Origin of the sequence: Novosphingobium sp. KN65.2, from assembly GCF_001368935.1 — a bacterium.
GTDB classification, from domain to species: domain Bacteria; phylum Pseudomonadota; class Alphaproteobacteria; order Sphingomonadales; family Sphingomonadaceae; genus Novosphingobium; species Novosphingobium mathurense.
Genome location: NZ_CCBH010000202.1, coordinates 1 through 55,387 on the forward strand (window position 1 = coordinate 1; position 55,387 = coordinate 55,387).

The window sequence follows — 55,387 nt, forward strand, 5'->3', positions numbered from 1 at the left end:
AAAAAAAAAGGGGGCCCCGCCGTGTTCCGGCGACGCCCCTTTTCGGCGTTTCTGGCTGTCGAAATCAGCCTTCGACGTGTTCGGCGAGAACCGTCAGGCCGGTATCGCCGACTTCAGCGAAGCCACCGGTGATGATGATCTCTTCCGGAGCGCCGTTCTCGGTCCGGTAGACCTTGAGGGCGCCGTCGGCGACCGTCGACATGAAGGGCGCATGGCCCTGGAGCACGCCGAACTCGCCTTCCGTGCCGGGGACGACCACCATGTGGACGTCCTCCGAGCGGACGAGCTTCGCCGGCGTAACGAGTTCGAAGTGCAGTGCCATGAGACTTACGCGTCCTCAGCCAGCTTCTTGGCCTTGGCAATGGCCTCTTCGATGCCGCCGACCATGTAGAAGGCCGCTTCCGGCAGGTGGTCGTACTCACCGTCGACAACGGCCTTGAACGACTTGATGGTGTCTTCGAGCTGGACGAACTTGCCCGGAATGCCGGTGAAGACTTCGGCCACGTGGAACGGCTGCGAGAGGAAGCGCTGGATCTTGCGCGCGCGGGCGACGGTCAGCTTGTCCTCTTCCGAGAGCTCGTCCATGCCGAGAATGGCGATGATGTCCTGGAGCGACTTGTACTTCTGCAGGGTCTCCTGGACCTTGCGAGCGGTTTCGTAGTGCTCCTGGCCGACAACGCGGGGCTCAAGCACGCGCGAGGTCGAGTCGAGCGGGTCGACGGCCGGATAGATGCCGAGCTCGGAGATGGCGCGGTTCAGCGTGGTCGTTGCGTCAAGGTGCGCGAACGAGGTCGCCGGCGCCGGGTCGGTAAGGTCGTCCGCGGGAACGTAGATGGCCTGGACCGAGGTGATCGAGCCCTTGGTGGTCGAAGTAATGCGTTCCTGCAGGGCGCCCATGTCGGTCGCCAGGGTCGGCTGATAGCCCACGGCCGAAGGAATACGGCCGAGCAGTGCCGACACTTCCGAACCCGCCTGGGTGAAGCGGAAGATGTTGTCGACGAAGAACAGAACGTCCTGGCCTTCCTGGTCGCGGAAGTACTCGGCCATGGTCAGGCCCGAGAGAGCGACGCGAGCGCGGGCGCCCGGGGGCTCGTTCATCTGACCGAAAACGAGGGCGACCTTCGAACCTTCCGAAGTGGCGTTGCCTTCGGCGTCCTTGGCGATAACGCCGGCGTCGAGGAACTCGTGGTAGAGGTCGTTACCTTCACGGGTACGTTCACCGACGCCCGCGAAGACCGACACGCCGCCGTGGCCCTTGGCGATGTTGTTGATCAGTTCCTGGATGAGAACCGTCTTGCCCACGCCGGCGCCGCCGAACAGGCCGATCTTGCCGCCCTTGGCGTAAGGCGCGAGAAGGTCGATGACCTTGATGCCGGTGACGAGGATCGCGGCTTCGGTCGACTGGTCGACGAATTCCGGAGCCTTGGCGTGGATCGGGGCCGACTGCTCGGCACCGATCGGGCCGCGCTCGTCGATCGGCTCACCGACGACGTTCATGATGCGGCCGAGGGTCTTGGGACCGACAGGGACCGAGATCTGGGCGCCGGTGCTGACGACGTCCTGGCCGCGGGTGAGGCCGTCGGTGCCGTCCATGGCGATGGTGCGGACAGTGTTCTCGCCGAGGTGCTGGGCAACTTCGAGCACGAGCTTGCGACCGTTGTTGTCGGTCTCGAGCGCGGAGAGAATTGCGGGCAGCTCGCCTTCGAAGGTCACGTCGACGACGGCGCCGATGACCTGGCTGATCTTGCCGGTAGTGGTCTGGTTGAGCACGGGTGCGGTGGCCATTTTGGTTTCCTTGCCTGCGATGTCTTAGAGCGCTTCCGCGCCCGCGATGATTTCGACGAGTTCGGTGGTAATCGCGGCCTGGCGGCTGCGGTTGTACTGGATGGTAAGCTTGTTGATCAAATCGCCAGCGTTGCGGGTCGCGTTGTCCATGGCGGTCATGGACGCGCCCTGCTCGGAAGCGGCGTTTTCAAGCAGTGCGCCGAAGATCTGCGTGCGCAGGTAGCGCGGCAGCAGGGCAGCGAGGATGTCTTCCTCGTCCGGTTCGTACTCGACCACGGCGTCGCTTTCGGCAACGGCGGCCTTGGGCGCGGGGACCGGAATGATCTGCTGGCTGGTCGGCTCCTGGACGAGCGCCGAGCGGAACTTCGAGTAGAACAGGTGCGCGATGTCGAACTGACCGTCCTCGTACATGGCGACGAGTTCGTTCGCGACCTTCTCGGCCTCGTTGAAGCCCGGATCACGCACGTCGGTGGTGTCGAACATCTTGGCGATCTGCTTGGGGTACTCGCGCTTGATTACCGCGCGGCCCTTGCGGCCGATGAGGTAGAAGAGCACGGTCTTGCCCTGTGCTTCCAGTTCCTTCGCCTTGACGCGGGCGGCCTTGACGATGTTCGCGTTGAACGCGCCGCACAGGCCCTTGTCCGAGTTCGCGACGACGAGCAGGTGGATCTGGTCGCTGCCGGTGCCGGCGAGCAGCTTGGGGCTGTTGTCGCTGACCGTGATCTTGCTGGCGAGCGAGCCCATCACCTCGGCGAGGCGCGAAGCATAGGGACGCGCGGACTCGGCCGCCGCCTGCGCCTTGCGCAGCTTGGCCGCGGCGACCATCTGCTTGGCCTTGGTGATCTTCTGGGTCGATTTGACCGAGTTGATGCGGCCTTTGAGTTCCTTGAGCGAAGCCACTCGTTTCTCTCCTTGTTCCGCTCCGGCTGCCTCGCGGGCAGACCGGAACGGAAGATCAGGTCAATCTCAGGCGAACTGCTTGGCGAACGCGTCGAGCGCTGCCTTGGTCTTCGCCTTGGCTTCGTCGCCGAAGTCCTTGGTCGTGCGGATCAGTTCGAGCACGTCGGCGTGCTTTTCGTGCATGAAGCTGAGCATTTCAGCTTCGTACTCGGTGACCTTGGAGACCGCGATGCCGTCGAGGTAGCCGTTGGTGCCGGCGAAGATCGACACGGTCTGCTCTTCGAAGGCCAGCGGCGAGAACTGCTTCTGCTTGAGCAGCTCGGTCAGGCGAGCGCCGCGGTTGAGCAGCTTCTGGGTCGAAGCGTCGAGGTCCGAACCGAACTGCGCGAAGGCAGCCATTTCGCGGTACTGGGCGAGCTCGAGCTTGATCGAGCCGGCGACCTTCTTCATCGCCTTGGTCTGGGCCGAACCGCCGACGCGCGACACCGACAGACCCACGTTGATGGCCGGACGGATGCCCTGGTAGAACAGGCCGGTTTCAAGGAAGATCTGGCCGTCGGTGATCGAAATCACGTTGGTCGGAATGTAGGCCGAGACGTCGCCTGCCTGGGTTTCGATGATCGGCAGGGCGGTCAGCGAGCCGGCGCCGTTGTCGTCGTTCATCTTGGCCGCGCGCTCGAGGAGGCGGCTGTGCAGGTAGAAAACGTCGCCCGGGTAAGCTTCGCGGCCCGGCGGACGGCGGAGCAGCAGCGACATCTGACGGTAGGCGACGGCCTGCTTGGAAAGGTCGTCGTACACGATGACGGCGTGCATGCCGTTGTCGCGGAAGAATTCGCCCATCGCGGCCCCGGTGTAGGGCGCGAGGTACTGCAGCGGAGCGGGTTCCGAAGCGGTTGCGGCGATGACGATGGAGTATTCCATCGCGCCGTTTTCTTCGAGCTGACGCACGATCTGCGCGACGGTCGAGCGCTTCTGGCCAACGGCGACGTAGATGCAGTAGAGCTTCTTGCTCTCGTCGTTGCCCTTGTTCGCATCCTTCTGGTTGATGAAGGTGTCGATGGCAACGGCGGTCTTGCCGGTCTGACGGTCACCGATGATCAGCTCGCGCTGGCCACGGCCGACGGGAACGAGGGCGTCGATGGCCTTGAGGCCGGTCTGCACGGGCTCGTGAACCGACTTGCGCGGAATGATGCCCGGAGCCTTGGTTTCGACGAGGCGACGCTCGGTGGCTTCGATCGGGCCCTTGCCGTCGATCGGGTTGCCGAGGGCGTCGACCACGCGGCCGAGCAGGCCCTTGCCGACGGGAACGTCGACGATGGTGTTCGTGCGCTTGACGGTGTCGCCTTCCTTGATCTCGGCGTCCGAGCCGAAGATCACGACGCCGACGTTATCGGCTTCGAGGTTGAGCGCCATGCCCTGCACGCCGTTGGCGAACTCGACCATTTCGCCGGCCTGCACCTTGTCGAGGCCGTGAATGCGGGCAATGCCGTCACCGACCGACAGAACCGAGCCGACTTCGGAAACCTGGGCTTCGGTGCCGAAGCTGGCGATCTGGTCCTTGATGACCTTCGAGATTTCTGCTGCGCGGATATCCATTGTTCTGCCTTTCTTAGCCCTTCATGGCCTGGGCGAGCGAATTGAGACGGGTGCGGATCGAGCTGTCGATGCGCTTGGAACCGATAGTGACGACAAGGCCGCCGAGCAGGTCGGGATCGACGCTCGTCTTGACCTTGACCTTGCGGCCTTCGCGAACTTCCAGCTTCTGGCGCAGCTGTTCGACCTGTTCGTCGGTCAGCGCATGAGCGGAAGTGATGTCGGCGGTCGCTTCGCCGCGCTGGGCGGCTGCGATCGCGGCGAAGGCGCGAATGATCTCGGGCAGGGCGGAGAGGCGGCGGTTGGCCGCAAGCACGCCCAGGAAATTCTTGGTGAGGTCCGAAAGGCCCAGAACGCCGCTGACGGCATCGACAACCTTTCCGGCGGCCTCGCGGCTCACCTGCGGGTTGCGAATCAGTGCTGCGAAGTCAGCGCTCTCGCCGATCGCCTGACCGACTTTCTCAAGGTCGGACTCAACCGCCGAAACGGTGCCGTTCTCGCTGGCAAGATCAAATAGCGCCGAAGCGTAGCGCCCTTGCAAGCTGGCTTTTATGCCGCCGGAATTCTCCACGCGTGTTCTTTCCTTACATCGGGTGGGCTGGGGCACTGTTACGGACGTGCGCAAGTAACGCACCCCCCGGCCCGCAGACGGGGCGCGCATAGCGACGATATTGTCATGATGCAAGGCACCCGAAGGTGCTTGGAGACAATGCTGCGAAAAGCGGTTTAAAAGCAAGGCGCGGGAAGCGGTGGTTCTGCAGGGGTGCAACTATGGCGGAAACAGCCGTGGAGTTGCCTGCGATGACGTACCGAATCATGGGTCTGCCGAGATCTTCGTTCGCTCCCTATTTTTCGATGGATGGACAGGAACTGGCGCGAATAGGGGCGCTGCGGCTAGTCGCTGACGCGGATCGGGGGTTTCCGTGCCGGATTAGCCTGCGCGATGCCGACAGGGGCGAGAGCGTGCTCCTGCTCAATTTTGTCAGCCATCCGGTGGATAATCCCTATCGCACCACCCATGCGATATTCGTTCGTGAGCTTGCCGAAGAGTGCGAACCTTATGTCGATTGCCTGCCTCCCGTATTCGATGGGCGGCATCTGTCGCTGAGGGGATTCGCGCAGGGCGGCATGATGGTCGATGCCCTGCTTGTTGGCCCTGGGAAGGTGGAAGACGGCATCGACCGGCTCTTCGCCAATCGTGACGTGGCTTGCATCCATGTGCACAATGCCGCCTATGGATGTTTCGCAGCGCGCATAGAGCGCCATGGAGCGGATCAGTGAGCCTTGCAGAAGCCGGATTGAACGAGGAGCGCGCCTGGCAGGCGGTGCTCGAGCGCGACCGGAAGTTCGACGGTCGGTTCGTGACCGGGGTACTGTCGACCGGCATCTATTGCCGCCCGTCCTGCTCGGCGCGCCATCCCCGGCGCGAGAACGTGCGCTTCTTCGAGGAGGCTCGCGCAGCCGAGGCAGCGGGGCTTCGTCCGTGCCTGCGCTGTCGACCCGGTGACGTCTCGCGCGATGAAGAGGCTCTCCGGGTGGCCATCGGCCGGATCAAGGAGGCAGAGCAGGCACCTTCGCTAGAGGAGCTTGCCGAACTGACAGGATATAGCCCGACCCATTTTCAGCGCCTGTTCAAGCGTGCGGTCGGGTTGTCGCCGGCAGTCTATGCGCGCGCACTGAAGCTGCGCCGGGCAGGCGATGCGATGAGCGGGGGAGCGAACGTGACAGAGGCCATCTACGACGCGGGTTTCGGTGCTTCTTCTCGATTCTACGAAGCCAGCGAGGGAAAGCTGGGCATGAGCCCTTCGGCGTGGCGTGACGGGGGCAAGGGCGTGACGATCCACTGGGCGGTGGTCCCGACCAGCCTTGGCGAGATGCTCGTGGCCGCCACGGGCAAGGGCGTGTGCAGACTGTCCTTCGCGGAAGCACTTGAGGACCTGGTCGCCCGCTTCCCCAAGGCCACGCTGGTGGAAGGCGGCGAGGAATTCGCAGGCCTTCTGCGCCGGGTCGTTGCCGCGGTCGAGCAGCCGGGCGATTCCCGCAGCATTCCTCTCGACGTTCAGGGTACCGCCTTCCAGGAGGCGGTCTGGCAGGAACTGCAGCGGATACCTGCGGGCGAGACGCGCACATATGCGCAGATCGCAGCGGCCATCGGCAAGCCCGCGGCGGTACGTGCGGCGGGCTCGGCCAATGGCGCGAACAATGTCGCCGTCCTCATCCCCTGCCACCGAGTGATCCGGTCAGACGGTTCGCTTGGCGGTTATGCCTATGGCGAAGCGATCAAGCGCGAACTGCTCAAACGCGAGCGGGAAGCGCCGGACCGGGGCTAGGTCACACGAAGCTGTAGGGATCGATGTCGATATGGACGCGCACGCCGCGCGGGAATTCCAGCGGGTCGAGCCATTCGCGCAAGTAGCGCTGCAGTTCCGCCGAGCGCCGCGCGTTGATCAGGAGGCGGAAGCGGTGGCGTCCGCGCAGCAGTGACAGCGGGGCAGGCGCGGGGCCGAGGACGAGCATGTCGGGATGGTCGGGCGCGGTGCCGCCGATGGCGCGGGCGGCGGACTGGGCTTCGGACAGGTCTTCCGATGAGACGATAATCGCGGCCCAGCGCCCGAACGGCGGCGCGCCTGCATCGCGGCGGGCCTCGGTCTCGGCCGCGTAGAACGCATCGCGGTCTCCCGCGGCCAGCGCCGCGATCACGGAGGCTTCCGGATGGCGGGTCTGGATCAGCACTTCGCCCGGCTTCTCGCCACGCCCGGCGCGCCCGGCGACCTGTGCGACCTGCTGGTAGGTGCGCTCTGCCGCGCGCAAGTCTCCGCCTTCCAGACCGAGGTCGGCATCGACGACGCCGACCAGTGTCAGCTCGGGGAAGTGATAGCCCTTGGTAACGAGCTGGGTCCCAATGATCACGTCGATCGCGCGGCCCTCGGCCATTGCCACGAATTCGGCGATCGCCTCGGGATTGTTCATGGTGTCCGAAGTGACCAGCGCCGTGCGGGCCTCGGGCAGGATCTCGGCGACTTCGTCGGCAATACGCTCGACGCCCGGTCCGCAGGCAACGAGGCAGTCGGCAGTCCCGCAATCGGGGCAGGCCTCGGGGACCGGCGTTTCGTGGCCGCAGTGATGGCAGGCGAGGCGCTGCGAGAAACGATGTTCGACCAGCCAGGCGGTGCAGTTGGGGCACTGGAAGCGGTAGCCGCAATTGCGGCATAGGGTGAGCGGGGCATAGCCGCGCCGATTGAGGAACAGCAGCGACTGCTCGCCGCGCGCCAGTCGTTCCTTCATTTCATCGACGAGGCGCGGGGCGAGCCAGCGTCCGCGCTCGGGCGGCTCCTGGCGCAAGTCGAGAATGTTGATCTGCGGCAGCGTCGCGCCGCCGAAGCGGTCCGGCAGATCGATCTTGCGATAGACCCCGGCTTCGGCAAGCTGCATCGATTCGAGCGCGGGCGTCGCGCTGGCGAGGATGACCGGGATCTGCTCGAACTTGGCGCGAATCACGGCCACGTCGCGGGCATTGTAGCGTACGCCGTCGTCCTGCTTGAACGAGACCTCGTGGGCTTCGTCGACGACGATCAGCCCCAGCTTGGGATAAGGCAGGAACAGGGCCGAGCGCGCGCCGACGACGACTTGCGCTTCTCCGAAGGCGATCGCGCGCCAGGCGCGGCGGCGTTCGCTGGCCTTGAGCGAAGAGTGCCACTGCACCGGCGAGACTCCGAAGCGCTGCTCGAAACGGCGCAGAAAGTTCTCGGTCAGGGCGATCTCGGGCAAGAGTACAAGGATCTGCCGGCCTTCGCGGATCGCCTCTGCCACGGCTTCGAAATAGGTTTCGGTCTTGCCCGAGCCGGTCACGCCGTCGAGCAGGAAAGGAGCGAACTTGCGGGCCTTCACTGCTTCAACGAAGGTGTCGGCGGCCTTGCGTTGGCCTTCGCTGAGTTCGGGCTGGTCGAAGTCGGGCAGGGCCGGGGGATAGGGGCGGTCGAGGTCGACCGTCACCGGCTCCAGCAGCCCGGCGCCCACCATGCCACGCAGGACGCCCTCGGAGACGCTGGCCAGTTCGGCCAGCTCGCGGATCGATGCCTGCTCGCCCTGCAGTGCATCGAGCGCCACTGCACGCTGGGGCGTAAGGCGCTTGGGTTCCTCGCCGGAAAGGCGATACTCGGTCGTCGTGCCGCCGCCCCGCAGTGCTGCGCTGCTGCCCAGTGCCATACGGGCAACGGAGGATAGCTGCGCGCAATAGTAGTCGGCCGTCCATTCGATCAGGCGGCGCAGCCGGGCGGGCAGGGGCGGTACCGGCAGCACTTCCAGAAGCGGGCGCAACTTCGCGTCGGGCACTTCCTGCGCGCTCAGACGTTCCGGTTCCCAGACAATGCCGAGTACCTGCCGCGGACCGAGCGGACCTACGACCACGGAGCCGGGCTCCACGGTCATCCCTTCGGGAACGCGATAGTCGAGGACGCCCAGCGCGGCGTTGAAGACAAGGAGTCGGACACGGTTCATCTGCCGGGGCATATAGGCATCCGGTCCCGTGAAGGTGAAGGAGCATGCGATTGTGAATTGGGGATCGAATGAAATCGGGGGTGAACTGCAGGCGATCGTGACCGGGCGGCGCGCGGTGCTGGGTGGTATCCTGGCAGGCGCTGCGCTGACCTTGCCGGGCTGTGCCTCGCTCGGCCCGCCCAGCTATGTCGAAGTGGTGCGCCGGTTGCTCGAGGCTTCGACCCGGCAGGCATTCGCCCGGCTGACCCAGCCGGACGGCTTCTGGGACAGCGCCGTGGCGCGAATCGACATGCCGGTGCTGTTCGGCAAGACCGGGACGCTGCTCTCGGGGATCCTGCGCAGCAACCTGTTCCGCGAAAAGCTGCAGCACCAGCTCAACAACCTGGCAGAGGACGGTGCCCGCATGGCAGCGCCCGTGGTCGCCGATGCCGTGCGCCGCATCTCGATTTCCGATGCCATTGCCCTGCTGCGCGCGGGCCATTCCGGCGCGACGACATATCTGCGCGACCAGATGGGGCCGGCCCTTGTTAACGCGATGATCCCGGAGCTCGACCGCGCGATGCGGATAGCCGACGATCCGTTCCTCAGTGAGGCGATATCCTCTCTGACCGGGGTGAACATCGCCGACGCCGCCCATGCCCTTGCGCTCGAGGCGGACAATGCGATCTGGTACGAGATCGGGGCCGCCGAATCGGAAATTCGCGAAAATCCGGAGGCGACGCACGATCCGGTGCTGATTGCCGGGCTCAAGCTCCTGTAGGCCTAGCCGCAGGAGGCGTGCTTCCCTATAGCGGCGCCAGAATCGCCGTATCGGGCCAGAATCGCCCGTGCGGCTCCCTGCCTTGCCGATAGGAACACGCCATGAAGTTTTTCGTCGACACCGCCGACACTGCCGATATCGCCGAGCTTGCCGAAACCGGCCTGCTGGACGGCGTCACCACCAACCCATCGCTGATTGCCAAGTCCGGCCGTGACTTCATGGAAGTCACCAAGGAAATCTGCGGTCTCGTCGATGGTCCGGTTTCGGCCGAAGTCGTCGCTCTCGACCATGAAGGGATGATGCGCGAGGCCGAAATCCTGCGCAAGATCGCCGACAACGTTTGCGTCAAGGTGCCGCTGACGATCGACGGCCTGAAGACCTGCAAGAAGCTGACCTCGGACGGCACCATGGTCAACGTGACCCTGTGCTTCTCGGCCAACCAGGCGCTGCTGGCCGCCAAGGCAGGTGCGAGCTTCATCTCGCCCTTCATCGGTCGCCACGACGACAACGGTCTCGACGGCATCTCGCTGATCGAGGACATCCGCCTGATCTACGACAACTACGCATTCGAGACCGAGATCCTCGCGGCCTCGATCCGTCACCCGATCCACCTGCTGCAGTGCGCGAAGATCGGTGCCGACGTCGCCACGATGCCGCCCGCCGTCATCAAGGGCCTGTTCAAGCACGTCCTGACCGACAAGGGCATCGAAGGCTTCCTTGCCGACTGGGCCAAGACCGGCCAGACTATCTGAGTATCCACCCTGTTTCCTAAGGTTCCTTCCCGTTGAGTGACGAGACCCCAGCCGACCGCTTCAAATCCGTTCTGGCAGGCGCATCGCGCGCCATCGCCCATGAAAAGGAGATCGAGGTCAACTGGACGGCCGATGCGCCAAGCTCGACGGGGGGAACCTTCAGGGTACCGATGCCCGGACGCAACCTGCCGCGCGGAGCGGCGATGCAGGCCCGCGGCTATGCCGACAGCTTCGCGCTGAAGGTGCGCCACCACGACGACAGGTTGCACCAGCGTCATGCTCCCGCCGAACCCTCGGCACGGGCATGTTACGACGCGGTCGAGATGGTGCGCTACGAGGCGCTTGGCTCGAACCGCTATTCCGGGATGCGCGAGAATCTCGATGCATCGCTGGAGGCGCGCATCGCCTCCGATCCCATTTCCCGCGCCGAATCGCGTGACCAGGTGCCGCTGCAGTCGGCGCTGGCGCTGATGCTGCGCGAAAAGCTCACCGGACAGCCGATCCCCGAGATTGCGCGCCCGGGCGTCGACATGATCCGCGACTGGATCGAGGAGAAGGCCGGCGGCGATATCGAGGCGCTGGCCGATTCGATCGGCGATCAGCAGGCTTTCCAGAACCTCTCGCTCGACATGCTCCAGCACCTCGAGCTGACCCGCGCCGAGGAAATCGAGCAGCCGCCCGAGGACTCCGACGATCTCGACGGCGACGAGGAAACCGAACAGGAAGAAGACGGCGCCGACGCGGGCGAGGAGCAGCAGCCGGCGGAAATGGCTGCCGAACCCAGCCAGGGAGAAGACGAGGGCGAAAGCGAATCCGATGGCGAGGCCTCGGACGACATGCAGGAGGCCGAGGAAGGCCAGGACGGCGAGGAGGGCATGCTTCCCGTCCGTCCCAACCGGCCCTGGACCGACATTCCCGACAGCTTCGACTACAAGGTCTTCACCGAGGCCTTCGACGAGGTGGTCGGCGCTTCGGAACTGTGCGACGAGGAAGAACTGACGCGCCTGCGCGCCTATCTCGATGCGCAGCTCAAGGGGCTGCAGGGCGTGGTCACGCGCCTTGCCAATCGCCTCCAGCGTCGCCTCATGGCCCAGCAGAACCGCTCCTGGGACTTCGACCAGGAAGAGGGGCTGCTCGACGCCGCGCGGCTCGCCCGCGTGGTTGTATCGCCCGGACAGTCGCTGTCCTACAAGGTGGAGCGCGACGTCGAGTTCAAGGATACCGTCGTGACCCTGTTGCTCGACAACTCGGGTTCGATGCGCGGACGGCCGATCTCGATTGCCGCGATCAGCGCCGACGTGCTCGCACGTACGCTGGAGCGCTGCGGCGTGAAGGTGGAGATTCTCGGCTTTACGACACGGGCCTGGAAGGGCGGGCAGAGCCGCGAGGCATGGCTGGCGAACGGCAAGCCTGCCAGCCCGGGCCGCCTCAACGACCTGCGGCACATCATCTACAAGAAGGCCGATGAGCCCTGGCGCCGTGCGCGCAAGAACCTCGGCCTGATGATGCGCGAGGGGCTGCTCAAGGAGAACATCGACGGCGAGGCGCTGCTCTGGGCGCACAACCGCATGCTCGCCCGGCCCGAGGATCGCCGCATCCTCATGGTCATTTCAGACGGTGCGCCGGTCGACGATTCCACGCTGTCGGTAAACAGCGCAGGGTATCTCGAGGCGCACTTGCGCAAGGTGATCGAGTGGATCGAGGCGAAATCGCCGGTCCAACTCGTCGCCATCGGCATCGGGCACGACGTGACCCGTTACTATCGCCGCGCGGTGACGATCATGGACGCCGAGCAACTCGGCGGCACGATGATCGAACAGCTCGCCGGCCTGTTCGAGGAAGAATGATGAAAGTATCCGAGGCTGTCGCCAGCCGCCGCTCGATCCGCGCGTTCCGCGATGAAGCGGTCGGGCTCGATGTGATCCGCCGCGTATTGGACCGGGCGCGCATGACGCCGTCGGGCTGCAATTTCCAGCCCTGGCAGGCCACCGTACTGGCCGGCGAACCGCTCAAGGCCCTGCAGGAAAAGATGCTGGCGTCCGCGCCGCAGGACCCGATCGAGTACAGCTTTTCCGAACCAAACCAGTCGCCCCGCCACCTGGCCCGGCTGCAGCAGGTCGGTGCCAGCATGTATGGCGCGCTCGGTATCGAGCGCGAGGACGCCGAAGCCCGCGAAGCCTTCACGCGGGCGAACATCTTCTCTTTTGGCGCGCCGGCGTTGCTGGTCTGCTATTTCGAGCGCTTCATGGGGCCGCCGCAGTGGTCGGACGTGGGCATGTGGTTGCAGTCGATCATGCTGCTGCTGCGCGAGGAAGGGCTGGACAGTTGCCCGCAGGAATGGATGTCGCTCTATGCCCGTGTAATCAAGGAGCACATCGGCGTTTCCGACGAGACGCACATCCTGTTCTGCGGCCTGGCCATCGGCCACCGCGACGAGGATGCGCCTGTCAACCGGTTCGAGCGCGACCGGGTGCCACTCGACGAACAGGTAAGCTTCCTCGGCTTCTGATCGTGGTTTGATCGCTTCCGGGGGGATGATGACAGATTCAACGTTGCTGTGGGTGCCGTTCACCCTTGCCGCGGCGCTCGCCCAAGTGCTGCGCAACGCGGCGCAATCGCGGCTGGCTTCGCGGATCGGGACCGTGGGCGGAACGCAGGTGCGTTTCATCTACGGCTTGCCGCTTGCGATCCTGTTCCTGGGGATTTTCCATATCGCGACCGGGGAAGGGCTTGCAGCCGTTCCGATCGATGCGTTGGCATGGTCGGCCGTGGGTTCGGTGACCCAGATCGTGGCGACTGCGCTCATGCTGGTCGTCATGCAGAAGCGCGACTTCGGTGTCGCCTATGCCTATATCAAGACCGAACCGGTAACGGTCGCGGTCCTCGGCTTTGCCCTGATCGGTGATCGACTTCCGCTCGGCAGTTGGCTGGCGGTCCTGGTGGTGACCTTCGGCGTCGTCATGGCCTCGTTGCGGCCGGGGGACGGCGGAGCGAAGCTGTTCGAGGTGAAGCCGCTGGCAGTGGGCGTCGTCAGTGGTGCACTCTTCGGGTTGACCTCGATCTGCTTTCGGGCCTCGATCGAAGCCGTCCCGGAGGGCAGCTTCATGCTGCGCAGCCTCCTGATGCTGGTGGTTTCGCTGGGAATCCAGTCCTCCGTCCTCGTTGGCTGGTTCGTGCTGCGCGACGCTTCGGGCTTCTTCGGCTCCATTCGCGAATGGCGATTGTCGGTCACGGGCGGAGCGTTGGGTGCACTCGCCTCCGCCGGATGGTTCATCGGCTTCTCGCTGACTGCCGCCGCCAATGTGCGCACGCTGGCCCTGATCGAAATGCCCATCGTCGCCCTCGTCTCACGCAAACTTTCCGGACGCTGGCTGACGGCACGCGAATGGGCCGGGTTCGTGTTGATCACGGTGGGCGTCGCTTTGCTGATGGTATCGCACGCCTGAGCCGCCCGCGATCGCAGGCCTGTCAGTAGGCGCAGATTGTCATGTCTGCGCCTACCCAACAGGCCCCGTCTTCTCGGCTGCGTTGGGCTCCACCCCAGCGAGAAACAGTGCCCGCGCTGCTCAAGCCACTGACTCCCGCCTGGTTCGGACCGGTGACAGCAACTGTTATGAGCGATATCTCGTGTATCAGCGGCATATGGTCCGGACGCTTGATCGAGAATGTGCCGCCAGCTTGCTGCAGGAAGAGGCACGCTCCTTCGTAGTCGCCATCGTCGACAAGGACCCTCCACCGGGCATCGCGCCAGCCTACCGGCGCTTGTATCAGGGATGCCTTGGAGGAAGCAGCCGCGTCTGTGGGCTGAAGCGAAGATGCCTGCGATATCCGTTTCGAGGATGAAGGCGGACCACCAACCGGTTGGTGGCATGCGCTCAGAAGGCACAAAGCTGTGGCCATCCAACCCAGTCGATCTGTGAATGGCCGCAATCCGCTATCTGTGAATCTGAGTGACATGTGCGTGTAACGCTCCGTCAGCGTGCCTCGATCCCGCAGCGCCCCACGCATGCACCTTGACTGCCACGTATCGCCGCCTAATGCCCCTCGGCCATGACCGATGCCCATGCACTGACGCTGTTCAACAGCCTGACCCGCCAGTTGGAACCGTTCCAGCCCGTCCATGAGGGCGAGGCGCGGGTCTATTCGTGCGGGCCGACGGTCTACAACTACCCGCATATCGGCAACATGCGTGCCTATGTCTTTGCCGACATCCTCGGGCGTACGCTGAGCCACAAGGGCTACAGGCTCACCCACGTCATCAACATCACCGATGTCGGCCACCTGACCGACGATGCCGATGCCGGTGAGGACAAGATGGAGAAGATGGCAGCCGAGAAGGCGCAGTCCATCTGGGACATCGCCCGCCACTATACCGAGGCATATTGGGCCGACATCGCAGCGCTCAACATTCGTCAGCCCGCCCAGTGGTCGGTAGCGACGGAATACGTGCCGCAGATGATCGAGTTTGCGAAGCAGATCGCCGACAAGCACTGCTACGAAATCGACAGTGGCCTCTACTTCGACGTCTCTACAGTGGCTGACTACGGCCGTCTGGCCCGAGCCGTGACGGAGGAGGGCGAGGGGCGCATCGAGGCCGTCGACGGCAAACGCAATGCGGCCGACTTCGCGATCTGGCGCAAGACTCCGGCGGGCGAGAAGCGCCAGATGGAATGGGATTCGCCGTGGGGTCCGGGCGCGCCGGGCTGGCACCTGGAATGCTCGGTCATGTCGGGCAAGTTGCTGGGCTTCCCCTTCGATATCCACACCGGAGGAATCGACCACCGCGAGATCCATCACCCGAACGAGATCGCGCAGAACCAGGCTTTCTGCTGCACCAACGGGCTCGACATTCCCGCCAATTCGGGTGCGCGCGTATGGATGCACAACAACTTCCTCGTCGAGCGCTCGGGCAAGATGAGCAAGTCCTCGGGCGAGTTCCTTCGCCTGCAACTCCTGATCGACAGGGGCTATCACCCGCTCGCCTACCGCATGATGTGCCTGCAGGCGCATTACCGTTCGGAACTGGAGTTCTCGTGGGATGGCCTCGGTGCCGCCCTTACCCGCCTGAAGCGCATGATCATGGCCGCCGAACGCCTTGCCGACGTTGAAGCCGGAGCGCCTTCGCACCCCAAGCTCGCGGCGATGATCGAGACCTTCGAAAAGGCGATGTCCGAGGATCTCAACACCCCGGTCGCATTGACGGCGCTGGAAGACGTGCTCGCTGCGAAGAAGGTCGATCCCGCGGCCAAGCGCGCGGTGGTGGAGGCCATGGATGCGGTGCTCGGCCTCGGCCTCTTCGGAACGTCCCGCGCCGATCTGCGTCTGCGCCCGAAGAACGCGGTCATCTCCGAAGCGGAAATCGAGGCTGCGCTGGCGGCGCGCAAGGAAGCACGGGCCGCAAAGGACTTTGCCGCCTCCGATGCCCTGCGCGACGAACTTGCCGCGAAGGGCGTCGAGGCGATGGATGGCGATCCGCTTGGCTGGGAGTGGAAGCTGGGCTGAGCCCGGCCTTCGCCTGGCCCCCGTCGCATGGCGGCGCCGGCGGGCGGTACGCGGACTTCATGGTCCATTGACTGGTCAGCGGCGCCCGCTGCGCGTCTCGCTGTCCCGTGCGCGCAACTGATTTTGCCGCTTTAGCCCTATTTAAAGGAAGAGGTCGCTAGCCCATTCATCAGGGCGCAGGCTGCGCCGGAATGCGTATTTTGCGCATGACGCGAGACCGGATAGTCCTATACCGGCTCTGAAAAAAAACCAGGAACGGGGAAAGCGGAAATGGCAGAGGGCGACAAGCGCAAGGCTTCAGATCTTTTTATCGAGTGCCTTGAAGAGGAGGGCGTCGAGTACATTTTCGGCGTTCCCGGTGAAGAGAACCTCGATTTTCTCGACTCGCTTTCGCGATCGGAGAAGATCAAGCTCATCCTGACCCGGCATGAACAGGGTGCAGGCTTCATGGCGGCTACCTACGGACGGCATACCGGCAAGACCGGCGTGTGCCTTTCGACCCTGGGGCCGGGCGCGACCAATTTCGTGACTGCCGCGGCCTATGCGACGCTCGGCGGCATGCCGATGCTGATGATTACTGGCCAGAAGCCGATAAAGAAATCGAAGCAGGGCCGTTTCCAGATCCTCGACGTCGTGTCGATGATGGGGCCGATCACCAAGTATGCGCACCAGATGGCGTCCTCGGACAACATCCCGAGCCGTGTGCGCGAAGCCTTCAGGATCGCCGAAGAGGAAAAGCCGGGCGCGACGCACATCGAACTGCCCGAGGATATCGCCGACGAGCACACCGATTCGCGTCCCGTGCGCCGTTCGATCGTCCGCCGCCCGACGGCTGACGTGAAGTCGATCGCCCAGGCCGTCGAAGCCCTGCAGAACGCGAGAAAGCCGCTGCTGGTGATCGGTGCCGGTGCGAATCGCAAGATGACCAGCAAGATGCTGGGCGAATTCGTCGAGAAGACCGGCATTCCCTTCCTCACTACCCAGCTCGGCAAGGGCGTGATCGATGAGCGCCATCCCAAGTTCCTGGGCTGTGCGGCGCTTTCGGCCGGGGACTTCGTCCACCGCGCCATCGAGGACGCCGACTGCATCCTCAATATCGGGCACGACGTGATCGAGAAGCCGCCGTTCTTCATGCACAACGACGGCACGCGCGATGACCGCGTCGTCGTCCATATCTCGACCAAGACGGCCGAAGTGGACCCGGTCTACTTCCCGCATATCGAGGTGATCGGCGATATCGCCAATGCCATGTGGCAGATCAAGGAAGCGATCGTGCCGTCGGAGAAGTGGAATTTTGACGCCATGCTCGGCTTCCGCAAGGCCGAGGTGGAGCACACCGCGAAGCTGGCGGCCGACGAACGCTTCCCGATCTTCCCGCCGCACCTCGTGCAGCAGGTGCGCGATGCGATGCCCGACGATGCCATCATCTGCCTCGACAATGGCGTCTACAAGATCTGGTTCGCCCGCGGCTTCTGTGCCTGCAAGCCCAACACCGTCCTGCTCGACAACGCGCTGGCGACGATGGGGGCAGGGCTTCCTTCCGCGATGGCGAGCGCCATGGTCTATCCCGAGCGCAAGGTCATGGCGATCTGCGGCGACGGCGGGTTCATGATGAACAGTCAGGAGCTGGAAACCGCGGTACGCCTCGGCCTGAACCTGACCGTGCTGATCCTCAATGACAATGCCTATGGCATGATTCGCTGGAAGCAGGCGAACATGGGCTTTGCCGACTTCGGCCTGACCTACAACAACCCCGATTTCGTCAAGTATGCCGAAAGCTATGGCGCCAGGGGCTACCGGGTGGAAAGCGCGCAGCACCTCAATGAACTGCTGGCCCATTGCCGCGATACTCCCGGCGTTCACGTGATCGACTGTCCGGTCGACTACTCGGAGAACGACCGCATCCTGAACACGGAGATCAAGGATCTGTCCCGGGCGCTCTGAGCGCCCGGAGACAGGTTTTTGCCTCGATCAGCCCTCCTCTAGCAGGAGCAGTTCGGCCTCGACCGTCATGCGCGGTTCGGGGCCGTTCTCGTGATCGACGCCGGTGATCGTGGCATCGGCGACGAGGTGGCCGGGGATGGCGAACTCATGATCGGGCAGGGAAGCGATGAGCGCTTCTCCGGCGTCGACCGCGCGCTCACCGGTAAACGACAGGGCGATGCTGTGGCGGCTGCCCGAAAAGGTGGCGCTGCTCCAGGGCCGTTCCCCATGCCGCAGCAGTTCCGCTTGCGGGCCGGCGAGAGTGAGGACGTCGGACAGGAGCTTCAGCCAGGGGCCGCGCCGGGCCGATCCTGAAGCGCGGGCTCGCAGCGTGTCGAGCATCGAGCGGTCTGAAGCGGGGTCAATGCGCATGATTGGTCTCCTGGTAGTTTTGCATGAATTCCTCGACCCGTGCCGCTGTGGCGGCGCGGGGAATGCGGCCATTGCGCAAGTCGGCCACGAAGCGCGGGTCCTGTGCCGCGAGCCGCCCAAACTTGGTCCAGGGCATGTCCGTCTGGCGCAGGAAGCGTTCGATCTGACGCAAAAGCATCGATCCTGATCCTTTCCGTGTTGGATTCGTTTGCGGTGTTCATGATATGTTCCAATCGAAATCCTACTTGTCTAGGAAATTTCCTTCACCTACGGATTACAAAATGGACATGACCGATCCCCGCGGAGCGCTGCTGGAACTGGCCGAGAAACGTGGCGTCAGTCTCTCCGCCCTGTCGCGAATGCTCGGAAAAAATCCCAGTTATCTCCAGCAGTTCGTTCGCAAGGGCAGCCCGCGAAAGCTGGAGGAAGGCGATCGCGGAAAGCTCGCGCGGTTTTTCGGGGTGGACGAATCGCTCCTGGGACAGCCGAAGGAAATTTCTTCCAAGAGGCGTCAGGACTGGGTCGATGTGCCCAGACTTGCGGTCGACGCTTCGGCCGGCGGTGGTGCCTTCGCCGTTGAGGAGGAGCTGGTGGGCTCGATCCGTTTTTCCCCGCGCTGGCTGCGCGGCATGGGGCTCGATCCCGGTGCGCTGAGCGCGATTGCCGTGGCCGGCGATTCGATGGTGCCGACCTTGCAGGACGGCGACGAGATACTTGTCGACCGCACAGTGCGTGGCCTTCGCGAGGGCATTCACGTCGTACGACATGAAGGGAACCTGCTGGTCAAGCGGATCGAGCGCGGTCCGAACGGGCGCATTCGGCTCATCAGCGACAACAAGGTCTATGAGCCCATCGAATGTTCGGCGGACAGCATCGACGTGATCGGGCGTGTGGTCTGGAAGGGCGGCCGGCTTTAGCAGTGGCGCCTGATCGCCAGCGTGTTGGCTGGACGGTTGCAATCGCAGAGATTGGCCGCCATTTCCCGTCCCATGACCCAGACCGAACCGCCGATGCGCGTGGGAATCATTCCCGTCACCCCGCTCCAGCAGAACTGCACGCTATTGTGGTGTACCAAGACCATGCGCGGGGCGTTGGTCGATCCCGGCGGCGATCTCGACAAGTTGAAGGCCGCACTGGAGAAAACCGGTGTGACGCTGGAAAAGGTGCTGGTCACGCACGGGCACCTCGATCACTGCGGCATGGCAGGCGAACTCGCCAAGGAAATGGGCGTGCCGATCGAAGGGCCTCAGGAAGAGGATCGCTTCTGGATTGCCCAGCTCACTGACGACGGTCCGCGCTGGAACATGGACGCGCATACGTTCGAGCCTGACCGCTGGCTGGAGAATGGCGATCAGGTTCAGGTCGGCGAACTGACGCTCGATGTCTATCATTGTCCAGGGCACACGCCCGGACATGTCGTGTTCCATCACGCGCCCAGCAGGTTCGCCATGGTCGGCGATGTCCTGTTCCAGGGCGGCATCGGGCGCTGGGACTTTCCTCGCGGGAATTACGACGATCTGATCGAATCGATCACCACGCGTCTCTGGCCGCTGGGTGATGATGTGACTTTCGTGCCCGGCCATGGCCCCGTCAGCACCTTCGGCGACGAGCGCCGCCACAATCCCTACGTCAGCGACGCGGCGCTTTCACGCCGCGCGTCCTGACGGATCAGAGACGGCCCAGCGCGATCAGGATCGCCACCACTGAAAGGCCCAGCAGGGTTAGGACGGTCACGATGATTCCGCCCGCGCGAAGGAGATTCGCGTCCGACCTGTCCATGCCGAAGGCGTGGGCGACGCGCGCGGCCATATATATGGCGCCCACGATCGCCAGCCAGGAACCGGCCTTGCCGCTCATTTCGATCGCCGCGATCAGGATGAGGACGAAGGGCGTGTTCTCCACGAAATTGAGCTGCGCGCGCATCCGGCGCGCGATTGCTTCATTGCCGCCGTCTCCGTGCAGGACCTTGGCCGCCATGCGCAGTCTGCCGACCCGCGTGAGCAGCCAGAAATTGATGACCGCAGCAGCAGCGGCAAGGCACAGAGTCGTCTGTAGAATCATCCCGGGCATCTCCCCCAATGTGGTTTTGGCTACATGAGGGAGGTATCAACGGGTTGCAACTCGTGAGAAATCGGTTATAGGCGCGCCTTCGCAAGCCGCCGGTTCCGGGTGACGGTTCCCGGCGGCCTTTTTGACATTAACGCATTTCCAGGAACAGGTGCCAAAATGGCTGTCCCTAAGAGAAAAACGACCCCGTCCCGCCGGGGCATGCGCCGCAGCCATGATGCCCTCAAGGTTGAAGCGTTTCATGAGTGCCCGAACTGCGGCGAGCTGAAGCGTCCGCACAACCTCTGCAACGCTTGCGGCCACTACAACGGTCGCGAGATCGTCGCGGTCGAAATCTAAGACCTCAGACGAAGTTCGGAGATTGCCCATGACTCTGCCGCGTATCGCTATCGATGCGATGGGCGGCGATGAGGGCGTGCGCGTCATGATCGAGGGCGCGGCACTCGCGCGCCGTCGCCATGACCGTTTCAATTTCCTCCTCGTCGGCGACGAGACGCGGATCAAGGCCGCGCTCGAGGATCACCCGAACCTTCGCGGTGCATCGGAGATCCTGCACACCGAAGGTGTGATCAGTGGCGAGGACAAGCCGAGCCAGGCCCTGCGCCGCGCGAAGGGTACGTCCATGGGGCGTGCCATCGCTGCGGTGAAGGCCGGCGACGCGGGGGCAGCCGTCAGCTCCGGCAATACCGGCGCGCTGATGGCGATTTCCAAGCTGACCTTGCGCACGATGCCGGGCATCGATCGTCCTGCGCTTGCGGCTCTCCTGCCGACGCTGGGCGACAATGACGTGGTCATGCTCGACCTCGGTGCCAATACCGAGTGCGACAGCCGCAATCTCGTCCAGTTCGCGATCATGGGTGCTGCCTATGCCCGCGTGGCGACGGGCCGCGAACAGCCGCGCCTGCGACTGCTCAACATCGGTACAGAAGAGATCAAGGGCACGGAACTGCTGCGCGATGCAGCGGCAACGCTCAAGGCAGCGGCCGGTGACCTTTCCATGTCCTTCGACGGCTTCACCGAGGCGGACAAGGTCTGCCGCGGCGATGTAGATGTCGTCGTGACCGACGGTTTTTCGGGCAATATCGCCCTCAAGGCGGTTGAAGGGACGGCGCGATTCGTCGGCGACCTTCTGCGCCGCAGCTTCTCCAGTTCGCTGCGATCCAAGATCGGGTTCCTGATCTCGCGACCGGCGACCGAGTTGCTAAAACACCATCTCGACCCCAATAATCATAATGGCGCCGTGTTCCTTGGCCTGAACGGCATCGTCGTGAAAAGCCATGGCAGCGCGAATGCTGCGGGCGTGGCCAATGCCGTTGCGCTGACTGCGCGGCTCCTGGAGGAAAATGTGACCGAGCGGATCACTGCCGACCTAGCACGCGTAGGCGAAGCCTCGCTGCGCATGCCCCGGAACCAGGAAGAGCGGGCATGACCCGGCGCTCGGTTCTGATCGGCACCGGTTCGGCCCTGCCACGCCGCGCGGTGAGCAATGCCGAACTGGCGGCACAGGTCGACACCAGCGACGAATGGATCGTCGAGCGCACGGGCATTTCCAACCGCCATATCGCAGCGCCCGACGAAACGACTTCCAGCCTTGCCACCGATGCGGCGCGCAAGGCGATCGAAGCGGCAGGCATCGATGCGACATCGATCGACCTCATCATCCTGGCAACCGCCACGCCGGACCAGACCTTCCCGGCTTCGGCAACGATCGTTCAGAACAACCTCGGTTGCGGCGGGGGCATCGCCTTCGACGTCGCTGCAGTGTGTTCCGGCTTCCTTTATGCCGTGGGCGTAGCCGATTCGATGCTGCGTTCCGGCATGGCCAATCGTGCCCTCGTCATCGGCTCGGAAACCTTCTCGCGCATTCTCGACTGGGAAGACCGGACGACCTGCGTGCTCTTCGGTGACGGCGCCGGCGCAGCGATTTTCGAGGCGCAGGAACAGGGCGATAGCGACAAGCCCCGCGGCATTCTGGCATCGCGCCTGCATGCCGATGGTGCGCACAACGAATTGCTCTATGTCGATGGTGGTCCTTCGACTACCGGGACTGTCGGCAAGTTGCGCATGAAGGGCCGCGAAGTATTTCGCCACGCGGTTGTGAACCTGGCCCAGGTTCTCAACGAAGTGCTTGAAGACGTTGGACTTCAGTCTTCGGACATCGACTGGCTGGTGCCTCACCAGGCCAATGCCCGTATCCTTGATGCGACGGCCAAGAAGCTGGGCCTGCCGGTTGAAAAGGTCGTCATGACTGTTGGCCAGCACGCCAATACTTCGGCTGCTTCGGTGCCGCTGGCCCTCGATCAGGCCGTTCGCGATGGCCGAATCCGTGAAGGCGATCTCGTCGTCCTTGAAGCCATGGGCGGCGGGTTCACCTGGGGCGCGAGCCTGCTGCGAGTCTGAGAACCTACCCCCTAAGGTTTATCTGCGTTCATTAATTGACGTAGGATTGCCTTTTTCCCTGTTAAATCATATTATCAGCGCGGGGGTTGGCGCTCAGAGGGGAAGCGGGTTCGATGGGCTCAACGGATACATTGACGCGAGCTGAGATCGCGGAAGCGATCCACAAGAAGCTAGGTCTGTCGCGCGCGGAGTCGCTGGCGATGGTCGAGGCTATTCTTCAACACATGTCGACGGCGCTCAGTTCGGGCGAGAACGTCAAGATTTCGGGATTCGGCACATTCCTGTTACGGGACAAGGGCGAACGTATCGGCCGCAATCCCAAGACCGGGGTGGAAGTGCCGATCACGCCAAGACGGGTTATGACATTCCGGGCGAGCCAGATGCTGAAAGACAGGATCGCCGGAGACTGAAGGAACAGAGCCGATGAATACCTTTTCCGACATCCCGGTTTTCGATGACGGAAAAGATCCGGAGGCTCTGCGAACCATCGGTGAGGTCAGCAAGGCGCTGGGCATCCGTCAGCATGTCCTGCGCTACTGGGAAGAGCAGTTCCCATCGCTTCAGCCTGTGAAACGCAGCGGCGGTCGGCGGTATTATCGTCGTGAGGACGTGGCGCTTGTGGTTGAGATCAACCGTCTCGTCCACCAGGAAGGCTACACGCTACGCGGTGCACGCAAGGCGATCGAGGATCAGGATTCCCAGCCGGCGCCCACTGCGATCGTGACGCCTGACGTCAAGCCGCAGGTCCCGGACGCGGCAAGCGATGCCATCATCGGTGAGCTCAGGCAGATTCGTGCGCAACTGGCAGCAGCACTGGCGGTAGCCTGAGACGCCTTGCGTCTCTTGCCTCGCATTTACCCAGCTTTCGACAAATTCGGTCAGTCGGTGAGGCTCGGTCCCAGTTCGGGATCGAGATCCCTCGGCCGGACGAGGTGGACGATCCGGGCGCAGTTCTCGTCGATATCGTCCCAGCTCTCGATATCCAGTTCCAGCACGGCGTAGGCCGCGGTCGGGAACTTCTCCTCGACGATGTCGCGCAACGGGCTGCTGCCATCGTCGGGAACGAGATCGAAGATCAGGTCCTCAAGTCCCGGGTTGTGGCCGATCAGCATGATCGAGGCGGGATCGCCTTCCTGTTCGCGCAGGAGGTCTATCAGCGTTGCCGAGTTGGCGAGGTAGATCCGGCGATCCCACGTGACCGGCGGCGACAATCCGGCCGCTTCGGAGGCAAGTTCGATCGTCTGGGTGACGCGAACCGCAGGTGAGGCCAGCACGCGCTTCCACGTCCTGCCGTCATTGCGGATATGCTCGCCCATGACTGCTGCCCCCTTGCGGCCACGCTTGTTGAGGGGCCTGTCGAAGTCACGCAGGCGCGCATCGTTCCAGTCCGACTTTGCGTGGCGAAAAATGCCGAGGGTCTTCATCAGTCAGGCAAGCTCGTATTCAGGGCCGGGCGGCGTGATCGGGTCTATACGCTTCTTCTGAAGCATTGGCAGCGACCCGATGTAAAGCCTCCTCCAGAGAAATCCGCAGGACGGGCGTCCCTTCGGGAAAGGCGCTCAGCAGACGTGAGGGGAATGCAGCAGAAAGTACGACGAAATGGCCGTGGTCGTCGCGGCTGCGGATGAGGCGTCCAAAAGCCTGGGCCAGTCGGGCGCGGATGATGCCATCGTCATAGCTGCCACCGCCACCGGCAAGTCGCCGGGCGCGATGCAGGATGGTCGGTCGCGGCCAGGGTACCTGCTCCATCACCACCAGTCGCAACGAGTCTCCCGGTACGTCGACACCGTCGCGCAAGGCATCGGTACCCAGCAACGAGGCTGCCGGATCGTCGCGGAAGATATCGACCAGCGTGCCGGTGTCGATCGGGTCGACGTGCTGTGCGTATAGAGGCAGGCCGGTGCGGGCGAGTCGGTCGGCAATGCGGCCATGGACGGCGCGCAGGCGCCGGATCGCCGTGAAGAGGCCCAGTGCCCCGCCGTGCGAGGCCTCGATCAAACGCGCGTAGGCCGCCGCAAGGGCCGGAATGTCGCCGCGCGGGACGTCGGTGACGATCAGGACTTCGGCTTGCTTTGCATAGTCGAAGGGGCTGGCATGGGCGGAGAGGCGCGGGGTCACGCCGATGTGTTCGACGCCGGACCGGGCCACCGCCTTGCCCCAGTCGTCGCCGTCGCGCAGCGTGGCCGAGGTCATGACGACGCCGTGCGCCGGTTCGAGCACCACTTTGGCAAAGGGCTTCATCGGATCGAGCCAGTGACGGTGAATGCCGATGTCGAACTCACGCGCTTCCGAACGGTCGACTGCCAGCCAGTCGACGTATTCCGGATCGGCCGGACCGCCCAGGCGGTCGAGCAGGGCTTCCCATGCCGCAAGCAGGTCGATGCGCCAGGACAGCGAGTGGCGGGCACCCTCGATACGGGCGCGACCCTGGCCGTCCAGCCAGTCGGGCGGATCTTCCAGCAGGGCTTCCAGCCGCATGCCGAGTCGCATCAGCGGCTGGCGCAAGTCGGCAAGTGCTTCGCGCGCGGCTTGCGAGACTTCGATGAAGGTGCCGTCGAGGCCCGCAGCTTCGGTTTCCAGACCGTACCCGGCTTCCTGTCCGCCGCTCTCGTCTCGGGCATAGACGGTGGCCCGTACCGATGCGAGCAGGTCCTCGAGCGGTCCGGACGGCGCGCCTTCGTTGATCCGTTGCATCCAGCCGTCCCCGGGCAGGGCCTCTGCGGCGGCCCGTGCGGCGGCGATGGCCTTGGCGCCGGCCTCGTCGTAGCTGACGATGTCGGCAAGCCGGGCGGAGAGACCGCGCCGTCGGCCGCGCGAGGCCTTCTCAGGTCCGATCACCCAGCGGCGCAGCTCGATCGTCTCGCTGCCCGAAAGTGCCGCCGCGAACGTGGAGTCCGCGGCGTCGAAGACATGGTGACCCTCGTCGAACACGATGCGGGTGGGGCGGGCGGCGTGATCGCGACCGCGCGCGGCATTGACCATGACGAGGGCATGATTGCCTATCACGAGATCGGCCTGCGCGCTGGCCCGCGATGACCGCTCGATGAAGCATTTGCGGTAGTGCGGGCACCCGGCATAGACGCATTCGCCGCGCCGGTCGGTGAGGGCAGTGATGCCGCGCTGGCGGAACAGGGTACCGAGCCAGCCCGGCAGATCGCCGCCGATCATGTCGCCGTCGCGGGTATATGCCGCCCAGCGCGCGACGAGCTGGGCAAGGATCGCGGCGCGTCCGGCAAAGCCGCCCTGCAGTGCATCCTCGAGGTTCAGCAGGCACAGGTAGTTCTCGCGCCCCTTGCGCACGACGACGGGCTGGCTGCCGTCGGGCCGACGTTCCGGCCACGCGCGGCGGCTTTCCTGCCGCAGTTGGCGCTGCAGGGCCTTGGTATAAGTCGATACCCAGACGGTGCCGCCCGACTGGGCGCTCCACAGCGAGGCGGGGGCGAGGTAGCCCAGGGTCTTGCCGATACCGGTTCCGGCCTGAGCCAGCAGCACATTGGGCTGCCCCGATGCCTTGCGCGGCGAGAATGCGGCGGCGGACTGGGCGGCATAGGCGCGCTGTCCTTCGCGCTGCTCGGCCTTGGCGCCGGTCAGCGTCTGCAACTGTTGCAGGACATCCGTTTCGCTCAGTTCGACCTGCCGGGGCTGGGGCTGGTCAGCAGTTTCTTCCCACTCAAGCAGGCGCGTAAAGAGCCAGCGCTCGGCGCGTTGGGGTTTGGCGATGCGCGTGCCCAGCAGCGTGGCCCATGGCCAGCGCATGCGCACCAGCGATTGCAGGGCCGTCCAAGCGCCTTCGCGTTCCGGCCATTCCGTGCTCTCGCAAGTCTCTAGTAACTTGCCGGCTGCTTCCTGCAACAGGCGCGGGACATCGGGTTCGCCGTCCGGTTCGGTCAGGTTGAGGGCATGGGCCAAACCCTTGGGCGTGGGTACGACAAAGCGGGCGGGATGCACGAAAGCGAAGAGTTCGAGCAGGTCGAGCCCGGATAGGTCGGGATAGCCGAGGCGGGTTGCCAGCAGTGGGGCGTTCAGGATCAGCAGCGGCGTATCGGCCGCGGCCATCATCGCTTCGCCCTTTGAGACGGTCCGCGTCCCCGCGTTGCCGTCGCGCAGCCAACTGCCGCCGTGACTGGCGTGCAGTGCGGGTAGGGGAAGCGCGGACATGATCGGGTCTTAGGGATGACGGGCAGGATTTGGAAATGGCTCTGTACCGCTTCCCGCAGGAAATTACGTCCTGATACAAATTCGCGTCTTGCAAAAATCCTTCTAAGATATATCTTGACGCGATCATGAAGATCGATGGAAATAAGATGAGACAAATGAACGGTAACCCCAAGCGCGGCGGACGGGGTTTCGCGCGCGACGATTATGATAGGGACATCGCCCTTGTACGGCGCGCCCGCGGTATGCGTGGACGGCGGGGCGGCATGCGCGGTCCCTTCGGGCCGGGACGTGACGGATTGGACGATGAGATTTTCGAAGGCCGCGGTAGGCACGGTCGCGGCGGTGGGGCCGGCGGTCCGGGCTTCGGCGGCGGTCGCGGCATGCGCGGCGGTCGGCGCCGGCGGATTTTCGACCAGGCGGAGTTGCAGACACTGTTGCTGGCCCTGATCGCAGAAGCGCCGCGCCACGGCTACGATCTGATCCGTGAGATTGAGGCAATCTCTGGCGGCGAGTATGCGCCCAGTCCCGGCGTAGTCTATCCTGCACTCACCTACATGGAAGAGGCGGGCTGGATCGCGGTCGGCTCGGACGAAGGGGCTCGCAAGTCTTACGAAGCGACGGAAGAGGGGCGCAGACAGACCGAGGCCGATGCCGACAAGGCAAAGACCCTGCGCCAGCGTCTTGCCGCTCTGGCCGAGGCCCGCGAGAAGGTTGACCCCGCGCCGGTTCGCCGCGCCATGCAGAACCTCAAGACCGCCGTCTTCGACCGTCTTTCGGTCGAAGGTGCGGACCGTAAGTTCATCCTGCGAGTGGCGGAAGCCATCGACGAGGCTACGCGCAATATCGAAAGGATCGAAAAATGAGCACGATCGCAGCGAAAGTCGCAACGCCCAACGGCGGCAAGTACGTGCGCCAGATCTGCAAGCACTGGAGCCACAAGTTCGAGGTCGAAGTCGATGGCGATACCGGCAAGGTACATTTCCCGGCCGCGGTCACGACGATGGCCGGAGACGATCAAGGTATCGCGATTGAGATCACCGGCGAGGACAAGGCGACGCTGGAACGCCTGACCGAAGTCGTGGCGAACCACATCGACCGCTTCGCCTTTCGCGAAGGCCCGCTCCAGTACGAATGGTCCTGGCAGTAACCCGGCGCAATATGGCCGGAATCGGAAAGACCCGGCGGCAGGCCATTCGCGGCTTGCTGACGGGTCTTTCATTGTCCGGGTGCCGTATGGAATCGCGCGCGGCAGACTGGATTCGCCTCAGGCCGCGTTCTCGTTGACCGGCTCGAGGTTTTTTGCCCGTTCAAGGGGAAGCGGTTCCTTGAAGGTATTGGTGACGTAGGGGAACGGGATCTCGATGCCCGCCTCGTCGAGCGCGGTCTTCACCGCCATGACGATCTGGCTCTTGGTCAGGCGCAGGTCCTGGGCAACGGTGTCGCTCCACCACTGGACGAGGAAGTCCACCGAGCTGGAATTGAACGTCTGGGCGAAGACGACCACGCCTTTTTCCTTGTCGACTGCCTCGACACTCTCGACCGCCTTCTGGATGACGTCCTGAGCGGGCCCGAGATCGGTGTCATAGGAGACGCCGACGACGATCTCGTTGCGGCGCAGGGGCTGATCGGTGAGGATTTCGACCGGGTTCTTGAACAGCATCGAGTTGGGAACGACGGTCAGCTCGCCCGAGAACTGGCGGATGTGCGTTTCGCGCAAGGTGATCCTCTCGACCTTGCCGCTGATGCTTCCGCAGATCACCGAGTCGCCGATGTTCATCTTGTCGCGCAGCATGATCAGCACGCCGGCGAGGAAATTTTCGAAAATGTCCTGGAATGCAAAGCCGATGGCGAGAGCGCCGACACCCAGACTTGCGAAGGCGCCTGCCGGGGTGAAGCTGGGAATGGCGATGGTGAGGGCAATCAGCGATCCGATGATCCACACCAGCAATCGCACCAGGGTATCGAGCAGCTGCTTGAGATCGTTGCGGATTGCGGTTCTGCCGGTGATGCGATCGGCAATGCGCACAGCGGTGCGGGCAACGATCCATGTGACCAGCAGAACGACAAGCGCGATGACCAGAGAGGGCAGGGCCTGGACGACTCCTTTGCCCATAGCCTCCAGTTCAGTGCGCAATGTTTCGACGTAATTCACGATATCTCCGTCCCTTTCGGTCCCTTTTGAACATAACGGGCCTGTCCCGACCCGGTTCCAATGCAGCTTCGCGCTTGCGAAATGCGTGCGTTTCGAAGAAGAGCGCCTCATGACTGAGAATGCCCTGATCGAAGCCGCCCGTGTGTCCAAGGCCTGGCCCTTCCAGGAGGCCCAGAAGCTGCTCAAGCGCTACCCGGACGGCAAACCCGGCGGAGAACCCATGCTGTTCGAAACCGGCTACGGTCCCTCGGGCCTGCCGCATATCGGCACGTTCCAGGAAGTTCTGCGCACGACGCTGGTGCGTCACGCCTACGAAACCCTCACCGGTGGCGCGCCGACTCGGCTGGTCGCCTTTTCGGACGATATGGACGGGCTGCGCAAGGTCCCGGACAACATTCCCAATGCCCAGTTGCTGGCGGACAATCTCGGCAAGCCGCTGAGCCGCATCCCCGATCCGTTCGAGAAGTTCGAAAGCTTTGCGCATCACAACAACGCGATGCTGCGTGAATTTCTCGATCGTTTCGGCTTCGAGTACGAATTCGTCTCGGCCAGCGACCGTTACAATTCGGGCGCCTTCGACAAGGCCCTGTCGAACGTGCTCTCGCACTACGACGCCATCATGGGCGTCATGCTGCCCACGCTTCGCGAAGAGCGCCGCAAGACCTATTCGCCGGTCCTGCCGGTCTCGCCGACGACGGGCGTGGTGCTGCAGGTTCCGGTCGAAGTCCTCGATCCCGCCACGGGCATGATCCGCTTCACGGATGAGGACGGCACGACGGTCGAGCAGTCCGTGTTCGGCGGCCATGCCAAGCTGCAGTGGAAGGTCGACTGGGCGATGCGCTGGGTAGACCTGGGTGTCGACTACGAGATGTGCGGCAAGGACCTGACCGACTCGGTTACCCAGTCGGGCAAGATCTCGCAGATTCTCGGGCGCCGTAAGCCCGAAGGTCTGATTTACGAACTGTTCCTCGACGAGAACGGCGAGAAGATCTCCAAGTCCAAGGGCAATGGCCTGACCATCGAGCAGTGGCTGACCTACGGCACCGAGGAAAGCCTGGGCTTCTACCTGTTCCGCGAGCCCAAGAGCGCCAAGCAGCTGCACGTCGGCGTAATCCCCAAGGCGGTCGACGAGTATTGGCAGTTCCGCGGCAACCTGCCCGATCAGGCGCTGGACAAGCAGCTCGGCAATCCGGTCTGGCACCTGCTGCGCGCAACCGGCAACGGACAGGGCGCGGGCGATACCTTGCCGGTGACCTTCTCGCTGCTGCTGAACCTCGTGGGCGTCTTGGGCGCCGATGCGACGGCAGATCAGGTCTGGTCGTATCTTGGCAACTACGTCGCCGAAGCGACCCCCGAGGCGCATCCGGAACTTGGCGAACTGGTGCGGGCCGCGCTTGCCACCAACCGGGACTTCATCGCCCCGACGCTGGTACGCCGCGCTCCTGCCGCCAATGAGGCCGAAGCGCTCAAGGCGCTCGATGCCGAGCTGGCCAAGGCGGGTGCGGATACTTCGGCAGAGGAGCTGCAGAACATGGTCTATGAAATCGGCAAGGACGAGGCTTATGGCTTCGGCAACCTGCGTGACTGGTTCAAGGCGCTTTACGAAACCCTGCTCGGTTCCAGTCAGGGCCCGCGCATGGGCAGCTTCATCGCACTCTACGGCATTCCCGAGACGCGCAAGCTGATCGCAGAGGCGCTTTCCAGCCAATGATGCAACTGCCCCGGCGCACGCCTGAGCAACTGGCCGAGGAACTTCTCGGACGCAAGTTCAGCGAACTGGGGCAGGAAGAGCAGAACGTCCTTCGGCGCATCGCCGCGGGCACCCTGATCGGCCCCGATGCCGACGAGATCGCCGCGACTCATGCCAGTCGCGGCGACCGTCTCGCCGACCGGGTTGCAGCTATCGGCGGCAGTTGGGGCTTCATCATCGGCTTTGCCGTGGTGCTGCTCGGCTGGATGCTGATCAACAGCCACGTGCTGGAGGCGTTCGGGCTGCATCCCTTCGATGGCTACCCGTATATCTTCCTCAACCTGATCCTCTCGATGCTGGCGGCGATCCAGGCGCCGGTGATCATGATGAGTCAGAACCGTCAGGCGGACAAGGATCGCATCGCCGCGCGGCACGACTACGAAGTCAACTTGCGCACGCAGCTGGAGATCCTGCGACTCCACCGGCGCTTCGATCACCTCATCGAATTTCTCGAGGCGCGCCGTGCTTCGGAGGCTGGCGAGGAATACTGAATCTGCGGATTCGGCGGCGAAGGGATCGGCTTCGCGGTCCCGACCCTATCGAACCGCAAGTCGTGACCTGTCTAGTTTCCGGCGCGGTGGGGGCGGCTTGCGGCGATCCAGCCGTCGATCTTGGCTTCCAGTATGGGCAGGGGCAGGCCGCCTGACCCCAGGACTTCCTCGTGGAAGCTGCGGATGTCGAATCGCGGTCCGAGCTGTGCCTGGGCCTTGTCGCGCAGACGCTGGATGGTGAGCGCGCCGATCTTGTAGGCGAGCGCCTGTGCCGGCATCGCGATGTAGCGGTCGACTTCGGCTTCCGCGTCGCTGCGGCCCATCCCCGAATTGGCCAGCATGTAGTCGATCGCCTGCTGGCGCGACCAGCCCTTGGCGTGGATCCCGGTATCGACGACCAGTCGCATCGCGCGCAGCATTTCGTCGTCGAGCGTGCCCCAGTGCTGCAGCGGGTCCTTGTAGAAGCCCATGCCGTAGCCCAGCGTCTCTGCATAAAGGGCCCAGCCCTCGACAAAGGCGCTGTTGCCGCCGTAGCGCTGGAAGCCGGGCAGGCTCTGGTTCTCTTGCGCGAGACTGATCTGGAAGTGATGTCCGGGTACGCCCTCGTGCATGTAGAGCGTCGTCATGCCGCTGAGGAAGCGGTGCGGCAGGTCGTAGGTGTTGTAGTAGAAGACGCCGGGCTTGCCGCGGTCGGGCGCGCCTTCGGAATAGCTGCCTCCGGCTTCGAATTTCTCGCGATAGGCCGGGTATGGCTCGATCAGCATGGGCGTTTCGGGCACCCGGTCGAACCAGCGTGGCAAGGCGGCCTCGACCTGTTTGCCGATGCGCATGAAACCGTCGGTGAGCTGGCTGTCGTTGGTAGGGTGAAAGCGAGGATCGTCGCGGATCTCATCGAAGAATGCGGGGAGGGTTTCGGCAATTCCGAGCTGTTCGCGCACTCCGTCCATTTCCCGCTGTATGCGGGCGACTTCGGAGAGACCGAGTTCGTGGATCGCTTCCGGCTCGAGCGAAAGCGTCGTCTCGCGGCGGATGAGGGCGCGATAGAGCTGCGCGCCACCCTTCATGTCGCCCAGCCCGACAGAAGCGCGTGCGGTTGGAAGATAGTCGTCCTGCAGGAATTGCCGCAGGCGCCGATAGGCAGGCCAGATCGCCTCGCGTGTAGCCCCACGCAATGCCGGTTCGAGCGCCTTGCGGCTCTTGGCCGAGAGCGTCTCCGGGGCTTGCCGAAGGGGGGCGGAGAAGGGCGACTGCTCGTAGGGTTGGGCCAGCAGGGCGTCGATCTGGGCGATCATGTTAATGACCGTCAGGCGCGGTTCGACCACGCCTGAAGCCATGCCCTGTCGAAATCGGGCGATGGCATTGTCGATCACCCGGGGAAAGGCACGGTAGAGCGCAATGGCGCGCCGGTAGTCTGCCTCATCGGCATAGTCGTTTGTGCCGCCCGGTGCGATCATGGCCGGGAATTCGACATGCAGACCGCCGAAGTGGTTGAACGGGCGCACCTTGGTAAGGCGGCGCAGCTCCGGCTGAAGCCAAGCCAGTTCCTCGTCCTTGAGCGCTGCGAAGGTATCGTAGGAGAGCTGCAGATCGGGCGGCAGAGTGGCACGGTCGATCGTGTGCAGGACCTCTCGGCTGCGGCTGGCGGAGACCTGTATGTCACGGTCGAGGGCGTCGGTGTACAGGCGTTCGAACGGGGCGCCTTCCGCCGTGGTTCCGGCCCCATCTCCGCCATAGAGCGGGGTCAGGGGATCGAGGTCGTCCTCGCGTTGCGCGTCCTCGGCAAAGAGGCGAAGCAGGCGCAGCCGATTGCGCTCCGCATCCGCTGCAGACACCTGCAGAGATGTTCGTGTGGCGGCATCGGCGGTGACCGGCCCGACCGGAAGGGCAAGCGCACAGGACATGCCCAACGCCAGAAGCGAAACCGCGTTGCGAAATTTCATTGCCAGTTGCGAACCCGGAACCACTTGGTGACGACGTACTTGACGCCCCTGATGACTGGCCGGGCTGCATGCATGGTCAGCGGGTTGGGGGTCCCGTCGGGCAATGCGTTGTTCCACAGCAGGAGGCAACCGGGTTCGGGCGGGATGCTCAGGCCGATGTGGGTAAAGTCGGTCCGGCCGCCTTCCTCCACCGCGTTGAGGTAGATCATCGCAGTCCAGCTGCGCTGGCCGCCGCAGCGCCGTTCCTGCCGCCAGTAGCCGGCCTCGGTGTCGAACCAGTCGCAATGCTCGTTGAAGTACTGGCCGCGTTCATAGCGCTGGCCCTGCGCCGATTCCCCGCAGGATGGAGCGATGCCGGTGAAGTCGCTGAGGCGCAGTTCGAGATCGCGCACGATCCTGTCCTGCGTGTCGATGTCCCCCGAATAGCTGGTACGGTAATCGTCCCAGCCTTCTTCTTCCAGCAGGCGCGAAGGACAGGCGCAAGTGTCGATGAGCGCCATAATGTGGGCGCAATCGGACGCGCTGAGAAAACTGTTCGAGGTGTAGATTTCGACTGCTTCAATGGGCAGTCGCCTGACCGCAGGCTGGCCGGAAAGGCGCTCCCGGACCGAAGCACCGATCCTTGCAAGCGCCCTGCAGTCCGGATGAGGCGTGGCTGGCATCTCGATCGACAGACTACCGGTAATGTTCAACAAATCAATTGCTTCGTTCCATTCGGTAAAACCCTGCCGGAATTACGCCGTTCCATTCGTTGCGGGCATGAAAAAGGCCCCCGGTGGAGGAACCGGGGGCCTTTCATTTGCCTTTTGTCTTCGGTCTACCAGAAGAAGTCGTAGATCACGTCGACCACTTCGCCGGAGTAGATGTCCACCAGCAGCACGTCGTCATAGTAGCGGACCCAGCGATAGGGGCCGTAGACCTCGGGCAGCCTGTAGTACCAGGGATCGTCGATCCAGTAGCGCGAGCTGTAAAACACCGAGCCCAGCGAGAAGCCGATACCGATGCGCCGATACGAGTAGTTGCTGTACGGCGAATAGTAGCGGCCGATCCGGTAGACTGATCGGTTGCGCGCCCGATAGTCGCGCCAGTCATAACGCTTGTCACGGCGCCAGTCGTTGCGGTTCCAGCGCCGAGCATCGCGATAGTCGCGGCGGTCGTGATCGCGCCAGCGGCTGTCGTTGTCCCGCCACCTGTCGTTATTGCGCCAACGGTTGTCGTTGTCCCGCCATCTCTCGTTTTCGCGCCAGCGACTGTCGTTGTTTCGCCAAGTGTCGTTGTCGCGGCGGCTGGAGTCGTTGCGCGATTGATCCCGCCAGTCCCGACGCGTTTCCGCGCGGCGGTCGTCACGGTCGTTGTCACGCCGATCTGCCCGCTGTTCCGAGCGGCGTTCGTAGCCGCCGTTGCGCAACTTGTCCTGCCAGGCGTTTCTGCGGTCCTCTTCGGTACGCAATTCGCGGCTGCTGTCCCGCGAGGACCGGTTTCCCGACCAACTGCGGTTCTGGGAGGGCGCCGCTTCCTGACGGACACGGTTGCCATTGCTGCGCGACCAGTCGCGGCGTGGCTGATCGTCCGGGCGAGCGCTCTGCCTTTGCGAGGTGTCCCGCCGGGGGGCGTTTGCCGAAGAACCCTGTCGCATCTGTGCACGGAACTGTTCCGCGCGGCTGTCGTTGCCGCGACTTTCGCTGCGGTTGTTATCGGGGCGCGATGCGGCTTCGGCCACGCTGGGCGCTGTGAGACCGGCAACGGCGATGGCCATTGCCCCCCAAGCTCCAGCTGAAAAAAGTGCACCCGCCTTAATGTTCATCATTCTTGCCATATCCGGTCTCCAAAACCGAACTTGCCGCACGGCGATTGCGGCTCATCCTGTATTGGTTCTAGGCCATCGGCGCTGTCCTGAACGTGAACCGGGTTGCAGCTCTTCGTTAATGTATAGCTTCTTTAAAATGAACAGGCCGCCGATCCGGTGTCCCGGAGCGACGGCCTGCATATCATGGTTGAGGCGATGTCGTCAGCGCGTCAGCTTCTTGTAGGCAAGACGCGTGGGACGGTCGGCCGCATCGCCGAGGCGGCGGCGCTTGTCCTCTTCATAAGCTTCGAAGTTACCTTCGAACCATTCGACGTGGCTGTTACCCTCGAAGGCGAGGATGTGCGTCGCGAGACGGTCGAGGAAGAAGCGGTCGTGCGAGATGACCACGGCGCAGCCGGCGAAGTTCTCGATGGCTTCTTCAAGGGCACCGAGGGTTTCGACGTCGAGGTCGTTGGTCGGTTCGTCGAGCAGGAGCACGTTGCCGCCCTGCTTGAGCATCTTGGCGAGGTGGACGCGGTTGCGTTCACCGCCCGAGAGCTTGCCGACGTTCTTCTGCTGGTCCTGGCCCTTGAAGTTGAAGGCGCCGACATAGGCGCGCGTCGACATGTCGTGGCCGTTGACCTTCATGTAGTCGAGCTTGTCGGAGATTTCCTCCCAGACGTTGTTCTTGCCGTCGAGGTGGTCGCGGTTCTGGTCGACGTAGCCGAGGTGAACCGTCTGGCCGATCTCGATGGTGCCGCTGTCGGGCTGTTCCTGGCCGGTCAGCATCTTGAACAGGGTCGACTTACCCGCACCGTTGGGGCCGATAACGCCCACGATGCCGCCCGGCGGCAGGATGAACGAGAGGTCCTCGAACAGCAGCTTGTCGCCGAACGCCTTGGAGATGCCCTTGGCTTCGATGACCTTGCCGCCAAGGCGCTCGGGCACCTGAATGACGATCTGGGCCTTGCCCGGGGTACGCTGATCCTGCGCGTTCTGCAGTTCCTCGAACTTGCGGATACGGGCCTTTGACTTGGTCTGACGACCCTTGACGCCAGCGCGGATCCACTCAAGCTCGTCCTTGAGGGCTTTCTGGCGGCCGGTCGCCTCGCGGTCTTCCTGTTCGAGGCGCTTGGCCTTCTTCTCGAGGTAGGTCGAGTAGTTGCCCTCGTAAGGGAAGTACTTTCCGCGGTCGAGTTCGAGGATCCAGCCCACCACGTTGTCGAGGAAGTAGCGGTCGTGGGTGATCATCAGCACCGCACCGGCATATTCCTTTAGATGGTTTTCCAGCCATTCGACGGATTCTGCGTCGAGGTGGTTGGTCGGTTCGTCCAGCAGCAGGATGTCGGGCTTCTGGATGAGCAGGCGGGTGAGCGCGATACGGCGCTTTTCACCACCCGAGAGGCTTTCCACCGACCAGTCGCCCGGCGGGCAGCGCAGCGCTTCCATCGCCACTTCGAGCTGGTTGTCGAGGGTCCAGCCGTCCACGGCATCGATCTGGTCCTGCAGTTCACCCATTTCGGCCATGAGCGCGTCGAAGTCGCAGTCTTCCGGCGGATCGCCCATGATCATGGAGATCTCGTTGAAGCGGTCGATCTTGTCGGCCGTTTCGCGCGCGCCGTCCTTGACGTTTTCGAGCACGGTCTTGCTCGTGTCGAGCTGCGGTTCCTGCGGCAGGTAGCCGACGGTGATGTTCTCGCCGGGCCATGCTTCGCCGGTGAAATCGGTATCGATGCCGCCCATGATCTTCATCAGGGTCGACTTACCTGCACCGTTCGGGCCGACGATGCCGATCTTGGCACCCTGGTAGAACTGCAGGTTGATATTCGAAAGCACCGGCTTCTGGGCGCCGGGGAAGGTCTTTGTCATGCTCTTCATGACGAAGGCGTATTGCGCGGCCATCGGTTTCCTCTGGGATCTGGCGTGTCGGAATTTGCGGCGTGCTCTACAGGGGCGGGCCACCAGCCGCAAGGTTGCTGGCAGGTGGACGTGTCGGTTCTTGCCGGAATGGCGCTGGGCCTGCGTCGAGAGCGTCGCAAAGTTGAGCTGCAAATGGGGATTGCTGCCGACCCCGTCAAGATTTCGCCGCTTGCCGCGCATTGGCCCGGTCAAGAATTGCGACTTGGGATTGGAAATGGCCGGGCAGGGCGTTAGGCATTGTCCATGCTACGCAAAACCTTTTGCGCTGCCCTGCTTGCAGCGACCGCATTCGCCTCCTTCAGCCCCGTTCCGGTCAGTGCCACGCCCACACAAGGCGCGGGCGTGGCGTGGGACATCGTCGAAGGTCTCACCACCGAAATCGGTCCGCGCATTGCAGGTTCGGATGGCGAAGCGCGCGCCCGTGCATGGGCTGAGGCGCGCCTCAAGGCGCTCGGCTTCAGCCATGTCTCCATCGAGGAGTTCAAGACTCTCGCCTGGCAGCGCGGTGAGGAACATGCCCGCCTGACTGCACCCTACCAGCAGCCGCTGGCGATCACCGCGCTCGGTTTCTCGGTGCCGACCCCGGTACAGGGCCTCAAGGCAGAACTGGTCTATTTCCCGACGCTGGCTGCGCTCGAGGCGGCTCCGGCAGGTTCACTGAAGGGCAAGATCGCTTTCGTCGACCACGCCATGCGCCCCACGCAGGACGGTTCGGGTTACGGGCCCTACGGCGATGTCCGTCGCAAGGGGCCCACCATCGCCTCGCAGAAGGGGGCCTCCGGCATCGTCATCCGTTCGGTCGGTACCGACAGCCACCGCAATCCGCATACCGGCGCCACCGTTTTCGCCAAGGACGTGAAGCCGATCCCGGCTGGCGCCGTTTCCAACCCCGATGCGGACCTGATTGCCCGCGTCGCTTCGCGCGGCAAACCGATGAGCATCGACCTGAAGCTGATGGGCAAACCGTTTCCCGATGCGCCTTCGGGCAATGTCGTGGCGGAACTGCCGGGGCGCGATCCGTCATTGCCCATCATCCTGCTCGCCTGCCACCTCGACTCCTGGGATCTGGGCACCGGCGCGATCGACGATGCTTCAGGCTGCGGGATCATCACCGCCGCGGCACTGGCGGCGCAGAAGGACGGCAAGACCCTGCGCACGATCCGCGTACTGTGGTCGGGCAACGAGGAAATGGGCATCTCCGGCGGTGGCGGCGATCACTACGTGAAGGTCCATGGCAGCGAGCCGCATGCCGTCGCGATGGAAAGCGACTTCGGCGCCGACAAGGTCTGGCAGCTCAAGACGACTTTTGCCGAGGGCAATGCTGCGCTGGTGGACAAGGTCAGGGCGGCGTTATGGCCGTTGGGCATCGTGCCGCATGACGGCCCAACCGAAGGCGGGGCCGATGTCGCGCCGATCATCGCACACCAGAAGCTGGCGGTGATCGATCTCGGACAGGACGGGATGCATTACTTCGACCTGCACCACACGCCCGACGACACGCTCGACAAGGTCGATCCGATAGCCCTGCAGCAGAACGTCGATGCCTGGACGGCGGTGCTCAGGGTGATCGCCAATGCGCCGGAGCAGATCGAGTCCGTTCCGGCGGCTGAAGGCGGCGAGTAAACGGCGCGCGCGTCAGGCTGCTGCAGCGATCCGCTTGGCAACGGCGACGAGCCGCTGTGCCTGTTCGAGGTGTAGCAGTTCGGTCATCTTGCCATCGACGCGGATCGCGCCCTTGCCGGCGTTTTCCGGCTGTGCGAAGGCGTCGATGACGGTCTGCGCCCAGGCCAGGTCCGCTTCGCTGGGTGAAAATACCGCGTTACACGGTTCGACTTGCGCGGGGTGGATCAGGCTCTTGCCGTCGAAGCCGAACATCAGCCCCTGACGTGTTTCGGCCTCGAATGCCTCGAGGTCGCGGAATTCATTGCACACGCCGTCGAGGATCGCGACGCCATGGGCGCGCGCGGCGGCAACCGCCATCGACAGGAACGGCAGGAACGGCGTGCGGCAGGGTGTAAGCTGCGCGCGCATTTCCTTGGCGAGATCGTTTGTCCCCATGATCCACAGCGACAGGCGCGAGCTATGCGCACACTGTGCGATGGCATCCAGATTGCCGACGCTCGCGCAGGTCTCGATCATGGCCCATAGCTGCATGTCCTTGTGCGCGTTCTTCAGGGCTTCATCGTAGCGGGCAATGTCGGTCGGCGAATTGACCTTGGGCACAAGCACCGCGTCGGCCTTGGTCGAGGCCATGGCGGCAAGGTCATCCATGCCCCATTCGCTATCGATGCCATTGGTGCGCACGACAACCTCGCGGTGACCGAAACCGCCTTCCTCCAGAGCCGCTACGGCGGCGGCGCGCGCTTCGGCTTTCAGTTCGGGGGCGACGGCATCCTCGAGGTCGAAAATAACGACGTCGCAGGGGAGGCTGCGGGCCTTGGCAATCGCCTTGGCGTTCGAGGCGGGCATGAACAGTGCGCTGCGGCGCGGGCGATCGGTCGGTGCAGTCATCGTGTCTTCCTGTGGCTTGCCCGTTTCCTTGCGGCGGAGCGGGCCGAATGGTCAAGGGCCCGGGAAGACCGAATGCGGGTTTGACAAGATCAGCAGCCGATGGTTTCGAGGATGCGTTCGCTCTCCATCCACAACCGGCTGGCCGCCAGGTCGTCCCGCGCCTGCGGTGCAGGTTCGATTTCGGCTAGGTCGTGGAAGTAGCGACCGCCCTGTTCGCCGACTTCCGGGGACGTGGCCAGCCACATGATCGTGCGGGCCGGATGTTCGGGCGGCGTGCAGGGGCTTCGGGCCATGTAGTCCTGGATCAGCTCGTCGCCGTGGCTCGCGAAGTTCGAGCCGACGCATCCCGGGTTTACCGCCTGGGCGACGATGCCCATGGGCGAAAGCCTGCGGTCCAGTTCGCGGGTGAAGAGGAGGCTCGCCAGTTTCGCCTGACTGTAGGCATCGATCGTCGCAAAATCTTCCAGCAGCATCAGGTCGTCCCAGTTCATCGCCCGGCAACTCGCATGACCGTCGGCTGCCACGGCGATGATGCGCACGGTCCCGGCAGGGGATTCCTTCGCCGCATATTCGAGCTGGGGCAGCAGTTCACGGGTGAGGAGGAAAGGGGCGAGATGGTTGGTGGCGAATGTCGCCTCGAGACCTTCCGAGGTGCGGTAGTATCCATCGCGCACGCCGCCGGCATTGTTGACGAGGACGTGGATGCGATTGGTGAGCAGTCCGATCTCCTCGGCAATGCGGCGAACGTCGGACATCTCGGTGAAGTCGCCGCGCAGGAAGTCGACGCGCGCTTCCGGCGTTGCGATGGCGCGGATTTCCTCCTCGGCCGCGTCACAGCGATCAGGTGTCCGGCCGGTGCCGATGACATGCCAGCCCATGCGGGCGAAGACTTCCGCCGTGGCCTTGCCGATGCCGGAGCTGGCTCCGGTAATGACGATCACGCGCCGATGACTGGACTGGGTCAATCTTCTCTCCCTCGGTGGCGAATGTCAGGAAACGATTGCCGGACGCGGGCGGGAGGTAGGCCAAGCGGTCCTGTCGGGCAGGGTACGCGTGACGAGTTGCCTCTCCATTCGTCCTCTCTCCATGTCGCGTCCTGTCTCAGGATCGCGGCCGTCCCATAGCCGAGTCAGGCCAGGTTCAGGAAGATGTTTACGGTGAAACGGCCTCTGTTGTCGATACTTGCCCCCCGGGTGCGTCACAATGCGTATCTTTACGGGGCAGCTTTGCGAGGGCTGGACAGGCCCCATCGCTGCGCGCAGACTGCGCGCATGAAACGCCTTCTAGCCCCCCTGATCGCCATCGGTTTCCTCGCAGCATCGTCGGTAACGCAGGCCGCCCTGCCGATGGGTGCGACCGCGCCCGAGTTCAGCACCAAGGGTGCCAAGGCCGGCAAGGAGGTCGATTTCGATCTCAAGCAAGCGCTCAAACGCGGGCCGGTCGTGCTTTACTTCTATCCAAAGGCGTTCACCCAAGGTTGCACCCTGGAAGCCCATGCCTTCGCCGAAGCGACGCCGGAGTTCGCCGAACTGGGCGCGACCGTCATCGGCATGTCGGCCGACGACCTGCCCACTCTCAAGAAGTTCTCGACCGAGGCCTGCCGTGACAAGTTCGCTGTCGCCGTCGCCACGCCGAAGATCATCAAGGAATACGATGTCGCCCTGGCGCGGGACGGCAAGCCGCAGGGTATGGCCGACCGGGTGAGCTACGTCATCGACCGGAGCGGCAAGGTCGTCTTCATCCATTCCGATCTCGACTATCGCGATCACGTGAAGATGACCCTGGCGGCCGTGAAGGTGCTGGCAAAGAAGCGCCCCTGACGCTAGCGGCCTTGCGCCCTCTTGCGGGGCCTTGAACAATCCCGATATCTGCGGGTAGTAGCGCCGGCCTGTCGCCGGCTCATCTCGGGTCGATTGCCGCGCCGCTTTACAATCGGCTGCACTTCGCTAAGCGGTGCGCCGCAGTTTCATTGGAGTTTCGTGCCATGCGTGCCGAAGGGCAGGCCCACATTGACCGTATCGAAAAGGCGCTCGCGCTTGTGCGCAAGTTCCTGGACTGGGATCGCGCGCTGCGCCGCTTCGACGAGCTGAACGCCCGCGTCGAGGATCCCACCTTGTGGGACAAGCCCAAGGAAGCCGAGGCGGTCATGAAAGAGCGTCGCCGGCTGGAAGCTTCGATCGGCACGGTTAACGAGATCAGCCGCGAGATGGCCGACGCCGTCGAGTTCATCGAGCTGGGCGAGATGGAAGGCGACGAGGACACGGTCAACGAAGGGCTGGCCACGCTCGCCCAGCTTGCCGAACGTGCCGATGCCGACAAGGTGCAGGCGCTGCTGGCCGGCGAGGCCGACGGCAACGACACCTACCTCGAAGTCCATGCCGGTGCCGGCGGTACCGAAAGCCAGGACTGGGCCGAAATGCTGCAGCGCATGTACACGCGCTGGGCCGAGCGCAAGGGCTACAAGGTCGAGCTGGTCGACTACCACGCCGGTGAAGCCGCAGGCATCAAAAGCTGCACCCTGCTGATCAAGGGCGAGAACGCCTACGGCTATGCCAAGACCGAAAGCGGCGTCCACCGTCTTGTGCGCATCAGCCCGTATGACAGCTCGGCACGCCGCCATACCAGCTTTTCGTCGGTCTGGGTCTATCCGGTGATCGATGACAGCTTCGAGGTCGAGGTGAACCCGGCCGACCTGAAGATCGACACCTATCGCGCATCGGGTGCGGGCGGTCAGCACGTCAACACCACGGACTCGGCGGTGCGCATTACCCACCAGCCGTCCGGAATCGTTGTCGCCAGCCAGATCGACCGTTCGCAGCACAAGAACCGCGAAATCGCGATGGGCATGCTCAAGGCGCGCCTGTTCGAGGAAGAAATGCGCAAGCGCGAGGAAGCAGCCAGCGCCGAGCACGCTTCGAAGAGCGATATCGGCTGGGGTCACCAGATCCGTTCCTACGTGCTGCAGCCCTACCAGCAGGTGAAGGACCTGCGCACCGGCGTCGTTTCGACTTCGCCGGGCGACGTCCTTGACGGAGAGCTCGACGCGTTCATGGCTGCCGCCCTGTCGCAGCGTGTGACGGGCGAAAAGGCCGAAGTCGAGGATATCGACTGACCCGGGCGATGGGCCACATGACAGGTTTTGCCAAGTCTTTGGCAAGTCGCTAAGGGGCGGCATGTTTTTGTCTCGCCGTCTTTCCTGCGTGGTTCTCGCGCTGGCTCTCGCTGCCTGCCAGCAGAAGCCTGCCGATGACGGCCGGCCCGAGACTTCGCGCGAGTTTCCGGTCGCCGACCGCCCGGTTTCGCGGCTCGGCGCAAACTCCGTTTCCTCGGAAGTGGAGCGCGACAGCGTCAACGAAGCGAATGTCGTGATGAACCTCGCCGACATCCGCGAGGGGATGAGCGTGGCCGATATCGGCGCGGGCGAGGGGTACTACACGGTTCGGCTCGCTCAGCGAGTCGGCAAGAAGGGGAGGGTTCTCGCCGAGGACATCGACCGCGATGCCAATGAGCAGCTGGGCCAGCGCGTATTGCGCGAGCGTCTGGAGAACGTCTCCATAGTCCTGGGGACCGAGGACGATCCGCGCCTGCCGCCTGACAGCTTCGATCGCATCATGCTCGTCCACATGTATCACGAGGTCACCGAGCCTTATGCCTTCCTGTGGCGCCTGCAGCCTGCCCTGCGCAAGGGAGGCAAGGTGATCGTGGTCGACGTCGACCGTCCGACGGACGAGCACGGAATTCCGCCGGAGTTGCTTTTCTGTGAATTCGCGTCGCTGGGCTTTCGTTTGACCGAATTTGTTCGTAAGCCGGAACTGCAGGGTTATTATGCGCAGTTCGAGGCTGGTAGTGCACGGCCTGAGCCTGCAGATATCGTACCTTGCCGATTGTCTGGCGATAAGACGGCGTCAAAGGACTGAGCGTTACGCCAGGGGGAAAGACAGAGAGTTTATGAGTTTCAAGGGTCTCAAGCCGATTGTTTATGGCGGACGTGAAGTCTGGCCGCTCATCGAGGGCGGCAAGGGCGTTTCAGCCACGAACCACACCAGCTCCGGCGCATGGGCCGCAGCTGGGGGAATCGGCACCGTCAGTGCGGTGAATGCCGATTCCTACGATGCGGAAGGCAAGATCGTTCCGCAGATCTACCATGCCCTTACGCGCAAGGAACGCCACGAAGAACTGATCCGCTACGCCATCGACGGCGCGGTTGAGCAGGTGCGGCGGGCCTATGACATCGCCAGCGGCAAGGGCGCGATCAACATCAACGTCCTGTGGGAAATGGGCGGCGCCCAGCAGGTTCTCGAAGGCGTGCTGGAAAAGACCCGCGGCATGGTTACCGGCGTGACCTGCGGCGCGGGCATGCCCTACCGCCTGTCCGAGATCGCAGCGCGTTTCAACGTCAGCTACCTGCCGATCGTCAGTTCCGCCCGCGCCTTCCGCGCGCTGTGGAAGCGTGCCTATCACAAGGTATCCGAACTGATGGCGGCGGTGGTCTATGAAGACCCCTGGCTCGCCGGCGGTCACAACGGCCTGTCGAATGCGGAAGACCCGCTCAAGCCGGAAGATCCCTATCCGCGCGTCAAGGCGCTGCGCGATACGATGCGCAAGGAAGGCATTTCCGATTCCGTTCCGATCGTGATGGCCGGCGGCGTTTGGTACTTGCGCGACTGGAATGAGTGGATCGACAATCCCGAACTCGGCACCATCGCCTTCCAGTTCGGCACCCGTCCGCTGCTCACGCATGAAAGCCCGATCCCGCAGGCATGGAAGGACGCCCTGCGCGAACTGGAACCGGGCGATGTGCTGCTCCACCGCTTCTCGCCGACGGGTTTCTATTCCTCGGCCGTCCGCAATCCTTTCCTGCGCAATCTTGAAGCGCGTTCGGAACGCCAGATTCCCTACTCCAAGGTCGAAGCCGGCGAGCATACCGTGCGCCTCGACGTCGGTGTGAAAGGCAAGAACTTCTGGGTAGCCCCCAAGGACCTGGAGCGGGCCCGTGCATGGTCGGCCCAGGGCTTCACCGATGGCCTGCGCACCCCGGACGACACGATCATCTTCGTCAATCCGCAGGAACGCGACGAGATCCGTCAGGATCAGGCGGACTGCATGGGCTGCCTGTCGCACTGCGGGTTCTCTTCGTGGAAGGACCACGACGACTACACTACCGGTCGCCTCGCGGATCCGCGCAGCTTCTGCATCCAGAAGACCTTGCAGGATATCGCCCACGGCGGCCCGGTCGAAGAGAACCTGATGTTTGCGGGCCATGCCGCCTACAAGTTCAAGCAGGATCCGTTCTACTCGAACGGATTTACGCCGACGGTCAAGCAACTGGTGGACCGGATTCTGACCGGCGACTGATCGACAAAGACACTAGCCGAATTCAGACGACCGGCTGGGAGCAATCCTCGCCGGTCGTTTTTGTTTTAGAAACGGTGGGTCTCCTGCGCTCCGTTCTGGCAGTTGGCTGAGCGGGTTCCGGGCATGAACAGGGCTGCGACGGCAACGATCAGGAAACCGGGTACGAGCACCCAGTTGATCGGGTCGGTCCAGCTCTCGATCCCGTCGCGAACATTGGGATAGCCGGCAATGCCAAGGGCTCTCAGCACGAAGGTGCGGGCCATCGCGATGAGGATGAACAGCATCCACCAGCCGCTGCGCCCGAATTCTTGCAGACGCCGGACGAGCAGGGCGAAGATCGGCAGGAACAGTAGGGTATCGAAGGCGAGGCGCGCCCAGCTTTCGGCATCGCCGTCCAGCACTATCCTTGCAGCAAGGTTGAGGGCGAGGTCGAGGCCCATCGCCCAGATCAGGAATGCCGCCAGTTCCCGGCGGGAGGAGCGGCCGGAGAAATCGAGGCTGCGTGTGCAGGCCTCCATGGCGAGGCGGCGCAAGGGCCTGTTATCTCCGGCTGCCATCCTGACCTTTCTCTGAACTCAGTCGAATTCCCAGGCCCGCTCGCCGTGGCTGGTGATGTCGAGGCCTTCGCGCTCGGCATCTTCGCTGACGCGCATCGGGAACACAACCGAAGCCATGACCGCAAGAATGACGCTGGCGATCACCGACCAGAGGATCGTCACGCCTACACCGATGAACTGCGCGAAGGTCTGGCTGGCCATGGTCATGCCTTCGGCGTAGCCGACACCGCCAAGGCTCTGCGACATGAATACGCCGAGGAGCAGCGAGCCGAGCATGCCGCCCACGCCGTGGACGGCGAAGACGTCGAGCGAGTCGTCGATGGCGAGCTTCTGCTTCACCAGTTGGATCGCGTAGTAGCAGACCACCGCACCTGCTGCGCCGAACAGGATGGCGGCGCCAGGCGAGATGAACCCTGCCGCGGGCGTCACGGTGGCGAGGCCGGCGATGGCACCGGTTGCGAAGCCGACGCTAGTTGGCTTGCCTACGGTGAAGCGCTCGACCAGCAGCCAGACGAGGGCAGCCGTCGCTGCTGCGGCATGGGTGGCGATGATCGCGGCGGCCGCGTCATCATTGGCGGCAATGGCCGAACCACCGTTGAAGCCGAACCATCCGACCCAGAGCAGCGCCGCACCGGCCATCGTCAGCGACGGGCTGTGCGGCAGCATCAGGGTGTTGGGAAAGCCGCTGCGGCGGCCCAGCATGATCGCGATTACAAGCGCCGATACGCCCGCGGTCGTGTGAATGACGATGCCACCCGCCCAGTCGAGTGTGCCAAGGCCCGTCGCGAGCCAGCCGCCGCCCCAGATCCAGTGCGCTACCGGGGCATAGACCACCAGGCTCCACAGGGCACAGAAGGCGATGACCCAGGCGAAGCGGGCACGGTCCACCCAGGCACCGGCCATGAGCGCAGGGGTGATCGCTGCAAATGTCATCTGGAACAGGGCGTAGGCGCTTTCGGGAACATCGGTTCCGGCGCGTACATTGCCCAGATTGCTGAGCATCCAGGCATTGCCGCCGCCAAGCCAGCCGTTGCTGACGTTGCCGAAGGCGAGAGTGTAGCCGACCAAGATCCACAGGACCGAGGCGATGGCGGCGATCGCACCGCACTGGACCAGCACCGACAGGAAGTTCTTGGCGCGCACGAGGCCGCCGTAGAACAGCGACAGGCCGGGTGCGGCCATCATCAGGACGAGCGCTGAGGAGACCAGCAGCCAAGCCGTGTCACCACTGTTGCTCACATCGATTCGGCCGTCTTGTGCCAGGGCAACGCCCGGCAGGACTGCGAGCATGCCGGCAAGCGGCAGCAAGCACTGCTTTTTCATTTGTGAATTCCCCTTCAGGCCACGCTTCGCGAGGTCGCTGTGCTCCTCCTGCCGCGCGCCTTAGAGCACTCATTCGTCATGAGACAAGCATTTGCAGCACGTTCTGCCATATCCATGGCATGAACGGCGCAATGATCGTGGCGGGAAAGCGCGAGTTTCAGGAAAGCTCGGGAAGCACCTGATCGGGCGGACGGTGACCGTCGACCCAGAACTGGATATTGGCGATGATCCGTTCACCGGCCGCGCCGCGTCCTTCCTCCGTCGCGCTGCCGAGGTGGGGAAGGGCCACGACGCCGGGGGCCGAGAGCAGTTGCGGATTGACGTTCGGCTCGTTGGCGAAGACGTCGAGGCCCGCTCCGCCGATGCGGCCCTCGGTCAGCGCCTCGATCAGTGCTTGCTCATCGATGATCTGGCCGCGCGCGGTGTTCACCACACAGGCGCCTGGTTTCATCAGCGACAACCGACGGCGATCCAGCAATGCCGCGGTTCCCGGCGCGGCCGGGCAGTGCAGGGTGAGAATGTCCGATTCTGCCACCAGCTTGTCGAGATCGGCTTCGTAGCGCGCCGAGAGCATGTTCTCGAGCGCGGAGGGAAGGCGATGGCGGTTGTGGTAGTAGATCTCCATGCCGAAGGCGCGGGCGCGGTGGGCGACAGCCTGGCCGATGCGGCCCATGCCAACGATGCCGAGGCGCTTTCCGCCAAGGCTGTGGCCGAGCATGGCCGAAGGTCCCCAACCTTGCCAACGGCCTTCACGCAAGACGCGGGCACCCTCACTGAACTTGCGCGAGACGAGAATGATCAGCGCAAGCGTTAGGTCGGCAGTATCGTCGGTGAAGACACCGGGGGTGTTCGTCACGATGATCTTGTTCGCGCGCGCCGCGGCAAGATCGATGTGCTCGGTTCCTGCACCGAAGTTGGCAATAAGGCCAAGGCGGTCTCCGGCCTGTTCGATGAGTTCGGCGTCGATCCTGTCGGTGACGGCCGGGACCAGGACGTCGCACTCGCGCATGGCAGAGGCCAGCTGATCGCGCGACAGCGGCGTGTCTTCGCGGTTAAGCGTCACGTCGAAGAGTTGCGCCATGCGCTCCTCGACACCGGGAAGCAGCCGCCGCGTGACAATCACGCGGGGAGGGCCGTCGAAAACGCGGGCGGAAGCGGAGTCGGTTACCAAAGTCATGTCGGTATCCAGCTATGCCTTCCACAGGGTCCGGGTCAAGAAACCTTGAAGGGAATTGTCTGGCAGGCGTAAGTAGGCGGCATGATCCGCTGGAAGTTCCTGATCCCTCTGGCTGCCCTGTGCAGCATGGCCGTGCCTGCCTATGCGGGCGATGACGACAAGGTGCCCTACTGGGCCTCCATCGATACCGACCTTGCCAACATGCGGGTAGGTCCCGGAGAATCCTACAGGATCGCGTGGGTCTACAAGCGCCCGCATTTGCCGGTAAAGATCGTGCGCCGCGAAGGGCCCTGGCGGCTGATCGAGGATCCCGATGGAGACAAGGGCTGGATGCGCGATCTGCTCCTTTCGCGACAGCGGTCCGCCATCGTGGTGGGCGAGGGCCTGATCGAGATGCATGCAGAGGGCAAGCCCGGTTCGCCGATCCTGTGGCGCGTTGAGCCGGGCGTCGTCGGCCTGCTCGGCAATTGCGAGTCGGGCTGGTGTGCTTTCGATGTCGAAGGGCACAGGGGCTTCGTGCCGGGCGAGCGTCTATGGGGAACCGGCGAGCCCTGACCGTTCAATGAAAAAGGGCCCCACCGCTACCGGCAGGGCCCTTCCTTCAAATCAAGTACCCGGCAGGCGGCGATCAGGCCAGTTCGACGGCAACCGCTGTCGCTTCGCCGCCGCCGATGCAGAGGCTGGCGACGCCGCGCTTGAGGCCCTTGTCCTTGAGCGCGTTGATCAGCGTCACGATGATGCGGGTTCCAGAGGCGCCGATCGGATGGCCGAGCGCGGTCGCCCCGCCATGAATGTTGATCTTGTCGTGCGGGATGCCGAGGTCATGCATCGCGAACATCGCGACACAGGCAAAGGCTTCGTTTACTTCGAACAGGTCGACGTCGGAAAGCTGCCAGCCCACCTTGTCGAGAAGCTTGGTGATCGCGCCGACCGGAGCGGTTGTGAACTTTGCAGGCTCCTGCGCGTGGGCGGCTACGCCAACGACGGTGGCTACCGGCTTTAGGCCCTTGGCAGCAGCGACGCTGGCGCGGCTCATGACGACGGCAGCGGCGCCATCGGAAATCGAGCTGGAGCTGGCGGCGGTGATCGTGCCGTCCTTGGCGAAGGCCGCGCGCAGGGTGCGGATCTTGTCCGGGTTGCCCTTGGGCGGCTGCTCGTCGGTGTCGACGACGACTTCGCCCTTGCGGGTCTTGACGGTGACGGGAACGACTTCGTCCTTGAACGCGCCATTGGTGATCGCTTCCTGCGCGCGGCGCAGCGACTCGATGGAGAAGTCGTCCTGGTTCTCGCGGGTCAGTTGATACTCGTCGGCGGTCACTTGCGCGAAGGAGCCCATCGATCCGCCTTCATAGGCATCCTCAAGGCCGTCGAGGAACATGTGGTCGTAGAGCGTGTCATGGCCGGCACGCGCGCCCGAGCGATGCTTCTTGGACAGGTAGGGGGCATTGGTCATCGACTCCATGCCGCCGGCAATGATCAGGTCGAGCGATCCGGAGGCAAGGGCCTCTGCGCCCATGATTACCGTCTGCATGCCCGAACCGCATACCTTGTTGACGGTCGTGGCCTCGACCGACTTGGGCAGGCCGGCCTTGAGCGCGGCCTGGCGGGCAGGGGCCTGCCCGAGCCCGGCGGGAAGGACGCAGCCCATGTAGATGCGCTCGATCTCCTCGCCGGCAACGCCCGAACGCTCCACGGCGGCCTTGACAGCGGTGGCGCCAAGATCGGTGGCCGTGACGTCAGCGAACACGCCCTGCAGGCCGCCCATGGGCGTGCGTGCATAGGAGAGGATGACGATGGGGTCGTTAGCCGAGATCTGAGCCATGGCTTTGCCTTTCTGCATGGAAGAACAGTTGACAGTGATTTAATGCTGCATTGCACCAAAAGCAATCGGACTGTCCAAAAGAACAACCGCTCGCCGCATGGGCATTGTGCCTGACGCGTATGGCGGGAAACGATGATAATCCCGTGACGGAAAATTGTCCTCGCCGGACTCCATGGAGTCGCCCCGTGCCTGGCCGAGTCGCTGGCGCTGGGGGGTGCCGCCGCGATTGCCGGGTGCCAAAGGTTCTGGCGTCCATGCTTCGTTTCCCGGTGATTTCCGGACTGTAACACATCAGGAGAGCGCGGTTCGGATGGGCCGCAGTCTGATCGGGCGCGCCAAGGGGGTCCGACAATCCCGCGCAATTCAGGGCCTTTGCCGGTGATCCGGGGGCGGATAGCGTCGTCTGTCTCTGCCTGACGGCGCGCGCGATGGGGCCATGGCGAGGCATTAAACTTGCTGCATCGCGATGAAGAAGGCCGGAATTATCGAATTGCCTCCCTTGCGATGGCCGGAGGGCTGGCCTAAGAGCGCGCGCAACGACCGGACGCCGCTCAGGCAAGCTCCGGCAGCCCTCACCGGTACGAGGCCATGACCATTGACTGATCTGTCGCAATATTTGCCGATTCTGATTTTCCTGGTGATCGCGTTGGCGCTCTCCGGGATTATCGTGTTCCTGCCCATGGCGGTTGCCCGTCTGACCGGGACGCACAATCCGAACTCGGACAAGCTCAGCGAGTATGAATGCGGTTTCCCCGCGTTCGAAGACCCGCGCAGCCAGTTCGACGTGCGCTTCTACCTGGTGGCGATTCTCTTCATCATCTTCGACCTTGAAGCAGCGTTCCTGTTTCCCTGGGCCGTGTCGCTCGACGTCACGGGCTGGGCCGGTTGGCTGACGATGATGGTGTTCCTCGGCGAACTGGCCATCGGCCTCGCCTATGCATGGAAGAAGGGAGCTCTGGACTGGGAATGAGCACTCTCGTGGACAGCACCGGACAGCCCCTCGGTCAGGGTGGCGCAGTTACGCCGCCCGACCAGGCGTTTTTCAAAGACCTCAACCAGGAAGTATCCGACAAGGGCTTCCTCGTCACCTCGACGGAAGAACTGTTCCAGTGGGCCCGTACCGGCTCGCTGTGGTGGATGACTTTCGGCCTCGCCTGCTGCGCGGTCGAGATGATCCACGTGAACATGCCCCGTTACGACATGGAGCGCTTCGGCGCCGCGCCGCGCGCTTCCCCGCGTCAGTCGGACGTGATGATCGTGGCCGGCACCCTGTGCAACAAGATGGCCCCGGCGCTGCGCAAGGTCTATGACCAGATGTCGGACCCCAAGTACGTCATCTCGATGGGCTCGTGCGCCAATGGCGGTGGCTACTACCACTACAGCTATAGCGTCGTGCGCGGCTGCGACCGCATCGTGCCCGTGGACATCTATGTCCCCGGCTGCCCGCCGACCGCAGAGGCGCTGCTGTATGGCGTCATGCAGCTGCAGCGCAAGATCCGCCGCGCCGGTACGCTCGAGAGGTAATGGCACCCATGCCCGTACTGCATTCCGCCCCCAAGTTTGCGTCCAACGAAGGCGTCATCGACGCGCTCTCGGCCGCGCTCGGATCGATGTTGGTCTCTGCCAGGGAAGAGCACGGCGAAGTCGTCCTCACCGTGGCCCGCGACCAGATCGAGAACGCGCTGCGCCTGCTGCGTGACAATCATGAGTATCAGCAGCTCATGGAAATGGCCGGCGTCGACTACCCGTCGCGCGCCGAGCGTTTCGAAGTCGTCTACATGCTGCTTTCGGTAACGAAGAACCATCGCCTGATGGTGAAGGTCAACGCCGCCGAGAACACGCCCGTTCCGACCGTGACGACGATCTGGCCCAATGCGGGCTGGCTCGAGCGCGAGGTGTTCGACATGTACGGCGTGATCTTCGCCGGCAATCCGGACCTGCGCCGCATCCTCACCGACTACGGCTTCGAGGGGCATCCGTTCCGCAAGGACTTCCCGCTTACCGGCTATCAGGAACTGCGCTACTCGGAAGAGGACAAGCGCGTTGTCTACGAACCTGTCAAGCTGGCCCAGGATTTCCGCTCGTTCGACTTCATGAGCCCCTGGGAAGGCGCGGAATACGTGCTGCCTGGCGATGAAAAGGCGGAAGGGGACAAGGCATGAGCATGCAGCTCGAGCAGTCGCCGACGACCGGCGACGAGATCATCACCAACTACACGATCAACTTCGGTCCGCAGCACCCGGCGGCCCACGGCGTTCTGCGCATGGTCATGGAGCTCGACGGCGAAGTCATCGAGCGCATTGACCCGCACGTCGGCCTGCTGCACCGCGGCACCGAGAAGCTGATCGAGAACAAGACCTACCTTCAGGCGCTGCCTTACTTCGACCGGCTCGACTACTGCTCGCCGCTCGGCATGGAGCACAGCTACGTCCTGGCGATCGAGAAGCTGCTGAACCTCGAGGTTCCGCTGCGCGCCCAGTACCTTCGCGTTCTGTTCGCCGAGCTGACCCGCATCTGTAACCACATGCTCAACATGGGCAGCCACGTCATGGACGTCGGCGCCATGACCCCGAACCTGTGGCTGTTCGAAATCCGCGAGGACTGCCTCAACTTCTTCGAACGCGCATCGGGCGCGCGCATGCACTCGGCCTGGTTCCGCCCCGGCGGCGTCCACCAGGACGTGCCGCTCAAGCTGCTGACCGACATCGCCGACTGGCTCGACACGCGTCTGCCGACGCTGTTCGAGGACGCGATGAGCCTCGTCGTCGACAACCGCATCTTCAAGCAGCGCAATGTCGACATCGCGCTGGTGAGCCGTGAGGACGCGCTGGCCTGGGGCTTCTCGGGGCCGATGATCCGCGCGGCGGGCATCCCCTGGGATATCCGCAAGAGCCAGCCCTACGACGTTTACGACCGCATGGACTTCGAGATCCCGGTCGGCACCAACTCGGACTGCTATGACCGTTTCATGGTTCGCGTCGAGGAAGTGCGCCAGTCCGCGCGCATCATGAAGCAGTGCCTAGCCGAAATGCCCGAAGGCCCGATCATGACCGCCGACCGCAAGGTCGGTCCGCCCAAGCGCGGCGAGATGAAGAGCTCGATGGAATCGCTGATCCATCACTTCAAGCTCTACACCGAGGGCTTCCACGTTCCGGCCGGCGAAGTCTACGTCGCCACCGAGAGCCCGAAGGGCGAATTCGGCGTCTATCTCGTCTCGGACGGCTCCAACAAGCCGTACCGGTGCAAGATCCGCCCGACTGCCTTTTCGCACCTGCAGGCGATGGACTTCATGTCCAAGGGCCACATGCTGCCTGACGCGACCGCCATCCTTGGCGCCATCGACGTCGTGTTCGGGGAGTGCGACCGTTGAGCAAGCTCGCAATCGCCGAGGCCATGATCGCCGCCTACAACGCGCAGGACGCCGATCTCTATGTGACCTACATGACCGACGAAGCCAGCGAAGCGAACTATCGCGGTGCCGTGGTTCGTGAGGGCAAGGAAGGTACGCGTTCGGGCCTCAAGGCGGCTTTCGCCAAGTGGCCCCAGAACAAGGCCGAGATCGTCTCGCGTGAAGAGACAGACAATTACGTCGTCCTTCGCGAGCATGTCACCCGCGGCCCGGCAACCGACGGTTCGGAACTGGTCGAGCCGTTCGACGTGCTGGCCGTCTACAGCTTCGAAGGCGACAAGTGCTCGCGGGTGGAGTTTATCCGGTGAAATTCAACACGCTTGAACTGACCCGCGTCTGGGCGGCAGTGACGGGCCTCGTGCTCGCCGTCTGCTACTTCGGCGCGCTCTATCTCGGTACCGCCCCGTCGCCTTTGCTGGCGATGCTGGTAACCGCCATCGGCGGATTTGAAATGTTTCTTTTCGGCCAGGACCAGTGGCTGAAGCGCAGGGGTAAGCATGGCTGACCGCTACATCGAACCCGATACGCCCGAACTACGGGCCCGTTGGGGCAACTTCGCGTGGACCGCGGAGAATGCCGAGAAGGCTAAGGACATCATCGCGCGCTATCCGGCGGGCCGTCAGCGTTCGGCCGTGATGCCGCTGCTCGACCTCGCCCAGCGCCAGGTCGGTGCCGAAGAGAACACGCAGGGGTGGTTGCCGATTCCGGTGATGGAATATGTCGCGGCCCAGCTCGACATGCCGATCATCCGCGTGGTCGAAGTCGCTACTTTCTACACGATGTACAACATCGCGCCGATCGGTCGGTTCCACGTGCAGGTCTGCGGCACCACGCCGTGCATGCTGCGCGGTTCGGACGACATCATCGCGGCCTGCAAGAAGCGCGGCATGAAGAAGGGCCACACCACGCCCGACGGCATGTGGTCGTTCACCGAGGTCGAGTGCATGGGCAACTGCGCCTCCGCGCCGATGGTCCAGATCAACGACGACAACTACGAGGATCTCACTCCCGAGCGCCTCGATGCCGTGCTCGATGCGCTGGCCAAGGGTGAGACGCCCAAGGCCGGTACGCAGGAGCCGGGCCGTCACACCGTCGAGCCTTCGGGTGGTCCGACTACCCTCAAGCAGATGGTCACCGAAAATCACGATTACCGGGGGGAGTGGTAAGTCATGGCTCTCGCCGAAACCTTTAGCTTGGACGCTCGCTGATGCTCGCTGACAAGGATCGCATCTTCACCAACGTCTACGGCTATCAGCCGTGGAACCTGAAGGAAGCGCAGGCGCGCGGCGCCTGGGACAACACCAAGGACATCATCGCCAAGGGCCGTGATCTCATCATCGAGGAGATCAAGGCTTCGGGGCTGCGCGGCCGTGGCGGCGCGGGCTTCCCGACCGGCATGAAGTGGTCCTTCATGCCCAAGCAGCCGCCGCTCGACCACAACGGCAATCCCAAGCCGAGCTTCCTGGTCATCAACGCGGACGAATCCGAACCGGGTTCGTGCAAGGACCGCGAGATCATCCGTCACGATCCGCACCTGCTGCTGGAAGGCGCGCTGGTGGCCGGTTTCGCGATGGGTGCGCGTGCCGCCTACATCTACATTCGCGGCGAATACATCCGTGAGGCAGAGACGCTCTTCGCCGCGCGCGATGAAGCTTATGCGGCGGGTCTGCTGGGCAAAAACGCCGCCGGTTCGGGCTACGACTTCGACGTCTTCGTCCACCGCGGCGCTGGCGCCTACATCTGCGGCGAAGAAACCGCGATGATCGAAAGCCTCGAAGGCAAGAAGGGGCAGCCTCGCCTGAAGCCGCCGTTCCCGGCGGGAGCAGGCCTCTACGGCTGCCCGACCACGGTCAACAACGTCGAGTCCATCGCCGTTGCGCCCACCATCATGCGTCGCGGCGCTTCGTGGTTCTCCAGCTTCGGCCGCGAGAACAACAAGGGCACCAAGCTCTTCCAGATCTCGGGCCACGTGAACAAGCCGTGCGTCGTCGAAGAGGAAATGAGCATCCCCTTCAGCGAACTGATCGAGAAGCACTGCGGCGGGATCCGCGGCGGCAGGGATAACCTGCTGGCGGTGATCCCCGGCGGATCCTCGGTTCCGCTGGTTCCGGCCGACCAGATCTGGGACGCGCCGATGGACTTCGATGGCCTCAAGGCCGTCGGTTCGGGTCTCGGCACCGCCGCCGTGATCGTGATGGACAAGTCCACCGACATCGTCCGCGCCATTTCGCGTCTCTCGTACTTCTACAAGCACGAGTCCTGCGGTCAGTGCACGCCATGCCGCGAAGGTACGGGCTGGATGTGGCGTGTCATGGAACGCCTGCGCACCGGTGACGCTGCCGTCGAGGAAATCGACATGCTGCACCAGGTCACCAAGCAGGTCGAAGGTCACACCATCTGCGCCCTTGGCGACGCTGCGGCGTGG

At 63.8% G+C, this 55,387-nt stretch carries 55 protein-coding genes and 1 pseudogene (1 of these 56 cut by a window edge); 34 read left to right on the forward strand and 22 right to left on the reverse strand.

The genetic code is table 11. The features are described from left to right. Positions 1-64 precede the first annotated feature (64 nt). From SPHV1_RS21475 to SPHV1_RS21495, 5 genes are all read right to left on the reverse strand, one after another. On the reverse strand, positions 65-322 hold the full coding sequence (locus SPHV1_RS21475) for an ATP synthase F1 subunit epsilon (protein WP_054948042.1): 258 nt from the start codon (positions 320-322) through the stop codon (positions 65-67). 5 nt (positions 323-327) lie between these two features. After that, on the reverse strand, positions 328-1,785 hold the full coding sequence (gene atpD, locus SPHV1_RS21480) for a F0F1 ATP synthase subunit beta (RefSeq protein WP_054948043.1): 1,458 nt from the start codon (positions 1,783-1,785) through the stop codon (positions 328-330). A gap of 24 nt (positions 1,786-1,809) precedes the next feature. Then, complete coding sequence (locus SPHV1_RS21485) at positions 1,810-2,685, reverse strand: F0F1 ATP synthase subunit gamma (protein ID WP_054948044.1); 876 nt, start codon at positions 2,683-2,685, stop codon at positions 1,810-1,812. Between the two features lie 66 nt (positions 2,686-2,751). Continuing rightward, entirely contained in the window at positions 2,752-4,281 is a 1,530-nt protein-coding gene (gene atpA / locus SPHV1_RS21490) for a F0F1 ATP synthase subunit alpha (RefSeq protein WP_054948045.1), read from the reverse strand. Between the two features lie 13 nt (positions 4,282-4,294). Continuing rightward, a complete protein-coding gene (locus tag SPHV1_RS21495; protein WP_054948046.1) occupies positions 4,295-4,849 on the reverse strand; it encodes a F0F1 ATP synthase subunit delta in 555 nt (184 codons plus the stop codon). 200 nt (positions 4,850-5,049) lie between these two features. Here SPHV1_RS21495 and SPHV1_RS24655 point away from each other — a divergent pair, with 200 nt between their 5' ends. Both SPHV1_RS24655 and ada read left to right on the forward strand, forming a co-directional pair. Further along, a complete protein-coding gene (locus SPHV1_RS24655) occupies positions 5,050-5,559 on the forward strand; it encodes a DUF1203 domain-containing protein (RefSeq protein ID WP_369817968.1) in 510 nt (169 codons plus the stop codon). Beyond that, positions 5,556-6,608 carry a bifunctional DNA-binding transcriptional regulator/O6-methylguanine-DNA methyltransferase Ada gene (gene ada, locus SPHV1_RS21505; RefSeq protein ID WP_054948048.1) on the forward strand — a complete coding sequence of 351 codons (1,053 nt, stop codon included), beginning with the start codon at positions 5,556-5,558 and terminating at the stop codon, positions 6,606-6,608. The genes SPHV1_RS24655 and ada overlap by 4 nt, the downstream gene beginning before the upstream one ends. Before the next feature lies 1 nt (position 6,609). Here ada and SPHV1_RS21510 read toward each other — a convergent pair whose 3' ends face one another. Further along, the gene (locus SPHV1_RS21510; protein WP_054948122.1) at positions 6,610-8,775 is read right to left on the reverse strand and encodes a primosomal protein N'; all 2,166 of its coding nucleotides are present in this window, start codon (positions 8,773-8,775) and stop codon (positions 6,610-6,612) included. Positions 8,776-8,827: 52 nt separating this feature from the next. Here SPHV1_RS21510 and SPHV1_RS21515 point away from each other — a divergent pair, with 52 nt between their 5' ends. The 7 genes from SPHV1_RS21515 (at position 8,828) to SPHV1_RS21545 (ending at position 17,733) form a co-directional block, all read left to right on the forward strand. Continuing rightward, entirely contained in the window at positions 8,828-9,535 is a 708-nt protein-coding gene (locus SPHV1_RS21515; RefSeq protein WP_231634810.1) for a DUF4197 domain-containing protein, read from the forward strand. Between the two features lie 101 nt (positions 9,536-9,636). Further along, positions 9,637-10,287 carry a fructose-6-phosphate aldolase gene (fsa, locus tag SPHV1_RS21520; RefSeq protein ID WP_054948049.1) on the forward strand — a complete coding sequence of 217 codons (651 nt, stop codon included), beginning with the start codon at positions 9,637-9,639 and terminating at the stop codon, positions 10,285-10,287. Between the two features lie 32 nt (positions 10,288-10,319). Further along, positions 10,320-12,134, forward strand: a complete 1,815-nt coding sequence (gene cobT, locus SPHV1_RS21525) for a cobaltochelatase subunit CobT (RefSeq protein WP_054948050.1) — start codon at positions 10,320-10,322, stop codon at positions 12,132-12,134. Further along, positions 12,134-12,796: a nitroreductase gene (locus tag SPHV1_RS21530; protein ID WP_054948051.1), complete on the forward strand. Its 663-nt coding sequence runs from the start codon at positions 12,134-12,136 to the stop codon at positions 12,794-12,796. Before cobT ends, SPHV1_RS21530 begins: the two co-directional genes overlap by 1 nt. A 28-nt stretch (positions 12,797-12,824) precedes the next feature. Continuing rightward, complete coding sequence (locus SPHV1_RS21535) at positions 12,825-13,733, forward strand: DMT family transporter (RefSeq protein ID WP_054948124.1); 909 nt, start codon at positions 12,825-12,827, stop codon at positions 13,731-13,733. A 604-nt stretch (positions 13,734-14,337) separates the two neighbouring features. Next, positions 14,338-15,789 (forward strand): cysteine--tRNA ligase, encoded by a 1,452-nt coding sequence (cysS, locus tag SPHV1_RS21540; RefSeq protein WP_054948052.1) that lies wholly within the window; start codon positions 14,338-14,340, stop codon positions 15,787-15,789. Between the two features lie 270 nt (positions 15,790-16,059). After that, a complete protein-coding gene (locus SPHV1_RS21545; RefSeq protein ID WP_054948053.1) occupies positions 16,060-17,733 on the forward strand; it encodes an acetolactate synthase large subunit in 1,674 nt (557 codons plus the stop codon). A gap of 27 nt (positions 17,734-17,760) precedes the next feature. On the opposite strand, the gene SPHV1_RS21550 is transcribed toward SPHV1_RS21545, so the two are convergent. Both SPHV1_RS21550 and SPHV1_RS21555 read right to left on the reverse strand, forming a co-directional pair. Continuing rightward, complete coding sequence (locus tag SPHV1_RS21550; protein ID WP_054948125.1) at positions 17,761-18,114, reverse strand: hypothetical protein; 354 nt, start codon at positions 18,112-18,114, stop codon at positions 17,761-17,763. 19 nt (positions 18,115-18,133) lie between these two features. Continuing rightward, positions 18,134-18,322, reverse strand: a complete 189-nt coding sequence (locus SPHV1_RS21555) for a hypothetical protein (RefSeq protein WP_054948054.1) — start codon at positions 18,320-18,322, stop codon at positions 18,134-18,136. 103 nt (positions 18,323-18,425) lie between these two features. On the opposite strand from SPHV1_RS21555, the gene SPHV1_RS21560 reads away from it, so the two are divergent. Further along, positions 18,426-19,061: a LexA family transcriptional regulator gene (locus SPHV1_RS21560; RefSeq protein WP_054948055.1), complete on the forward strand. Its 636-nt coding sequence runs from the start codon at positions 18,426-18,428 to the stop codon at positions 19,059-19,061. A gap of 72 nt (positions 19,062-19,133) precedes the next feature. Beyond that, a complete protein-coding gene (locus SPHV1_RS21565; protein ID WP_054948056.1) occupies positions 19,134-19,808 on the forward strand; it encodes an MBL fold metallo-hydrolase in 675 nt (224 codons plus the stop codon). Positions 19,809-19,812: 4 nt separating this feature from the next. Here SPHV1_RS21565 and SPHV1_RS21570 read toward each other — a convergent pair whose 3' ends face one another. Beyond that, the gene (locus tag SPHV1_RS21570) at positions 19,813-20,205 is read right to left on the reverse strand and encodes an MAPEG family protein (RefSeq protein ID WP_054948057.1); all 393 of its coding nucleotides are present in this window, start codon (positions 20,203-20,205) and stop codon (positions 19,813-19,815) included. Positions 20,206-20,370: 165 nt separating this feature from the next. Between SPHV1_RS21570 and rpmF the strand changes: the two genes are divergently transcribed. The 5 genes from rpmF to SPHV1_RS21595 all read left to right on the forward strand — a co-directional run bounded on the left by rpmF (position 20,371) and on the right by SPHV1_RS21595 (position 23,439). Beyond that, the gene (gene rpmF / locus SPHV1_RS21575) at positions 20,371-20,550 is read left to right on the forward strand and encodes a 50S ribosomal protein L32 (protein WP_013833797.1); all 180 of its coding nucleotides are present in this window, start codon (positions 20,371-20,373) and stop codon (positions 20,548-20,550) included. Positions 20,551-20,578: 28 nt separating this feature from the next. Continuing rightward, complete coding sequence (gene plsX / locus SPHV1_RS21580) at positions 20,579-21,640, forward strand: phosphate acyltransferase PlsX (RefSeq protein WP_054948058.1); 1,062 nt, start codon at positions 20,579-20,581, stop codon at positions 21,638-21,640. Next, entirely contained in the window at positions 21,637-22,611 is a 975-nt protein-coding gene (locus SPHV1_RS21585; RefSeq protein WP_054948059.1) for a beta-ketoacyl-ACP synthase III, read from the forward strand. The genes plsX and SPHV1_RS21585 overlap by 4 nt, the downstream gene beginning before the upstream one ends. A 113-nt stretch (positions 22,612-22,724) precedes the next feature. Beyond that, positions 22,725-23,021, forward strand: coding sequence for an integration host factor subunit alpha (locus SPHV1_RS21590; protein ID WP_007015066.1), 297 nt, complete (start codon positions 22,725-22,727; stop codon positions 23,019-23,021). Between the two features lie 13 nt (positions 23,022-23,034). Beyond that, complete coding sequence (locus SPHV1_RS21595) at positions 23,035-23,439, forward strand: MerR family transcriptional regulator (RefSeq protein WP_054948060.1); 405 nt, start codon at positions 23,035-23,037, stop codon at positions 23,437-23,439. 50 nt (positions 23,440-23,489) lie between these two features. Here the strand turns inward: SPHV1_RS21595 and SPHV1_RS21600 are convergent, their stop codons facing one another. After that, on the reverse strand, positions 23,490-24,035 hold the full coding sequence (locus SPHV1_RS21600) for a histidine phosphatase family protein (protein WP_054948061.1): 546 nt from the start codon (positions 24,033-24,035) through the stop codon (positions 23,490-23,492). Positions 24,036-24,054: 19 nt separating this feature from the next. Continuing rightward, positions 24,055-26,769 carry an ATP-dependent DNA helicase gene (locus SPHV1_RS21605; RefSeq protein WP_054948062.1) on the reverse strand — a complete coding sequence of 905 codons (2,715 nt, stop codon included), beginning with the start codon at positions 26,767-26,769 and terminating at the stop codon, positions 24,055-24,057. A 155-nt stretch (positions 26,770-26,924) separates the two neighbouring features. On the opposite strand from SPHV1_RS21605, the gene SPHV1_RS21610 reads away from it, so the two are divergent. Then, positions 26,925-27,632, forward strand: coding sequence for a PadR family transcriptional regulator (locus SPHV1_RS21610; protein WP_197277772.1), 708 nt, complete (start codon positions 26,925-26,927; stop codon positions 27,630-27,632). After that, the gene (locus tag SPHV1_RS21615) at positions 27,629-27,916 is read left to right on the forward strand and encodes a DUF2218 domain-containing protein (protein ID WP_054948063.1); all 288 of its coding nucleotides are present in this window, start codon (positions 27,629-27,631) and stop codon (positions 27,914-27,916) included. Before SPHV1_RS21610 ends, SPHV1_RS21615 begins: the two co-directional genes overlap by 4 nt. A 117-nt stretch (positions 27,917-28,033) precedes the next feature. Here SPHV1_RS21615 and SPHV1_RS21620 read toward each other — a convergent pair whose 3' ends face one another. Then, positions 28,034-28,921, reverse strand: coding sequence for a mechanosensitive ion channel family protein (locus SPHV1_RS21620; protein ID WP_054948064.1), 888 nt, complete (start codon positions 28,919-28,921; stop codon positions 28,034-28,036). A gap of 109 nt (positions 28,922-29,030) precedes the next feature. On the opposite strand from SPHV1_RS21620, the gene SPHV1_RS21625 reads away from it, so the two are divergent. Both SPHV1_RS21625 and SPHV1_RS21630 read left to right on the forward strand, forming a co-directional pair. Continuing rightward, positions 29,031-30,632 (forward strand): lysine--tRNA ligase, encoded by a 1,602-nt coding sequence (locus SPHV1_RS21625; protein WP_054948127.1) that lies wholly within the window; start codon positions 29,031-29,033, stop codon positions 30,630-30,632. Continuing rightward, the gene (locus SPHV1_RS21630; protein WP_054948065.1) at positions 30,629-31,162 is read left to right on the forward strand and encodes a DUF1003 domain-containing protein; all 534 of its coding nucleotides are present in this window, start codon (positions 30,629-30,631) and stop codon (positions 31,160-31,162) included. Before SPHV1_RS21625 ends, SPHV1_RS21630 begins: the two co-directional genes overlap by 4 nt. Before the next feature lie 71 nt (positions 31,163-31,233). On the opposite strand, the gene SPHV1_RS21635 is transcribed toward SPHV1_RS21630, so the two are convergent. From SPHV1_RS21635 to ettA, 4 genes are all read right to left on the reverse strand, one after another. Beyond that, a complete protein-coding gene (locus tag SPHV1_RS21635; RefSeq protein WP_054948066.1) occupies positions 31,234-33,102 on the reverse strand; it encodes a DUF885 family protein in 1,869 nt (622 codons plus the stop codon). Then, the gene (locus tag SPHV1_RS21640) at positions 33,099-33,794 is read right to left on the reverse strand and encodes a 2OG-Fe(II) oxygenase (RefSeq protein WP_369817969.1); all 696 of its coding nucleotides are present in this window, start codon (positions 33,792-33,794) and stop codon (positions 33,099-33,101) included. The genes SPHV1_RS21635 and SPHV1_RS21640 overlap by 4 nt, the downstream gene beginning before the upstream one ends. Before the next feature lie 125 nt (positions 33,795-33,919). Then, a complete protein-coding gene (locus SPHV1_RS21645) occupies positions 33,920-34,858 on the reverse strand; it encodes an RcnB family protein (RefSeq protein WP_054948067.1) in 939 nt (312 codons plus the stop codon). Between the two features lie 252 nt (positions 34,859-35,110). Next, positions 35,111-36,790, reverse strand: coding sequence for an energy-dependent translational throttle protein EttA (ettA, locus tag SPHV1_RS21650; protein ID WP_054948068.1), 1,680 nt, complete (start codon positions 36,788-36,790; stop codon positions 35,111-35,113). 261 nt (positions 36,791-37,051) lie between these two features. Here ettA and SPHV1_RS21655 point away from each other — a divergent pair, with 261 nt between their 5' ends. After that, positions 37,052-38,431, forward strand: coding sequence for a M28 family peptidase (locus SPHV1_RS21655; protein WP_054948069.1), 1,380 nt, complete (start codon positions 37,052-37,054; stop codon positions 38,429-38,431). Positions 38,432-38,443: 12 nt separating this feature from the next. On the opposite strand, the gene SPHV1_RS21660 is transcribed toward SPHV1_RS21655, so the two are convergent. Then, entirely contained in the window at positions 38,444-39,319 is an 876-nt protein-coding gene (locus SPHV1_RS21660; protein ID WP_054948070.1) for a CoA ester lyase, read from the reverse strand. An 89-nt stretch (positions 39,320-39,408) separates the two neighbouring features. Further along, positions 39,409-40,284 carry an SDR family NAD(P)-dependent oxidoreductase gene (locus SPHV1_RS21665; RefSeq protein WP_054948071.1) on the reverse strand — a complete coding sequence of 292 codons (876 nt, stop codon included), beginning with the start codon at positions 40,282-40,284 and terminating at the stop codon, positions 39,409-39,411. A gap of 306 nt (positions 40,285-40,590) precedes the next feature. On the opposite strand from SPHV1_RS21665, the gene SPHV1_RS21670 reads away from it, so the two are divergent. From SPHV1_RS21670 to SPHV1_RS21685, 4 genes are all read left to right on the forward strand, one after another. Beyond that, positions 40,591-41,139 (forward strand): peroxiredoxin, encoded by a 549-nt coding sequence (locus SPHV1_RS21670; protein ID WP_054948072.1) that lies wholly within the window; start codon positions 40,591-40,593, stop codon positions 41,137-41,139. Positions 41,140-41,303: 164 nt separating this feature from the next. Next, a complete protein-coding gene (gene prfB, locus SPHV1_RS21675; RefSeq protein ID WP_054948073.1) occupies positions 41,304-42,431 on the forward strand; it encodes a peptide chain release factor 2 in 1,128 nt (375 codons plus the stop codon). Between the two features lie 61 nt (positions 42,432-42,492). Next, positions 42,493-43,236 (forward strand): class I SAM-dependent methyltransferase, encoded by a 744-nt coding sequence (locus tag SPHV1_RS21680; RefSeq protein WP_054948074.1) that lies wholly within the window; start codon positions 42,493-42,495, stop codon positions 43,234-43,236. Positions 43,237-43,267: 31 nt separating this feature from the next. Continuing rightward, the gene (locus SPHV1_RS21685) at positions 43,268-44,674 is read left to right on the forward strand and encodes a nitronate monooxygenase family protein (RefSeq protein WP_054948075.1); all 1,407 of its coding nucleotides are present in this window, start codon (positions 43,268-43,270) and stop codon (positions 44,672-44,674) included. 65 nt (positions 44,675-44,739) lie between these two features. Here the strand turns inward: SPHV1_RS21685 and SPHV1_RS21690 are convergent, their stop codons facing one another. The 3 genes from SPHV1_RS21690 to SPHV1_RS21700 all read right to left on the reverse strand — a co-directional run bounded on the left by SPHV1_RS21690 (position 44,740) and on the right by SPHV1_RS21700 (position 47,731). Continuing rightward, positions 44,740-45,231: a DUF805 domain-containing protein gene (locus SPHV1_RS21690; RefSeq protein ID WP_054948076.1), complete on the reverse strand. Its 492-nt coding sequence runs from the start codon at positions 45,229-45,231 to the stop codon at positions 44,740-44,742. 18 nt (positions 45,232-45,249) lie between these two features. Then, positions 45,250-46,554 carry an ammonium transporter gene (locus SPHV1_RS21695; RefSeq protein WP_054948077.1) on the reverse strand — a complete coding sequence of 435 codons (1,305 nt, stop codon included), beginning with the start codon at positions 46,552-46,554 and terminating at the stop codon, positions 45,250-45,252. Positions 46,555-46,711: 157 nt separating this feature from the next. After that, on the reverse strand, positions 46,712-47,731 hold the full coding sequence (locus tag SPHV1_RS21700) for a D-glycerate dehydrogenase (protein ID WP_054948078.1): 1,020 nt from the start codon (positions 47,729-47,731) through the stop codon (positions 46,712-46,714). Between the two features lie 81 nt (positions 47,732-47,812). On the opposite strand from SPHV1_RS21700, the gene SPHV1_RS21705 reads away from it, so the two are divergent. Next, the gene (locus SPHV1_RS21705) at positions 47,813-48,286 is read left to right on the forward strand and encodes an SH3 domain-containing protein (RefSeq protein ID WP_054948079.1); all 474 of its coding nucleotides are present in this window, start codon (positions 47,813-47,815) and stop codon (positions 48,284-48,286) included. 73 nt (positions 48,287-48,359) lie between these two features. Here SPHV1_RS21705 and SPHV1_RS21710 read toward each other — a convergent pair whose 3' ends face one another. Then, positions 48,360-49,553, reverse strand: coding sequence for an acetyl-CoA C-acyltransferase (locus SPHV1_RS21710; RefSeq protein WP_054948129.1), 1,194 nt, complete (start codon positions 49,551-49,553; stop codon positions 48,360-48,362). 595 nt (positions 49,554-50,148) lie between these two features. Between SPHV1_RS21710 and ndhC the strand changes: the two genes are divergently transcribed. The 8 genes and pseudogenes from ndhC to nuoF form a co-directional block, all read left to right on the forward strand. Continuing rightward, a complete protein-coding gene (gene ndhC / locus SPHV1_RS21715) occupies positions 50,149-50,523 on the forward strand; it encodes an NADH-quinone oxidoreductase subunit A (protein ID WP_007015095.1) in 375 nt (124 codons plus the stop codon). Next, the gene (locus SPHV1_RS21720) at positions 50,520-51,077 is read left to right on the forward strand and encodes an NADH-quinone oxidoreductase subunit B family protein (protein ID WP_054948080.1); all 558 of its coding nucleotides are present in this window, start codon (positions 50,520-50,522) and stop codon (positions 51,075-51,077) included. Before ndhC ends, SPHV1_RS21720 begins: the two co-directional genes overlap by 4 nt. A gap of 8 nt (positions 51,078-51,085) precedes the next feature. Beyond that, positions 51,086-51,697, forward strand: a pseudogene (locus SPHV1_RS21725) (NADH-quinone oxidoreductase subunit C); the annotation flags it as partial. 14 nt (positions 51,698-51,711) lie between these two features. Continuing rightward, entirely contained in the window at positions 51,712-52,923 is a 1,212-nt protein-coding gene (locus SPHV1_RS21730; RefSeq protein ID WP_054948082.1) for an NADH-quinone oxidoreductase subunit D, read from the forward strand. Continuing rightward, entirely contained in the window at positions 52,920-53,270 is a 351-nt protein-coding gene (locus SPHV1_RS21735) for a nuclear transport factor 2 family protein (protein ID WP_054948083.1), read from the forward strand. The genes SPHV1_RS21730 and SPHV1_RS21735 overlap by 4 nt, the downstream gene beginning before the upstream one ends. Beyond that, a complete protein-coding gene (locus tag SPHV1_RS21740) occupies positions 53,267-53,467 on the forward strand; it encodes a hypothetical protein (RefSeq protein ID WP_054948084.1) in 201 nt (66 codons plus the stop codon). The genes SPHV1_RS21735 and SPHV1_RS21740 overlap by 4 nt, the downstream gene beginning before the upstream one ends. After that, on the forward strand, positions 53,460-54,128 hold the full coding sequence (locus SPHV1_RS21745) for an NAD(P)H-dependent oxidoreductase subunit E (RefSeq protein ID WP_054948085.1): 669 nt from the start codon (positions 53,460-53,462) through the stop codon (positions 54,126-54,128). Before SPHV1_RS21740 ends, SPHV1_RS21745 begins: the two co-directional genes overlap by 8 nt. 41 nt (positions 54,129-54,169) lie before the next feature. Beyond that, positions 54,170-55,387, forward strand: the 5' portion of a protein-coding gene (nuoF, locus tag SPHV1_RS21750) for an NADH-quinone oxidoreductase subunit NuoF (RefSeq protein WP_054948086.1). It continues 81 nt past the right edge of the window; only the first 1,218 of its 1,299 coding nucleotides appear in the window; it begins with the start codon at positions 54,170-54,172; its stop codon lies off the right edge, out of view.

What these genes read in the sequence shown, in the direction of transcription:
- SPHV1_RS21475 (WP_054948042.1), bottom strand. Translation starts at nt 322, where the DNA reads ATGGCACTGCACTTCGAACTCGTTACGCCGGCGAAGCTCGTCCGCTCG.
- atpD (WP_054948043.1), bottom strand. Translation starts at nt 1,785, where the DNA reads ATGGCCACCGCACCCGTGCTCAACCAGACCACTACCGGCAAGATCAGC.
- atpA (WP_054948045.1), bottom strand. Translation starts at nt 4,281, where the DNA reads ATGGATATCCGCGCAGCAGAAATCTCGAAGGTCATCAAGGACCAGATC.
- SPHV1_RS24655 (WP_369817968.1), top strand. Translation starts at nt 5,050, where the DNA reads ATGGCGGAAACAGCCGTGGAGTTGCCTGCGATGACGTACCGAATCATG.
- SPHV1_RS21510 (WP_054948122.1), bottom strand. Translation starts at nt 8,775, where the DNA reads ATGAACCGTGTCCGACTCCTTGTCTTCAACGCCGCGCTGGGCGTCCTC.
- fsa (WP_054948049.1), top strand. Translation starts at nt 9,637, where the DNA reads ATGAAGTTTTTCGTCGACACCGCCGACACTGCCGATATCGCCGAGCTT.
- SPHV1_RS21530 (WP_054948051.1), top strand. Translation starts at nt 12,134, where the DNA reads ATGAAAGTATCCGAGGCTGTCGCCAGCCGCCGCTCGATCCGCGCGTTC.
- SPHV1_RS21535 (WP_054948124.1), top strand. Translation starts at nt 12,825, where the DNA reads ATGACAGATTCAACGTTGCTGTGGGTGCCGTTCACCCTTGCCGCGGCG.
- cysS (WP_054948052.1), top strand. Translation starts at nt 14,338, where the DNA reads ATGACCGATGCCCATGCACTGACGCTGTTCAACAGCCTGACCCGCCAG.
- SPHV1_RS21545 (WP_054948053.1), top strand. Translation starts at nt 16,060, where the DNA reads ATGGCAGAGGGCGACAAGCGCAAGGCTTCAGATCTTTTTATCGAGTGC.
- SPHV1_RS21550 (WP_054948125.1), bottom strand. Translation starts at nt 18,114, where the DNA reads ATGCTCGACACGCTGCGAGCCCGCGCTTCAGGATCGGCCCGGCGCGGC.
- SPHV1_RS21555 (WP_054948054.1), bottom strand. Translation starts at nt 18,322, where the DNA reads ATGCTTTTGCGTCAGATCGAACGCTTCCTGCGCCAGACGGACATGCCC.
- SPHV1_RS21560 (WP_054948055.1), top strand. Translation starts at nt 18,426, where the DNA reads ATGGACATGACCGATCCCCGCGGAGCGCTGCTGGAACTGGCCGAGAAA.
- SPHV1_RS21565 (WP_054948056.1), top strand. Translation starts at nt 19,134, where the DNA reads ATGACCCAGACCGAACCGCCGATGCGCGTGGGAATCATTCCCGTCACC.
- SPHV1_RS21570 (WP_054948057.1), bottom strand. Translation starts at nt 20,205, where the DNA reads ATGATTCTACAGACGACTCTGTGCCTTGCCGCTGCTGCTGCGGTCATC.
- rpmF (WP_013833797.1), top strand. Translation starts at nt 20,371, where the DNA reads ATGGCTGTCCCTAAGAGAAAAACGACCCCGTCCCGCCGGGGCATGCGC.
- plsX (WP_054948058.1), top strand. Translation starts at nt 20,579, where the DNA reads ATGACTCTGCCGCGTATCGCTATCGATGCGATGGGCGGCGATGAGGGC.
- SPHV1_RS21585 (WP_054948059.1), top strand. Translation starts at nt 21,637, where the DNA reads ATGACCCGGCGCTCGGTTCTGATCGGCACCGGTTCGGCCCTGCCACGC.
- SPHV1_RS21590 (WP_007015066.1), top strand. Translation starts at nt 22,725, where the DNA reads ATGGGCTCAACGGATACATTGACGCGAGCTGAGATCGCGGAAGCGATC.
- SPHV1_RS21595 (WP_054948060.1), top strand. Translation starts at nt 23,035, where the DNA reads ATGAATACCTTTTCCGACATCCCGGTTTTCGATGACGGAAAAGATCCG.
- SPHV1_RS21600 (WP_054948061.1), bottom strand. Translation starts at nt 24,035, where the DNA reads ATGAAGACCCTCGGCATTTTTCGCCACGCAAAGTCGGACTGGAACGAT.
- SPHV1_RS21605 (WP_054948062.1), bottom strand. Translation starts at nt 26,769, where the DNA reads ATGTCCGCGCTTCCCCTACCCGCACTGCACGCCAGTCACGGCGGCAGT.
- SPHV1_RS21610 (WP_197277772.1), top strand. Translation starts at nt 26,925, where the DNA reads ATGAACGGTAACCCCAAGCGCGGCGGACGGGGTTTCGCGCGCGACGAT.
- SPHV1_RS21615 (WP_054948063.1), top strand. Translation starts at nt 27,629, where the DNA reads ATGAGCACGATCGCAGCGAAAGTCGCAACGCCCAACGGCGGCAAGTAC.
- SPHV1_RS21625 (WP_054948127.1), top strand. Translation starts at nt 29,031, where the DNA reads ATGACTGAGAATGCCCTGATCGAAGCCGCCCGTGTGTCCAAGGCCTGG.
- SPHV1_RS21630 (WP_054948065.1), top strand. Translation starts at nt 30,629, where the DNA reads ATGATGCAACTGCCCCGGCGCACGCCTGAGCAACTGGCCGAGGAACTT.
- SPHV1_RS21635 (WP_054948066.1), bottom strand. Translation starts at nt 33,102, where the DNA reads ATGAAATTTCGCAACGCGGTTTCGCTTCTGGCGTTGGGCATGTCCTGT.
- SPHV1_RS21645 (WP_054948067.1), bottom strand. Translation starts at nt 34,858, where the DNA reads ATGGCCATCGCCGTTGCCGGTCTCACAGCGCCCAGCGTGGCCGAAGCC.
- ettA (WP_054948068.1), bottom strand. Translation starts at nt 36,790, where the DNA reads ATGGCCGCGCAATACGCCTTCGTCATGAAGAGCATGACAAAGACCTTC.
- SPHV1_RS21655 (WP_054948069.1), top strand. Translation starts at nt 37,052, where the DNA reads ATGCTACGCAAAACCTTTTGCGCTGCCCTGCTTGCAGCGACCGCATTC.
- SPHV1_RS21660 (WP_054948070.1), bottom strand. Translation starts at nt 39,319, where the DNA reads ATGACTGCACCGACCGATCGCCCGCGCCGCAGCGCACTGTTCATGCCC.
- SPHV1_RS21670 (WP_054948072.1), top strand. Translation starts at nt 40,591, where the DNA reads ATGAAACGCCTTCTAGCCCCCCTGATCGCCATCGGTTTCCTCGCAGCA.
- prfB (WP_054948073.1), top strand. Translation starts at nt 41,304, where the DNA reads ATGCGTGCCGAAGGGCAGGCCCACATTGACCGTATCGAAAAGGCGCTC.
- SPHV1_RS21680 (WP_054948074.1), top strand. Translation starts at nt 42,493, where the DNA reads ATGTTTTTGTCTCGCCGTCTTTCCTGCGTGGTTCTCGCGCTGGCTCTC.
- SPHV1_RS21685 (WP_054948075.1), top strand. Translation starts at nt 43,268, where the DNA reads ATGAGTTTCAAGGGTCTCAAGCCGATTGTTTATGGCGGACGTGAAGTC.
- SPHV1_RS21690 (WP_054948076.1), bottom strand. Translation starts at nt 45,231, where the DNA reads ATGGCAGCCGGAGATAACAGGCCCTTGCGCCGCCTCGCCATGGAGGCC.
- SPHV1_RS21695 (WP_054948077.1), bottom strand. Translation starts at nt 46,554, where the DNA reads ATGAAAAAGCAGTGCTTGCTGCCGCTTGCCGGCATGCTCGCAGTCCTG.
- SPHV1_RS21700 (WP_054948078.1), bottom strand. Translation starts at nt 47,731, where the DNA reads ATGACTTTGGTAACCGACTCCGCTTCCGCCCGCGTTTTCGACGGCCCT.
- SPHV1_RS21705 (WP_054948079.1), top strand. Translation starts at nt 47,813, where the DNA reads ATGATCCGCTGGAAGTTCCTGATCCCTCTGGCTGCCCTGTGCAGCATG.
- SPHV1_RS21710 (WP_054948129.1), bottom strand. Translation starts at nt 49,553, where the DNA reads ATGGCTCAGATCTCGGCTAACGACCCCATCGTCATCCTCTCCTATGCA.
- SPHV1_RS21720 (WP_054948080.1), top strand. Translation starts at nt 50,520, where the DNA reads ATGAGCACTCTCGTGGACAGCACCGGACAGCCCCTCGGTCAGGGTGGC.
- SPHV1_RS21730 (WP_054948082.1), top strand. Translation starts at nt 51,712, where the DNA reads ATGAGCATGCAGCTCGAGCAGTCGCCGACGACCGGCGACGAGATCATC.
- SPHV1_RS21745 (WP_054948085.1), top strand. Translation starts at nt 53,460, where the DNA reads ATGGCTGACCGCTACATCGAACCCGATACGCCCGAACTACGGGCCCGT.